Genomic DNA, 53,947 nt, shown 5'->3' with positions numbered 1-53,947 from the left:
GTCTCCTGGTTGAGGGTGGCGGTGTAGTAGGAGCGGCAGCGCTCGGCGCTGGCGGTGTTCTTCAGTGCAGCATTCATCGGGTCATTCCTTCAGTGCCCCTGTGGGGGGCATCCAACGGGTGCAGGCCGCCCGGCGGCCCGCGCAAAAAAGGGTCAGGCCTGGTCCATGTACCAGCGCCAGTCCTGCTCGCTGACTTCGGCCATGAACTGGCGGTACTCGGCGCGCTTCACGGCCAGGTACACGCCGAGGAAGGCCTCGCCGAACGCTTCGCGGGCCCAGGTGGACGCTTCCAGGGCGCGCAGGGCGGTGAGCCAGTCGGTGGGCAGGCGCTCGGTGGCCTGGGCATAGCCGTTGCCCTGGACCGGCTCGCCGGGGTCGATCTCGTCGCGCAGGCCGCGGTGGATGCCGGCGAGGATGGCGGCCGCCGCCAGGTAGGGGTTGGCGTCGGCGCCGCAGATGCGGTGCTCCACGTGCCGGCTGGCCGCCGGGCCGCCCGGTACGCGCAGGCTCACGGTGCGGTTGTCCACACCCCAGGTGGGTGCCAGCGGGGCGTAGCTGTTGGCCTGGAAGCGGCGATAGGAGTTGGCGTTGGGGCAGAACAGCAGCAGCGAATCCAGCAGCGAGTCGAGCATGCCGCCCACGGCCAGGCGCAGCAGCGGGGTGCCGGCCGGGTCTTCGCTGGCGAACAGGTTGCGACCCTGTGCGTCGGCCAGGCTGACGTGCATGTGCATGCCGGTGCCGGCCAGGTGGTCGAAGGGCTTGGCCATGAAGCAGGCGCGCATGCCATGGGCATTGGCCACGCCCTTGACCAGGCGCTTGTAGCGCACGGCCTGGTCCATGGCGGTGAGCGCGTCGCCATGCTCCAGGGTGATCTCCACCTGGCCGGGGGCGTACTCGGAGATGGCGGTGCGCGCCGGGATGCCCTGGGCCTTGCAGGCGGCGTAGAGGTCGGCGAGGAACGGCTCGATCTGCTCCAGCTCGCGCAGGCCGTAGACCTGGGTGGTGCGCGGGCGGCGGCCGTCGGTGTCCAGCGCCGGTTGCGGGCGGCCCTGGGCGTCGTTCTTCTGGTCCAGCAGGTAGAACTCCAGTTCGCAGGCCATCACCGGGTGGTAGCCGTCGGCCTTGAGCTGGTCGATCACCTGCACCAGCAGGTGGCGCGGGTCGGCGATGGCCGCCGGCATGCCCTCTTCCGGGTGCATGCACACCTGCAGCGCGGCGGTGGGCATGCGCCGCCAGGGCAGGCGCACCAGGCTGCCGGGCAGCGGGTAGGCGCGGCAGTCGATGTCGCCCACGTCCCAGACCAGGCCGGAGTCCTCCACGTCCTCGCCGTTGAGGGTGAGCCCCAGGATGGTGCTCGGCAGCGGCCGGCCGCTCTGGTAGACGGCGAGCAGTTCCTCGCGATGCAGCAGCTTGCCGCGCGGCACGCCGTTGGCGTCGAGGATGAACAGCTCGAAAGTGTCGATGTCCGGGTTCTGGTCCAGGAAGTCCTGGGCTTCCTGCGCTCTGGCGAATGTCATGTGGCTCCCTCTGCGCCCTGTGGCGCGCGAAATGGTCCCGTCCCTGGCCATGCAAAGGCTGTGCAGGCGGGCAAGGTCAACGATAGTCACGGTGCGGCGCGTGGGCCGCGATCAGGCAGGTGCGCTATCCGGCGGGCGCGCGTGGCGGCAATGCCAGAGCGCCCAGAAGGCCAGTTCGAGAGGGAGGGAGACGCGGGTCAGGGCCGGCCACCGGCGGCACCGCCAGCGCACGCTGCCCAGGTGGGGCGGCGTGTGCGATACGGGGGCGGTTGTGCGGGTCGAACCCATCGGGAAGGTGCCGAAAACAAGGATGCCCCGGAGACTCGCACGCCCCCATGGGTGCTTAAAATCCAGTTTTTCCTATCTTTGGTTCAGGCGGCGCTAAACAATTTGCCGCCCGTGGGAGCGGGCTCGACCGCGAAGTGCCCGGGCACCGGGCCTCCGCGAGTGGCTCCGCCCCCGCATGCCTCAGGCGTCGTCCTGGGCGCCCTGCATGGCCTCGTAGACGGCCACGGCCTCGATGCCCAGTTCTTCGGCCAGCTCCAGCACGCGCGGCAGGTCCTGGGTGTAGACCAGCACGGCCTGCAGCACGCCCTCTTCCATCGGGTCGCTGAAGCCCACCAGCACGTAGCCGCCCTTCTCCGGGTAGAGGGCGCTGAGCTGCACCTGGATGCTGCGCACCGCGCGCAGCGGCTCGACCTTCTTCAGCTGCTTGGGCTGGATGTTGAAGGTCACGCTCGGGCCGAAGGAGGCGATGATCTGGCTCAGCAGCTCCGGGTAGTCGTCCGCGTGGAACAGCACGGTCTCCGGCAGGCTGCCCACCACCACCCACTCGCCGAGGGGGATGGTGAAGGTGTCGTCGTAGTTGATGTCGGGGTTGGCCGCGAGGAAGGCTTCCGGGTCGGCATAGGCCTGGGCCGCTTCGTCGGCGATCTGCTCGATCTCTTGCTCGGTCATGCAACCCGAGCTGATTTTGGTGATGAGTTCGACGAGCTGCGCTTTCATGGCAAGGAAGTCCTGGGGTGGATAACGAGGCGTGAAGGATATAGGCAAGCCGCCGCGCCGTCAGCCGAACCGGCCCTCGCGCTGCCGGACCGCCGATGCCCCACGAAAAAGCCCGTCACAAGGACGGGCTCTTTCACCACCAACCGGCTCAGGCGCGGAGCTTGCCGGTCCAGTCCATCAGGCTGCGCCACAGGCACACGCCCACGAAGTAGGCCGAGGACAGGCCCCACAGCACCAGCATCATCGGCTTCATGCCCGGGTACTGGATGACCAGGAACATGCTGCTCAGCATCCACACGAAGGTCACGGTGATGTTCAGCGGCATCAGGCGCTTCACCCGGAAGGGGTGCAGGAACTTCAGCTTGGTCAGGGTCAGCGCGGCCAGCACGCAGATGATGCCGAAGCTCACCACCGGCGGCAGGTCCAGCAGGTAGAGGTACAGCGCCACCACGTTCCAGGCGGCGGGGAAGCCGACGAAGTAGTTGTCGCTGCTCTTCATATTCAGGTTGCAGAAGCAGAACAACGACGACACCAGGATCAGGCTCACCGTGGGCAGCACGGTGTAGTCCGGCAGCGGCACGTAGCGGTAGATGAAGATGGCGGGGATGAACACGTAGGTGAGGTAGTCGATCACCAGGTCCAGCGTCGAACCGTCGAAGTTCGGCAGCATGGTGCTGGTCTGGACCTTGCGCGCGAAACTGCCGTCCAGGCCGTCCACCAGCAACGCCGCGCCGAGCCACAACAGGCAGTCACGGGGTTGGTTGTCGAAGAGCGCCAGGATGGCCATCAGGGCCAGCACCACACCGGTGGCAGTGACGCCGTGGGCCGACCAGGCCTTGGCTTTATTGACCGCGTTGATTTGAGTGGACACGTTCGTCTCTATTCCGCTGAGTGGTGACGATGTTGGGTAGACAACAGGTTTTTCCTACACGTTCATCGATCGAGTCCGAGCGACGACGGGCACAATGCCGAAGATTCTACTCGTTGCGCCAGTCATTCGATGCAGCTTCCTTCACGTTGGGCACGCTCCGCCGCCCAGCGGCTTGCCCCTGTGCCGCCGCAGCGCCCCGGCCAGAGGCCCGGCAGGCGCCTGACCGACCGTCGGCCCGCTGCGGCTTGCATCCCCGCCCACCCCGCTGCACCCTAGCGCGCCGAAACCCGACACCCGTGCCATGAGCCAGCCCCTCGACCCGACCCGTTGCCCGCTCTGCGGCCAGCCCAACCAGTGCAGCCTCGCCCGTGGCGACGCCCAGCCGTGCTGGTGCTTCAGCGTCGAGATCGACCCCGAGGCCCTGCGCCGGGTGCCGCTGGAGGCGCGCGACCGTGCCTGCCTGTGCCCCCGCTGCGCCCGCCTGCGCGCCGACGACGAGCCGGCCTGATGCGCCTCGACCGCCTGCTGGGCAACCTCCCCGACCTCAACCGCCAGGACGCCCGCCTCGCCCTGGCCGCCGGCCGCGTGCAGGTCAACGGCGCCCCCGAGCGCGACGCCCGGCGCGAAGTGCGCGTGTTCGACCGCGTCACCCTCGACACCCGCGAGATCCAGCCCGGCAAGCCCGCCCGCTACTTCATGCTGCACAAGCCGGCCGGCTGGGTGAGCGCCACCTGCCACGACGAACACCCCACCGTGCTCGACCTGCTGGACGAACCCGACAAGCACGAACTGCACCTGGGCGGCCGCCTCGACCTCACCACCACCGGGCTGCTGCTGATCACCAACGACGGCCTCTGGTCGCGCCGCGTGACCCAGCCCGAAACCAAGCAGCCCAAGGTCTACCGCGTGGAGACCGAAGACGAGATCGACCCCGCCTGCATCGCCGCCTTCGCCGCCGGCCTCTACTTCGCCTACGAAGACCTCGTCACCCGCCCCGCCCAGCTGGAAATCCTCGCCCCGCGCCAGGCCCGCCTCACCCTGCACGAAGGGCGCTACCACCAGGTCAAGCGCATGTTCGGCCACTTCCGCAACAAGGTCGTCGGCCTGCACCGCGAGCGCATGGGCGACCTGCCGCTGGACCCGGCCCTGCGCCCCGGCCAGTACCGTGCCCTCACGCCGGACGAGATCGCCCTGTTCTAAAGCCCGACCAGCGGCCGCCCGATCCCCCGAACCTTTCACCCCCGGCCCAACTCACAGCAACGTGGCCAGGCAGCCGACCAACTGCAGGATTTTTTTCGGCCAGAGGCTTGCGGGCGGAAAACGCGGCTGCTTAACTCCCACCCCAAGGTCAGAGTGTGACCAATGAGTCACAACAACCTTCCAAGCGATCCGCTGTACCGGCGCACGCGCCCTGCCCTGTTCCACCTGCCTGGTCAAAGGACCCACTCCAACGCCCCTCAGCGGCGCTGGAACGGCCACCCTTTTTCGCTGTAAACCATTGAAAAATAAATAATTCTAAAAATTCTCGCCTGACATTCCCCTGTCATCTCCAGGCGTTTATCTGACTGCCATGCGCCGCGAACGATGCCCCCATCGCCCGCTCGTCCAACCTGCGCCCGGAGGAAACGACATGAGGCCTCAAACCCAAGTCGTCACAGTCAACAGGAAGTACAAGGTTCACACGGAGTTCTACGCCAACCCGCAGGCCAGCCGGACCATCATCCTGGTCAACGGCTCCCTCGCCACCACGGCCTCGTTCGCGCAGACGGTCAAGTACCTGCACCCGCAGTTCAACGTCGTGCTCTACGACCAGCCCTACGCCGGCCAGTCCAAGCCCCACAACGACCACGGCAGCCCCGTCACCAAGGAAGCCGAGGCTGAGATCCTCCTCGCGCTCATCGAGCACCACCAGGTGGACTACGTCTCCTCCTTCTCCTGGGGCGGCGTCGCCACCCTGCTCGCCCTGTCGCAGAACCCGGCGCGCATCCGCAAGGCGGTGATCAACTCCTTCTCTCCGGTGCTCAACGAACCGATGCTCGACTACCTGCGCAACGGCATGACCCACCTCCAGGCCCTGGACCGGGAGAACGTCGCGCAGCTGGTCAACGCCACCATCGGCCGCTACCTGCCGGCCCTGTTCAAGCGCTTCAACCACAAGCACGTCGCCAGCCTCGACGACCACGAATACCTGCAGATGCACTTCCACATCCGCCAGGTGCTCAACCTCGACGCCCACTGCTACGTCGACTGCCTGCAAGCCGTGGACATCCCGCTGCTGTTCATCAACGGCGAGCACGACCTCTACACCTCCCCCGAGGACGCCCGCGGCTTCGCCCGCCACGTGCGCGACTGCCAGTTCGCCACCATCCGCAACGCCGGCCACTTCATCGACCTGGAGCACAAGGCCGGCTGGCAGCAGACCCAGGACGTCCTGCTGGGCTTCCTCAACGCCCCCACCCGCAGCCAGCAGCCCCGCGTCCTCCACGGCCTGGGCCCGCAGGCCATGGCCGTATGACGCGCATACCCGGCCGCCAGCGCCCGACGCAGGCGGCCGGCAAGGTGCGTTTCATCACGGAAGGTTCAGGGGCGGGGCTTCATTTCGGCCACGACTTCTGGTAAAAAGTCGGCCTCGCAAGCGGGCGTCGTATAATGGCATTACCTGAGCTTCCCAAGCTCATGACGAGGGTTCGATTCCCTTCGCCCGCTCCAGACATCAAAAGCTAAGCCCCTGAATAACCTCGGTTTTCAGGGGCTTAGTCGTTTCTGGGGGTTGGGAAGTGTCACCCGCCCTCCCCTGCCTACGGATCGGACTCCCGCTCCAGCATCTGCTGGGTCAGCAGCGCCACGTTGACCATCACGTACTTGCCCACCTTGCGGGACGGTAGGTAGCCGTTGCGAATCCAGCCCCACACCACGTCGTGTTCGTCGCCCATGCGAATCCAGTTGGCGAACTGGCGCCATGGCATCAGCGGTGGCGGCGCCAGGAAGTCATCACGGTCCATGGCCTAGCTATCCTTCACGGATTCTGAACGGTGGCGGGTCCAGAAGTCGGCACGGGCGCGATGGAGCGCGGCGCGCAGGCCGTAGTACAGGGCGTTGTCCCCCAGTTTGTTGAGGCGGCTGACCTGCAGGTCGTCCACGAAGCCGGCGACGTGGAACAGCAGCACCAGCTGGCGAAACCTCATGGCAGCCGCGTTGGGATCGCGGTGCAGGTCGAAGCGGATGATCCGGAGCAGTCGGAACAGCAAGCTGGTAGCAGCGCGGTACGGACTCCGGGCTTTACGGCATGACATAAGAACAAGGTAGTTTTCTTCCATCTCCCTGGCCTTTGTTGCACTATGTTGGTCTTTATTGGGAAATGATGATTTGCATTTAATGCAAATCACATAATGCAAGAATAACCACCATTGCAGATAGTTAGTAGCATTATTTGCCAATTACTAAGAACAAATTGGAATGATCAGAGAGCGGCTTATAGCCATATGGGACGCGAAGAGCTTCACAGCCAAGAAGCTGCAGGAGCTGAGCGGGATCGACCGCGAGAAGTGGTACGCCCTACGAAATGGAAAGCGCCGTGCGAACGAAGACGACATCGAAGCAATGGCCAACATCACGCCGGAGTACGCGCTGTGGCTTGTAAGCGGAAAGATCGCTCCTGAGTGCGGCCAGACCAGCCCCGAGTATGACCAGGCGAATGCCACGGATACCGAATAGGCCCTCTATAGATAGAAGCGACCCGCCAACCCCCTCGGCGAGCCGCCCGTAACACCCAGCCCTCAACCCGCACCATCACGGAGGAAACGTCAGTTCCTCCACGGTGAGCATCCCACCCGATACCCTCACCGCCAGCTTCACCGCCCCCTCCAGAACCCTCCAGCACCTCCAGAGGCGAATTGAGAATATGAGAGAGCGAATCGTCGCAATACTTGAGCATAAGAAGCTCACGGCCAAGAAGCTGGAAGAGCTGAGCGGCGTCGACCGCGAGAAGTGGTATGCGCTCAGAAAGGGCGGAAGGAGGGTCAACGAGGACGACATCAAGGTCATCGTCGAACTGGCCCCGGAGTACGCGCTGTGGCTTGTGAGCGGAAAGATCGCTCCCGAGTGCGGCCAGACCAGCCCCGAGTACGACCGGGCGAATGCCATGGATACCGAATAGGCCTTCTATATATGGAAGCGGCCCGCCAGTACCCCGGCGAGCCGCTCGTATCACCCAGCCCTCCCCCCAGCATCACGGAGGAAACGTCAGCTCCTCCACGATGAGCATCCCACCCGGAGCCCTCACCGCCAGCTTCACCGCCCCCTCCAGAACCTCCAGCACTTCCACCTCGATCCCCTGGGTCAGCAGCAACCGCATTACCCGCTCGTCCGGCTCCCCATCAAGGATGTTGATCGACACCACATCGCCCGCACGGCAGACACCTTCATGTAATTGCATGTGTGACACACCTCACATTTTCACGAGGTGAAGAACAGCACAGGGGCCGGGTTAGCGCGAGGGCAGCCAGATGGATTCAGACGTCTCCTAGGAAACTTCGGCATCCCAGCTACCCCTGCATGCGTAGGCCCCCTACCAATGGGCATGGGCACCGGCGTTGATAACGGCGCCCTGGCTGAATAGGATTCAGCGGCTTGCCGATCAAAGGAGTGATGGCCATGAAAGCCGATTGGGATGACGCCCCCCGCCATGTAAGACGGAACGGGAAAAACGCATGGGTTCGCTGGCTGGTGCCAGGGCTCGCAGGCTGTGCCCTGGTGTTTGGCTTGCTCAACCTGGCAGGCACCCACTTCGCCTTCCCCCGCTTCAACGATCAACCCGCCGAGCCGCCAGCGGAATACGTGCATACCGACCCGTACGGCAACGAGGCTGAACGGCAACCGCAAACCGCCACCGCCGAAGAGCAGTTCTGGGCCGATCAACGCCGCAAGGAAGAACAGCGCCGAGCACAGGCCCAAGCCCCGCAGCGGCAGACCGACTTCAACGACCACAACTACACGCCCCGGCAGCCCGACAACGTGGTGAGCATGGAAGGCGTGCGGCAGTCGCTCGCCTATCAGCAGCCCAACCAGCAAACGTCCACCCGCCGCCGATCCATTGAGAAGGACGGCCAGATGGTCAGGAAATGGGACGGCGGCGGTAGCTACTACGCAACCTGGACCATCGTGAACAACTACATCGACAACGGCAGCGTGTGCGACAACCACAAACGCGGCTCGATCGATTACCGGGAGTGCCGCAAAGGCGCGAAGCAGTTCTTCAAAGCCGAGTGCAGGGGCTGGGGAGAGCGCTGGAAGCAGGACCGTGAGCCGAGCAGCGAGCTTATGATGCAGCGCTACTGCTCCGCCGCCAGCAGCTTTAGCCCGATGATGTAGCCGTATTTCCCGGAGAACACCATGAGTGGAATACTTTTAATCGCTGTCCTTGTTACGTGGCTACTAATCTGCAGGGCCATTAGCAAGAAACTCACAAGAAACATAAAATCCCAAACCAGGCAAACCACAAGCAAGCTGGCGATATTTTCAATACTGTTCCTAGCACCTTTCAGTGATGAGCTGATCGGAGCCTTTCAGTTCAGCTCGCTTTGCGATAAATACGCCGTCGTGGAAATTGATGAGCAGAATGCAAAGAATCGTCAAGTAAGAGTTGAAATAAGAAGCTCAGACACTTACGCCGAAGGCACAGCTTTGAAAATCTACATTGACCCTTATGTATATCGGGACATCGAAACAAATAAGGTAATTGTTCGCTACCACATTCTTCAGGCAGAGGGAGGATGGCTCATTCGCCTGCTCGGAATTTCGGAGACAAATGCACCGCTTTTGTTTAATCCAGCGTGTGTGCCAGAAAATGCTCACGACTTCAAAAAGACTTTCAACATCAAGGTAGTAAATTAATCAAGTATGATTATGACGCGGCGTTGTCCCTACCCCCCCGCAAATAGGTTCACAAGAAGCAGGAAAACTTCAGTGCCGCGCGGCCGGTCAGCACAAGCCAAAACCAGCCAACCCATTCCACGACTCCTGCTGATTGGATCATGCAAATGGAAAGGCCGTTGCCTTGGCGTTAACGCAGCGACGCATCCCTGACGAACAATGAGCGCCCTTCAAACCGTATAGCGCGTGTAGCCGTATCTACCGGAGAACACCATGAGCGGAATACTTTTAATCGCTGTCCTTGTTACATGGCTACTAATCTGCAGGGCCATTAGCAAGAAACTCACAAGAAACATAAAATCCCAAACCAGGCAAACCACAAGCAAGCTGGCGATATTTTCAATACTGTTCCTAGCACCTTTCAGTGATGAGTTGATCGGAGCCTTTCAGTTCAGCTCGCTTTGCGATAAATACGCCGTCGTGGAAATTGATGAGCAGAATGCAAAGAATCGTACAGTAATAGTTGAGCCAAGAAGCTCAGATACTTACGCCGAAGGCACAGCCTTGAAAATCCGCATTGACCCTTATGTATATCGGGATATCGAAACAAATAAGGTAATTGTTCGCTACCACATTCTTCAGGCAAAGGGAGGATGGTTCATTCGCCTGCTCGGAATTTCGGAGACAAATGCACCGCTTTTGTTTAATCCAGCGTGTGAGCCAGAAAATGTTTACGGCTTCAAAAAAACCTTCAACATCAAGGTTGTAAATTAATCAAGCCTGATTATGACGCGGAGTTGCCCCTCCCCCTCCGCAAGTAGGCTCACAAGAAGCAGGAAAACTTTAGGGCCGCGCGGCCAGTCAGCACAATAAAAACCAGCCAACCCACTTCACAATTCTTGCTGATTGGATCATGCAAATGGAAAGGCCATTGCCTTAGGAGTTAACGCAGCGCCGCATCCCTGACGAATAATGAGCGCCCCTTCAAACCGCATAGCGCTTGTGGCCATTCAATTACGCTTCATTCCCTTGCTGACGCGGCACCTCACTACAACCCCTTGCCCCCCTCCAACTCCGCCTGCGTCTCCAGCCGCGTTTCAATACCCAGGCGGTACTTGCAGTACGCACGCACCGTGTCCCGCTCTTCGGCGGTCAGTTGCTCCAGGGGTTTGTCGTCTCGGTCACTGGCGAAAATGTTGGGGAATTCCAGCGTGAGGGAGGGGTACTGCTTGATGAAAAACACCAGTCGGTTGTCTTCCGCCCAGCGTGTCTCGTAGTAGCCGGTGTAGAGGTAGGCCACGCAAAGCAGGGGCATCAGCAGGAGGGCAGCTTTCTTCATGGTCTCGGCCGCAAGGCGGCATCCCGTGTGGGTGGCGGATAGTGCATGGCGGGCGCTGGTATGCCAACCCAGGCACCCCCTTGCCGCCCCCCCGGCACACACCTGCCGCCCTGCCCCACCCGCATGCACCTGCAAGCCGCGCCATCCGGCGCCGGCAGGGCTCGGCATGGAACCTGCTAATAACGGGCCTAGCCCAACCTGAAGGAGCAGAACCATGAGGATCGATACCCAGTTGATGCAGGGGGCCGGCGCCTCCAGCACGCAGAAAACCGGCCGGGGTACGGCGCAGGGCACGGGGGATTTCGCCGGGGACTATGCCGCCGCGCTGGCCGGCGAGAAGGCGGGGCAGCCGCCCAAGGCCGACTTCAGCCACATGAACCGTGGCGAGCTGATGGAGTGGATCAACGCCCAGGTCAAGGCAACGGGCACGCTGGATGGCACCGAGTCGCTGGTGTCCATGACCCTCAACGGCGTGTCGGCAGTGGATGGCAGCGCGGACAACAGCCGCAGCTTCGATTACCTGAAGCTGCTGCGCGACGGCATCGACGGGGCACAGCAGCGCAACGACATGAAGGAAGCCGAGCGCCTGCGCTCAACCCTGGACCTGCTCGGTCGCTACCAGGAAGACGGCGCCTCCAACAGCCACTGGCAGGCGTAACGCCGCCCCTGGGCGGCGGCCCGCAGCACCTTGAGAGCGGTGCGACGCCGTTGGTGTCCGCCCCCGTGTTTGGCGCGATAATGCGCCGCTGAACACACAGGGGCCTTCCATGAACCAGCGTGCTATGGACTCGACCGCCGCGATGCGGAGCAAACCCGCCGACGCCCTCATTCTCATTGCCGAAGACGAAGTGGAGATCGCCGAGATCCTCGCGGCCTACCTCCAGCGCAGCGGCTTGCGCACCGTCCACGCCAGGGACGGCCAGGACGCCCTGGCCCGGCACCAGAGCCAGAAGCCCGACCTGGTGCTGCTGGACGTGCAGATGCCGCTGCTGGACGGCTGGCAGGTGCTCAGCGAGATCCGCCATCGCGGCGACACCCCGGTGATCCTGCTCACCGCACTGGACCAGGACATCGACAAGCTGACCGGGCTGCGCATCGGCGCGGACGACTACGTGGTCAAGCCCTTCAACCCGGCGGAAGTGGTGGCGCGGGTGCAGGCCGTGCTGCGGCGGGCGAAGGCCACCCGCGCCGAGGGCTCGCGGGTGCTCAGTGTCGGCGCCTTCCGTATCGACCTGGACAACCACGAAGCGAGCGTGGAGTGCGCCGGCCAGCGGCACCTGCTGGACCTCACCCTCACCGAGTTCAAGCTGCTCACCAGCCTGATGCGCGCCCCCCGACGGGTGTTCAGCCGTGGCGAGCTGCTGGAGGCCTGCCTGCCCGAGGGCGACACCCAGGAGCGCACGGTGGACAGCCACATCAGCAAGCTGCGCAAGAAGCTGGAGCTGCTGGGCATCCAGGGCGTACCCACCAGCGTGCGTGGCGTCGGCTACCGCTTCGGTGGCGAAGCATGAGCCGCACCCCGGGCCTGCGCCGGCAGATCATCCTGTCCCTGTGCACCATGGCGCTGGGCATCATGCTCATCTCCATCGTCGGCACCTATGCCTTCTACGAAGTGCTCTACGCCTACGAGCCCAGCAGCATCTCGGAGACCTGGCCGCCGACGCGCACTGAACTGGCCTGGGTGCTGGCCACGATCCTCGCGGCGCTGGTGATCGCCGGCTACGTGGCCTTCCAGCTCTCCCGGCGCATCCTCACCCCGCTGAACTCGGTGGCCCACAGCCTGCGGGAGGTGGCCCAGGGCAACCTGCAGGCCCGCGCCACGCTGGACGAACACGCCATGGGGGAAACCGCCCAACTGGTGCACGACTTCAACACCATGGCCGAACGCCTGGAGGGCATGACCCGCGAGCAGCAGTTCTGGAACGCCGCCGTGGCCCACGAGCTGCGAACCCCGGTCACCATCCTCCGTGGCCGCCTGCAAGGGCTGACCGAAGGCGTCTTCACCCCCAGCAACGAGATATTCGAAGGGCTGCTGCGCCAGGTGGAAGGGCTTGGCAGGCTCATCGAAGACCTGCGCGTGGTGAGCCTCAATGACAGCGGCCACCTGGAGATGGAGCTGGCCCCGACCGACCTGGCGCAGGAGGTCACCAGCATCGCCCAGGCCTTCACCTCCAGCCTGGAGGCCAAGGGCTTCGTGCTGCAGCTGGAGGTGCCCGCCCGCGCCCAGGTGGAGTGCGATGCCTTTCGCATCCGCCAGGCGCTGATGGCCCTGCTGGAGAACGCCCTGAAGTACGCCGAACCGGGCGCGCTGAAGATCCACGCCCACATCGACGACGGCACCTGCCGGGTGAGCGTCGAGGACAGCGGCCCGGGCCTGCCGGCCGAAACCGCCGCGCTGGTGTTCGAGGCCTTTCGCCGGGGCGACCCCTCCCGCTCGCGGAAGAGCGGCGGCAGCGGCCTTGGCCTGTCCGTGGTCCGGGCCATCGTCGAGGCCCACGGCGGCCACGCCAGCTGTCACCCCTCATCGCTCGGCGGCACCGCCTTCAGCCTCAGTTGGCCGGTGCGGGGTGGCGTGAGCGGCTGATGCGTCCCCCAGGCAGGTAGTCACCCCGCGTTTCCATCAGGCTGAACGCCACCCGCGCCAGATGCCGTGCCAGCCCCTTGAGTGCCTGGGTTTCGGTGCGGCCGTGCCGTCTGCACAGCTGGTAGCGCTCGCGCCAGGCCACCGAGCGGCGGGCAGTCCGTGCCGCCGTCAGCAACAGGTGGTGGGTTTGGCCGTGCAGCGGCGCCTCCCGGAGCGGGCTGGCGCGCCCGCTGTTGACGAAGGCGATGTAGGCGCCGGCACTCTTGAATTCGCCCTGCCCATAGGCGCCGGCCAGCAGCGCGGCGGTGACGATATCCACCCCCTCGATCGCCAGGCACCGCAGGGCCTGTTCACGGGGGCCCTGCGCCCGCAGCAAGCGCCGGACCTGCCGCCGGAGCGCGAGCCGGGGGGAAGCCTGGCACGGCTCGAGCAGCGCCAGCAGGCGCGGGTAGAACAGCGGCGCCTCACACGCCGCAGCGGTCCCGTGCCCAGTGGCCTCCGCCGGCGTGGCGGGGTGTTGTGTGTGCATCGCGCTACACCTGTTGCAAATGTGGCCCCAACCTCGCGCGGAGCGGGGCCTGGCGGTCAGTGCCCAGTGATCACGCTGTTCCAGATCCGCGTGCGGAGCCGGTCGATACGCGGCGGAACGGCCTCGAGCGCAAACAACGTGCCGAAGACCTCCGGCGAGGGGTACACCTTGTTGTCCGCACGGATGGCCGGGTCCACCAGGGCGTCCGCCGCCTGGTTGCCATTGGCGTACTTGATGGCATTGGTGACCGAGGCCATCACCTCGGGTTGCAGCAGGTAGTTCATGAAGGCGTAGCCGGCATCCTCATCCTTGGCGTCCACGGGCATGGCCACCATGTCGAACCAGGTCGTCGAGCCCTCCTTCGGCACCATGTATTCGATGTGGATGCCGTTCTTCGCTTCATTGGCGCTGGCCGCCGCCTGCAGCACATCCCCGGAGAAACCCACCACCAGGCACACATCGCCATTGGCCAGGTCGGTGACGTACTTCGAGGAGTGGAAGTAGGTGACGTGCTTGCGCATCTGCTTGAGCAAGGCCTCGGCCTTCTTGTAGTCCTCCGGCTCCGTGCTGTGGTGCGGCAGCCCCAGGTAGTGCAGGGCGATGGGCAGCAGCTCCGGCGCATTGTCCAGCACCGCCACGCCGCAGGTGGAAAGCTTGGCGAGGGTTTCCGGCTTGAAGATCAGGTCCCAGCTGTCGATCGGGTGATCGGCGCCGAGTACCGCGCGCACCTTGTCCACGTTGTAGCCGATGCCGGTGGTGCCCCAGACGTAGGGAAAGCCGTACTGGTTGCCCGGGTCGTTCACCGCCGTGGCCTTGAGCAGCCGGGGGTCGAGGTTCTTCCAGTTCGGCAGCTTGGAGCGGTCCAGCTTCTTCAGCGCACCGCCCTGGATCTGCCGGACCATGAAGTGGTTGGAGGGGAACACCACGTCATAGCCGGAGTGCCCGGCCATCAGCTTCGCATCGAGGATCTCGTTGCTGTCGTAGACGTCGTAGTGCACACCGATCGACGTCTGGGCGGTGAACTTGGCCAACGTATCGTCGGCCACGTAGGCGCTCCAGTTGTACACGCGGACTTCCTCGGCTGCCTGGCTTGCGCTGGCCAGCAGCAGGAGGGGGATGAGTTTTTTCAGCATGACGCCACCTCGGGGGAGTTTTCTTGTTGTCTGCAGTCACTGAAAAGCCGGCTGCAACACGCCGCGAAGCCGGTCTGCAAAGACCGCCTAGCGCATCGCGCCGACGAAGAGAGCACCCTGGATACGAGCGGGCACGGGCCCGGAACGGCACCGGCGCCACTGGCCCGGCGCGTTCGAGGCTAATGAAGCCGCTCAGGGCTTGTCTTGCGCGCGGGCCCGCGTGGAAAGCTGCGCCTGGTAGGCCTTGGGGGTCATGCCCATGCGCTCGCGAAAGCACTTGTAGAAGGCCGAAAGGGAGTTGAACCCCGCCGCGAAGGCCCAGTCGTCGACACGCCCGCTCTCGGGGCTCTGGTGCAAGCGCTCCAGCAGGTGGTTCAGGCGTGCCTGGTTGACGTAGCGATAGAAGCTCTGCCCCAGCACCTGGTTGAGCAGGTGGGAGATCTGGTTGCGCGTGTAGCCGGTGGCGGCGGCCACCTGCTGCAGGTCCAGGTCGGGGTCGAGGTAGGGGCGCTGGTGCTGGAAGTAGTTCTCCAGGTCGCACGCCATGATCCCGATCTGCCGGGGCGAGAGCCCCAGACGGCTCAGCGCCGGGCGGCTGTCCGATGCGGTGGAACCATCCGGCTCGATGCGCTCCAGGTTGGCGTACTCGTTCACCCGCCAGACCAGGCCATCGCACACGGTGATCGCCTCGCTGGATCGAAAGGCCACCAGGCCACGGCTGCCATGCAGGCAGATGCGGTACTGGATGAACGCGGTGTGGCCGTCGATGCGGATGCGGTCGGTGTGCTCCAGCAGCTCGCCGCTCAGGCGCGGCAGGCTCTCGTAGACGAACGCCCTCAGCTCCGGCAGGCGCATCAGGCGGTTGCTGGAGTAGTCGTGGTACTCCACGTCGGGGTGGTAGAGCTTCAGGAGCCCTTCCAGGTCACCAGTCCGCCAGCCTTCGCGGTAGAGCAGGATGGTCTTGCGCGTCAGCTCGGTCTGCTCGGCGTCGTCCGGCAGGTGGGTCGTGGCAGTCATGGCGGGTGACTCGTGATGGCGGACAGTTCGCGCGGATGATAGTCAACGGAGTCCATCCCGGTCAGCGGCCGCCCCGTTGCGGGGGCGGCCTGTTGACCAGCGGCGCGGCTCAGCTCGCCTGCATCAGTTCGTTCGCCGCCCGCAGGCCCGAGGCATAGGCGCCATGCACCGTCTGGTAGAAGGACTCGTCGGTGGCCTCGCCGGCGAAGAACAGCTTGCCGTCGACGGGCGACGCCAAGTCGTTGCGCATCGGCACCGTGGAACCCACCACGTTGCAGGAGTAGGAGCCCAGCGCATGGGGATCGCTCGCCCAGCGGGTGATCGCCCAGTCACTGGGCTGCGGGATGTCCGGGCCGTACACCGCTCGCAGGCGCGTCATCGCGTCCTCCACGATCGCCTCGTCGGTCCAGCCCTCAATCTCGCGCCCGAAGTCCGCCGCGTTGAAGCCGATCAGGATCGGCGCACCGGTCGCCCGCGCCAGGCTCACCCACTCAGCCCACTGCCCATGCTGCTCCGGCACCATGTTGATCCAGTCCGTCCGGGTGTCCCAGAAGGCCTCGGGGAACTTCAGGCAGCACTTGTTCAGCACCCCGACCCCCAGCCCTTCGATGGCCCGGATCTTCTCGGGCGGAAGCGCCGGGGAGAAGTCGATCGCCCCGCTCTTGAGCACGCCCAGCGGCACGCTCAGCAACACCTGGGCAGCCTGGTAGCTGCGCCCGCCGACGCGGACGGTAACGCCTTCGTCCTCGCTGTCGATGGCGCTGACGACCTGACCCAGACGGATGTCCAACCCCTTGGCCAGGTGCTCCACCAGCACCCGGTAGCCGTCCAGGAACAATGCCTCGTCGCCAGCGTACTCACCGCCGCTGTCGAAGGTGTGCAAGGAAAGCGCCTGGACGCTCTCGCCGTACTCGTGTTCGTAGGTGGTGTTGAGCAGGAAGTCGACCTGCCGACGCTGGGCCAGCCCCAGGGACCGGTAGTCCATCTCCTCGCGCACGGCATCACCCAGCGGACGGTCCTCGTCGCTGTCCTGCGTCTGCTCGATGGCATCCTCGATGGCTTCCCGCAGCGCCTCCAGTGCCTCCTCCTCATCGTCGTCGTAGCGATGGCCGTCGCTGCCGAAGGTCTCGGTGCGATCGGTACTGGTGGTGGCCAACCGCGCGCCAACCTGCTTGGCCAGCCGCGCAATGGGGTTGTTGGGGCCGGCCCCGTGGATCCAGGTCGCCCCAAGGTCGACATTGATCCCGTCCCACGCCTGGTGGGTCATCAACCGTCCCCCCAGGCGGTCGCGCGCCTCGATGACGATCACCCGGTACCCGGCATCGTGCAGTTTGCGAGCGGCGGCCAGCCCGGCGATGCCGGCACCGATCACCAGCACATCGGCCTGCCCCGGGTCCGCTCGCCCTGCGCGCTGGCCCTGGGTTCCCAGGCCATTGGCCAACACGGGGGACAAGGGCAGGGACGCCCCCAGCAAACTGCCTGTAGCCAGAATGAAATGTCGACGCTTCATGTATCACCTCAAGAATTCAACTTGCGGCCTCACACCGCCATGGCCCCCGCATAGGCAGGCACCGGACCGGGCGAGGCCGATCGGTGCCAGTCTGAGGGGCCTGCATTGCCATTCGTTCGAGCTTGTGTGGAGAACAGGTGGAGCGCATCAGTAAAGCGCACGCCAGCGCGAGCGTCGGCCACGCCACTCAGCCACGCTCGGCATATGCCCCCGCCAGGGACGCCGGCGCGTCCCCGTCCTGCGCGTTCAGGCCACCGCCCAGGGCCTTGTAGAGGGCCACGGCGTTGCTGGTCCTCTCCCGGCGCAGCTCCAGCAGTGCCTGGCGCGCGGCATACAGCTGGCGCTGGGCATCGAGCAATTCCAGCCGGCCATCGAGCCCCGCGCGGTAGCGCTGGCCGGAGAGGTCCAGCCGGCGCTCGGCGGCGCTGACGGCTTGCAGCTGAGCGTCGATCTGCCGGTCGAAGGTGGCCGTGCCCGCCAGGGCGTCCGCCACCTCGCGGAAGGCGATCTGGATGGCCCGCTCGTACTGCGCCACCGCCTCGGATTTGCGCACCTTGGCCAGGCGCAGTTCCGCCCGCAAGCGCCCGCCCTGGAACAGCGGCACCGTCAGTTGCGGGGCGAAGCGCCAGACCTGCCGGGACGGGTCGAACAACCCGTCCAGCGAGGTGCTGGCATAACCGAAGGAGGCGGTCAGGGAGATCTGCGGGAAGAACGCCGCCCGCGCCGCGCCGACGTCCGCGTTCGCCGCTTCCAGCACTTGCTCGGCCTGGCGCAGGTCGGGCCGGGCCAGTAGCAGCTCCGACGGCAACCCTGCCGGCAGGCGACCGAGCAACGGCTGCTGCGCCAGTGACAGGGCCGGCGGCAGATCAGTCGGCAGTTCACCGCCCACCAGCAGCTGCAGGGCGTTATCCGCCTGGGCGCGGGCACGTCGGCGCGCCTCCAGATCGGCCTGGGCGGTGGCCACCTGGCCTTCGGCCTGGGCCACGTCCAGCGCGCTGTTCTGGTCGGCCTGCTTCAACAGGCGCGCCAGGGCCAGGGATTGCTCCCAGTCCGCCAGGGTCTGCTCGGCCAGTTGCTGCTGCTCGGCGGCCAGTTGCTGGGCGAAGTAGGCATCGGCCACCGCCCCCAGCAGCGCCACCTGCGCGGCGTCACGCCCCTCTTCGCTGGCGAAGTAGCGCGCCAGCGCGGCATCGGAGAGCGCCCGCACGCGGCCGAACAGGTCCAGCTCGAACGCGCTGACGCCCAGGTTCACCCCCACCTGTTTGCTCACCGTGCGGCTGGAGCGCTCGCTGGAATCGGCCGCCAGGGCCCGCTCGCGGGTCTGGTTGGCCTCCAGCGCCACCGAGGGCAGGCGAGCGGAAGACTGGATGCGGAACATCGCCTGGGTCGCCTCCACATTGAGGGCCGCCAGGCGCAGGTCGCGGTTCTGCTCCAGCGCCCGTTCGATCAGGCGCTGCAGGCGCGGGTCGCCGAACATGCGGCGCCAGCCTGGCAGCGGCGCGGCCGCGACGGACGGAGCGCCCGCCAGCTGCGGGAACTGCGCCGGCACTGGCGGTGCGGGCCGCTCCAGGGGTGGCACCAGGGAACAGGCGCCAAGGCTCGCGGCCAGGGCCAGCGGGATCAACAGGCGCATCTCAGGCCTCCTCGCGCGGGGATTGGGGGGCGGTGCGTCGGGCCCGCCGGGCGCCGAGGCGCTCCTGCAGGCCGATGACGAACACGAAGAACGCCGGCACGAAGCACACCGCCAGCAGCGTGCCGCTGAGCATGCCGCCGAACACCCCGGTGCCGATGGCGTGCTGGGTCTCGGCGCTGGCGCCGGAGGCGAGCATCAGCGGCACCACGCCGAGGGTGAAGGCCAGCGAGGTCATCAGGATCGGCCGCAGGCGCAGGCGCGCCGCCATCACCGCCGCCTCCGCCAGGCTGCGGCCTTCGGCGTGCAACTGGCGGGCGAACTCGACGATGAGGATCGCGTTCTTCGCCGAGAGGCCGATGATGGTGATCATCCCCACCTTGAAGAACACGTCGTTGGGCAAGCCGCGCAGCATCACCGCCGCCACCGCGCCCAGCAGGCCCAGCGGCACTACCAGCATCACCGACAGCGGGATGGACCAGCTCTCGTACAGCGCCGCCAGCACCAGGAACACCACCAGCGCGGAGAGCAGCATCAGCAGCGGCGCCTGGGCCGCCGACTGACGCTCCTGCAGGGACTGCCCGGTCCAGGCCACGGCGAAGCCCGCCGGCAGCTGTGCCACCAGCCGCTCCATCTCGGCCATGGCGTCGCCACTGGACACGCCCGGCGCGGGGCCGCCGGCGATGCGCACCGCCGGGAACCCCTGGAAGCGCATCATCTGCTGCGGCGACTCGGTCCAGATCGGCGTCACCACCTCGCGCAGCGGCACCATGCCGCCGGCGGCGTTGCGCACCCGCAGGCCGAGCACGTCGTCCAGCTGCATGCGCGCGGCAGCGTCCGCCTGGAGGATGACCTGCTGCATGCGCCCGGCATTGGGGAAGTCATTGACGTAGAGCGAGCCCATGGCCGCCGACAGGGTGCTGCTCACCGCCGCGAACGACACGCCCATGGCCTCAGCCTTGCGCCGGTCGATCTCCAGGCGAATGCTCGGCCCCGGCGGCAGGCCGTCCGGGTACACATCGCTCACCACGCTGCTCTGCGCCGCCAGCTTGAGCAGTTGCGCCTGGGCCTCGCGCAGCGCCGCCTCGCCCCGGCCGGCGCGGTCCTGGAGGAACAGGGTGAAACCGGAAGAAGTGCCCAGCTCGTCGATGGCCGGCGGCAGCAGGCTCATCACCGTGCCCTCGGGAATCTCCGCCATCGCCGCCTGGGCCAGGGCCGACTCCTCGCCGGCCGTGGCGCCGTCACGCTGGTCCCAGTCCTTGAGCATGGTGAAGGCCATGGCGGCGTTGGGGCCGGAGCCGGAGAAGCTGAAGCCCAGCACCACCAGGTTCGCCTCCAGCGCCGGGCGGCTGGCCACGTGGGCCTCGAAGGTGCGCACCACGTCCAGGGTGCGTTCGGCAGTGGCGCCGGTGGGCAACTGGATGGAGGTCATGAAGTAGCCCTGGTCCTCCTCCGGCAGGAAGGACGACGGCAACTGGTACGCCGCCAGCGCCAGCACGCCGCAGAGCGCGGCGAAGCCCGCCATCATCCGTCCGCTGTGGGCGACCATGCCGGCCACGCCGCCGGTGTAGCGCTCGGTCAGCCGCTCGAAGCCGCGGTTGAAGGCGCCGAAGAAGCCGCGCCGGGCGTGGTGCCCGGGCGCCACCGGGTGCAGCAGCGTGGCGCACAGCGCCGGGGTCAGGGTCAGCGCGAGGAAGGCCGAGAACAGGATCGACACCGCCATCGACAGGGTGAACTGCTGGTAGATCACCCCCACCGAGCCGGAGCCGAACGCCATGGGGATGAACACCGCGGTTAGCACCAGGGTGATGCCCACCACCGCGCCGCTGATCTCCTTCATGGCCCGCGCAGTGGCCTCCCGCGGCGACAGGCCGTGGCTGGCCATCAGCCGCTCGACGTTCTCCACCACCACGATGGCGTCGTCGACGATGATGCCGATGGCCAGCACCATGCCGAACATGGTCAGGGTGTTGATGGAGAAACCCGCCACCAGCATCACCGCGAAGGTGCCCAGCAGGGCGATGGGCGCGACGATGGCCGGGATCAGCGTGTAGCGCACGTTCTGCAGGAACAGGTACATGACCAGGAACACCAGCACCATGGCCTCGAACAGCGTCTGCACCACCTTCTCGATGGAGACCTTGACGAAGGGCGCCGTGTCGAACGGGACGGAATAGCCCATGCCCGCCGGCATGCTCGGCGCCAGCTCGGCGAGCCGGTCGCGCACGGCCTGGGCGGTGCGCACGGCGTTGGCCCCGGGCGACAGCTGGATGGCCGCACTGGTAGCCGCCACGCCGTTCTCGCGGTTGGCGAAGCCGTAGGACTGCGCGCCCAGCTCCACCCGCGCGACGTCACCGATCACCACCCGCGAGCCGTCGGCGCCGGCGCGCAGCACGATGGCGGCGAACTGCTCCGGGCTGGACAGTTGCCCCTCCACCGTCAGCGGCACGGTCACCCGCTGGCCGGGCAGCGTCGGCTCATCGCCGACCCGGCCGGGGGCGATCTGCGCGTTCTGCTGTTCGATGGCCTGGGCCAGGTCGCCCATGGTCAGGCCGTAGGCGGTCAGTTGGTGCGGGTCCACCCAGATGCGCATGGCCTGCTCGGCGCCGAACAGCTGCACGCGCCCGACGCCGTCGATGCGCCGCAGCTCCTGCACAATGTTGCGCGCCAGATAGTCGTTCAGCGCCACCTCGTCGAAGCGCCCGTCCGGCGAGGTCATGCCCACCATCATCAGGAAGCCGGAGGCCGCGGACTCCACCTGCAAGCCACTCTGCCGCACCACCTGGGGCAGGCGCGGCTCCACCGCCTTGATGCGGTTCTGCACGTCCACCTGGGCCAGCTCGGGGTCGGTACCGGGCTTGAAGGTGGCGGTGATCTGCGCCGAGCCGGAGGTGTCCACCGAGGACTCGAAATAGAGCAGGTTCTTGACCCCGGACAGCTCGCGCTCGATCAGGCTCACCACCGAGTCGTCCAGGGTCTGCGGCGTGGCGCCGGGGTAGGAGGCATAGAGCGTCACCGACGGCGGCGCCACCGAGGGGTAGCGGGCAATCGGCAGCTGCGGGATGGCGATCACCCCGAACAGCACGATGAACAAGGCGATCACCCAGGCGAACACCGGGCGCTCGATGAAGAACTGCGGCATGGTCGTCTCCTCGACTCAGTGCGCGGTGGCGGCCAACCCGGCGGCCACACTGGGCTGCCAGGGGCGCGGGTCGACGGCGGCGCCCTCCTCCAGGCGCTCGATGCCTTCCACCACCACCCGCTGGCCGGCACCGAGGCCGGCGGCGATGCGGTAGCGGCGGTCCACCAGCTCGCCCAGCTCGACGGCGATCCGCTTGGCCTGCTGCTGCTCGTCGATCACCCACACGCTGGCCGCCTCGCCGGCGCGCACCACCGCCTGCTGCGGCACAGCCAGGGCCGCCGGGTAATGCGCCCGCACCACCCGCGCCCGCACGAACATGCCCGGCAACAGGCGCCGCTCGGGGTTGTCCACCAGCACGCGCAGCAGCACATCGCCGGTGCCGGCATCGACGTTGATGCCGGAGAACAGGATGCGTGCGTGCAGGTCGTAGGGCTTGCCGCTGCTGCCGAGGATCTGCACCGGCAGCCCGCCGTCGCCGGGCCCGCCCCGCGCCTCCAGCGCTTCGCGCAGGCGTTCGAGGGAGGCGGCGGACTGGCGCACGTCCACGTACACCTGGTCGATCTGCTGCAGGGTGGCCATGGGCGAGGCATCGGTCGAAGTCACCAGTGCCCCTTCGGAGACCAGGGTCTGGTCGATGCGCCCGGAGATCGGCGCCTCCACCGTGGCGAAGCGCAGGTCCAGCTGCCGCCGCGCCAGCACCGCCTGGGCCTGGGCCACGTCGGCAGCCGCCTGCTCGCGCTGGGACACGGCGTCGTCATACACCTGCCGGCTCACCGCCTCGGCCCGCACCAGCGGCGCCAGCCGCTCGGCCTGGATGCGCGCGCGATCCAGCACCGCCCGCGCACGCTGCAGGGCGGCGGCCGCGGTTTCCACCTCGGCCTTGAAGGGCGCCGGGTTGATCTGGAACAGCGCCGTCCCGGCCTGGATCTCGGCGCCCTGGCTGAACAGCGTGCGCTGCAGGATGCCGCTGACCTGGGGGCGGATCTCCGCCGTGCGCAGGGCCGCGACACGCCCTGGCAGGTCCTCGTCGACCACCAGCTCGGTCGGCGCCAGGGTCATCACCGTGACCCGCGCCGGCGGCATGCCCTCCTCCGCCGTCGGCGACGGCTCACACCCCGCCAGGCCAAACGCGAATACCCCGATCCACACGGCACGCAGCCGCCCCTTCAGCAATCCCATGACCCACTGCCCTCACGGATGAACGGCCCCGGCCAGAACGGCCGAAAGCCCAGAAAACGCGAGTCTGGCGGCCCACCGTTGGGATTGATTCGAGGTTTTGTGGAGATCGTGTGGAGGCGGGGCGGGCACCTCATGAGCCAAGAGGCATACGGCCCTCTTCAGGCATGACCTTGGAGCGGCAAGGGAGGGCGATTGCGCCGCTGTGACGGCCTTCAGATTGTCATACGATTTCCGTTGAATATTTCTTACGCCCCTGTCAGATTCCGCTTCGCTGTACAAATGTTGCAAAGGATTGCAAGTACAAAGCGACCCAGAAACACCCTCGCGAGTATCTGCAAAATCCCCCTGAATTCCGCTGATCCTGCCGCCAAGTCGTGGCTTTTCGTCGTGGCTGGAAAATAGCGTTCCCGAGCGGGAGTGAACCTCGACAAACAACTTCTTCTGTGAATTTGCAGTGACAACCAGGCGCTCCACGCCCAACAAGAACCCACATGGATGATTGCGTCATGACTGTTTTCCACGCCCTGAAACGCCGCTCCACCCCTGCCAACCTGCTCCGCTGCGCCGTCGCGGTGGGGCTCGCCGCCGTGCTCGGTGGCTGCAACTCCTCCGAATCCGAAGTCCAGAAGGTGGTGATCGACAACCTGCTGGTGAAGGACGTCTACAAGTTCGGTGAATTCACCGAAATCGACGGCATCGCCGCCTGCCAGACCGTCAACAGCGTCCGGGCCGACGGCCAGGACACCGGCGACATGCAAGGCTTCGCGATGAAGAAGGACGGTGCCTGGCATTTCCTGAGGTTCCTCGACAGCACTCACGAAGAGTGCGTGCAGGCGGCCAAGGAAGTGACCACGGAATTGGTCGAGAAAGGCTACAAGGGCTGAGCAGCCCGCTGAATTACCGTCACCCTCTGGAGAGATTCAATGCGTACCAAGATCCTGCACATCGGCCTGATCGCCGCCATGGGCCTGCTGGCCGCCTGCGGCTCCTCGCCGCGTGCCCCGCAACAACAGATCATCGGCCAGATCCCGGCGGGCAGCCCCTTTGCCAAGGTCCAGCCCGGCATGTCCATGAAGCAGGTGCATGACCTGATCGGCCAGCCCACCGACAGCTACAACCGCATGACCGGCAAGATGTTCATCCCCTTCTACTTCGGCAGCGACGCCATGCGCATGGAAGAGCTGTACAAGGGCCAAGGCCGCATCACCTACACCGGCGTAGGCGCCACCGGTGCCAACTTCAACGTCTACCAGATCACCTACGACCCGAGCGAAGACGGCTACAACAACCGTTGATCCGCCGCCTCGCCCAACAAGAAGCCCCGCATGATGCGGGGCTTTTTGTTTGAGGAGGGACTGTTGGTGGCGAGGGGAATGGGTATTAGAGGTTGGTTATCGAGAGTTGTTGATGTCTTTTGTTTCGCCCCCCCGGGCGAGCCCCTTTTGGCAGTCGCCCCAAAAGGAGCCAAAAGGGCTTGCCCCTGCATACGGGTCCCGCTACGCGGGACTCCCCTCGCTCCATCGTCGTTCCAGGGGCACGCGCTGACGGGCCATCCATGGCCCGGCAGCGCTCTCGCGACATCCATGTCGCTCAACCCCTTCCACAACGACTCCGCTCGGCCTCCTGAAGGGGCAGTCTCCCTGCTTCAACGTCTTAGTCAAACACCAGTCCCGAGTGCGCTTCGAGCTTGTGCCCCTCTACTGATCAAGCGGGAAGCTCTTTCTTGCTCATGAACGGTCGAAGGGCAAAACAAAAACCCTCCGCAGAACTCACTCATCAACTGAGCACCCGTGCACCCTGGCCACTACCCCCTCCCCCCACACCAAACTCAGGCATTAACAGGCTTGATCACCAGGAAATTCCGCGCGCTGTAATAGGCCTCGGAGTCCTGCCAGGCCAGCCCCGCGAAGCTGTCCATGCCGGCTTGCCAGGGCTCGTTGTCGAACAGCGCCTCCACCGTGCGCTGGTTGTCGAAGGCGCAGAAGAAGTGCCGGAACCAGTGGATGCGCCCATCCAGCGGCAGCGCGCGGATCTGCGCCTCGATGCTGGGGAACAGGTCCTCCGGCAGCGCCGGCACCTTGCCGTCGGCACCGCGCGTGCAGAAGTTGCCCAGGTGCGCCTCGAAGCGCTGCTCACCCACCTGCCAGGTCTCCACCGTCACCTGGTCCTCGTCGACACGGCCCCAGAGTGCCGAGAGCAGCACGTGGAAGCTGTTGCGGCAGAAGTTCTCCCAGGCATCGCGCAGGCCGGCCTCGCCCTCCCCCACGCCGGCGAAGGCTTCCTGGAAGTGGCGGTTGTCATCCTCCAGCAGCACGTCCACATCCAGCCGGCCGGTCTTGCCACGGGGATACCAGGTGGCGCGGATGGCCGGCAGCCGGCCACCCGGCGCAACCCACCCTTCGTGCACGACGAACTCGACACCGTGGGCTTCGAACAGTGCAGCCAGAAGCTGCGAAACAGAGACCGGTTCCATCTTCGATCCTTATGCAATGATGGCGCGCCCGACACGGGCCGAAACGGCGCGTAGAGTACCGCGCTTCCGCATCACGAGCCGGTCGTTCGTCAATGAATGCGAGGGAGCTTTTCCAATGCCCTGCCTGATAGGCCCATGCACCGCCATCCGGAGGCCGCGGTGAGAGCCGCCATCTGCATGCTTTGCGGCAGGCCCTGCGTGTGCTGCGGGCTGGTCGATTGCGGATGCTGGTTCCGGTTCGCCGACTACCGCCCCTTAGCGCCCCGCGCGGCAGGGCACCCGGTCGGGCTTGAGTGGTTCTGCGCTGAGCACAGAGAGGCGGCTAGCGAATGCACGAACATGCCCAGTGACCAGGCTCTGGCGCATCTGGTGGCCCGCTTCGGCAGCATGGCGCCCGACCACCCGTGGTCCGAGGAGCCCTCGCTGTGGGTTCTGGACGCAGGCGAGCAGCCCATCAAGGTGTTCGCCCTCCTCCGGCTGGCCGCCCAACTGACTCCGGCACAAGCCCGAGAGCGTATGCAGACGGGGCGCTTCCGGGTGCTGAACGCCAGTAGCTATGAGCTCAAGCGATGGCATGAACTGTTCACCGCCGCTGGCGCACACCTGGAGTACCGCTGCGAATGAAACACCCCCTCGCCGCCCTCCCCCTGCTGCTGGCCCTGTCCACGCTCCACGCCGAGGAGGTTGCCCCCATGAACCACCCGCCCTTCGATGCCGCCTTCGCCGAGGGCTACCAGGTCAAGGTGGAAGGGATCGACTACCGCTTCTACACCCAGCCCATTGGCGAACTGGAACTGCCCACCGGGCAACTGGTGGCCTGTGACCCGCTGGTGAGCTGCGACGCGCCTTTCACCCAAGCGGTGCCCAAGGGCCGCTTCCCGCTGCAACTGGCCATCGCGCGGATCGGCGAGGACGAGCGCATCGCCTTCGCCCGCATCGTCTTCGCGCCCGGCGCGGCAACCCGCTGGGAAATGGCCCTGGTGGACGGCCAGGACCCGAGCACCCTGGGCCCGGACGAATTCTTCGGCTACGGGGTGGACAGCGGCACCGGCGGCTTCATGGACGCCGCCGCCCTGCGCCGCTACGAAGCGCAGCGCGAGCAGGAGGGCGAAGCCTTCGACGAGCGCCTGCTGGCCGAGCTGGACAGGACCTACCGGCACACCCGCAGCTGGACCCTGCTGCCGACCGAGGCCGGCAACGTGGCGTTGTTCTCCAGCGGCTATGGCGACGGCGCCTACCCCAGCTACTTCGGCTACGACGCCAGTGGCCGGCTGGTGGCGGTGGTGACCGACTTCCTGCTGGTGCCCTGGCACTGAGGCCGGGGCCGGCTCAGTCGCCCAGGGGCTCCAGGTTGGCGTCGATCCAGCGGCCGCCTTCCTGGCTCAGCTGGCCGGCCTGCGGCTCGGGGTTGGCCGGGTCCAGGCTGGCCTGGCCGGTGTAGCGCAATGCCTCGCCCTCGACGAACAGGCGGTCGATGCGCTGGGGCAGGTAGGGCGAGGTCTGGGAATAACCCGGCACCACATAGAGGCCGCCGTTCCGAGCGGGCTGGAGCGCCGCGATGTGGGTGCGCACTGCACTTGCGTCGCCCACGCAGCCCTCGTCCACCTGGAACAGCGCCAGGTACAGGGGGTGTTCCTCCAGGGTGGCGGGCTCCACCACGGTGAAGGGCACCAGCGTCTTCACCGGCATCGAGAAGCTGCAGCCCAGCGCGCCCGCGTAGTGCTCCAGCACTGCCGGCGCCTTGGCCGCCGCGCCGGATGCCTGCGGATCGGGCAATGCGCCTGCCCAGGCCGCCCCTGTGGATAACGCCATCCCTGCACACACCGCTGCCAACCCTTTCATTGCCCTGCCCTCCACTGACTGATCGATGGGCGAACCCTGCGCGCCCCGGAACCGCGCGCAGTGTCGCTGCAAACGTCCCGCGCCGCCGCGAAGTGGCCCGGCAAAAACGCCAACTCAGCGCTGCGGCAGCGCCTGTGTGCCACCGCGCAAGCGCCCCAGCACGCGCTCGGCATTCTCCTGGCAGCCCATGCCCTCGGGCTTGTCCTCAATGCTGTCGATCACCTGCAGGAGGCGCTCGCGGGCCACCACCAGGCGCGCCTGCATGGCCTCGATCTCCGCCACCTTGCGCCGCAGGCCCTCCAGCATCCGCTCGTGGTTGCCGTGCACCTGGCCGGGGCTGGGCAGCAGGTGGCGCATCTCCTCCAGGCTGAAGCCGGCCTGCTGGCCGCAGGCGATCAGCTCCAGCACCGCGAGGGCTTGCTCGGGGTAGTCCCGGTAGCCATTGCCCAGGCGCTGGGCGGCGATCAGGCCGCTGGCCTCGTAGAAGCGGATGCGCGAGGCGGTCAGGCCGCTGCGTCGCGCCAGTTCGCCGATTTTCATGGCAAGGGTTCTCCACCTATTGACCTTGAAGCTGACTTTAACCTTAGGCTCTGCCGCAGCTCTTCTACCTTTCGTCGATGCCCGCCCGAGGACACCCACCATGTCGCCCTTCCAGCCGTTCAGCCTGCCCAATGGCACCACCCTGCCCAACCGCATCGCCAAGGCCTCCATGGAGGAGAACCTCGCCGATCCCCGCCAGGCGCCGTCCGATGCGCTGATGCGCCTCTACGCGGCCTGGGCCGAAGGCGGTGTGGGGTTGCTGCTCAGCGGCAACGTGATGGTGGACGCCCGCGCCATGACCGGCCCCGGCGGTGTGGTGCTGGAGGATGACCGCCAGCTGCCGCGCTTCCGCGAATGGGCAAAGGTGGGCAAGGCCCATGGCGCGCAGTTCTGGCTGCAACTGAACCACCCCGGCCGGCAGATGCAGGCCAACCTCGGCCAGGCGACCGTGGCCCCGTCGGCGGTGGCCCTGGAGATGGGCAGCCTGTCGCGGATGTTCCCCACCCCGCGTGCGCTGGAGGAGCAGGACATCGCCGCCCTGATCGAACGCTTCGCCCACAGCGCCGTGCTGGCCGAGCAGGCCGGCTTCGACGGCGTGCAGATCCATGCTGCCCATGGCTACCTGCTCAGCCAGTTCCTCTCGCCGCTGACCAACCGCCGCCAGGACCGCTGGGGCGGTTCCCTGGAGAACCGCGCGCGCCTGCTGCTGGAGGTGGTGAAGGCGGTGCGGGCGCGGGTATCACCGCGCTTCGGCGTGGGAGTGAAGCTGAACTCGGCGGACTTCCAGCGCGGCGGCTTCGAGCCGCAAGACGCCCGCCAGGTGCTGCTGTGGCTGAACGACCTGCCGGTGGACCTGGTGGAACTCTCCGGCGGCAGCTACGAGGCACCGGCCATGCAGGGCGATGCCCGGGACGGTCGCACCCTCGCGCGGGAAGCGTACTTCCTGGAATTCGCCCGTGAACTGGCCACCGAAGCGCGCATGCCGGTGATGGTCACCGGCGGCATCCGCCGGCTGCCGGTGGTGGAGCAGGTGCTCACCAGCGGCGTGAGCCTGGCCGGTATCGCCACCGCCCTGGCCCTGGACCCGGCCCTGCCGCGCCGCTGGCGTGAAGGCGACAACGCCGCCAGCGCCGAGCTGCCGCCCATCCGCTGGCGCAACAAATCCCTCGCCGCGCTGGCCTACATGTCGGCCGTGAAATACCAGATGCGTCGCCTCGGCGACGGCCAATCCCCCCGCCCCGGCGTCTCCCCCCTGCGCGCCTTGCTCAAGGAGCAATGGCACACCCTCCACCGCACCCGCCATTACCGCCGGCTCATGGCGGAGCGTAGTGAGGGGTAGGCTCGGGAACGGCAATGCTCGGTGCGGTGGATGGCGCTTTATCCATCCACCAAAGGGTGTGCCGCCGGCTCCGATGGTGGGCTGAAGCCCACCCTACGCTCGGCCGTAGCCTGGGCTTCAGCCCAGGGATGCGCCGTGGCCCCGGGCTGAAGCCCGGGCTACGTGTCTGACGCCGAGATGGTGGACCGGTGAAGCACGGAGTGTCCGGCCGGGCACGGCGACAAACGTAGGATGGGCTGAGCTGTGCGAAGCCCATCATGGCGGGGCTCGGGCACGGGGCGATGCGGTTCGCCGAGCTCACCGCATCCTACGGGTGCCCGATGTGCGTCGAGGCGGTGGACTGGTAAAGCGCGGAGTGTCCGGCAGGGTGCGGCGACAAACGTAGGATGGGCTGAGCTGTGCGAAGCCCATCGTGGCGGGCTCATGCGGGGATTCGATGCGGTTCGCCGAGCTCAGCGCATCCTGCGGATTGTTCGGCAGGGGGCTCGGCAGCGTTCAGGAAGTGGCGGAAGCCGAGGATCACGCCCTGTTCCAGGTCGGCTTGGGGCAGGTCGTGGGCGTGGGCTTCCAGCTGGCGGAGGAAGTCGGGCCAGAGGGGTTGGTCCTGGCCGTGGCCGAGGTAGCGCACGGGCAGGTCAGCCTGGGCGCCGGTGACCTGTCGGGCCAGCAGTCGACCGCCCAGGCGCGAGCCTTCCAGCACGTAGGCCAGGCCCCAGAGCAGGCCCGGTTTGGCGTCCAGGCTGGGGGCGGCTGTCGGTGGCGGCGGCAACCCCAGGTCGGCCAGGTCCGCCAGCAGGGCCTGGCGGCGGCGACGTGCCGGCCAGTCGGGCACCAGTTGGGCGATGCCGGCCTGCTCCAGGGCCTGTTCCAGCCCCGGCAAGGCGCGGGCATGGGCGCGCAGGAAGGCGCGGTAGCCGTCCGCCTGGCCCAGGTCGAAGCGGGAGAAGGCGGCGTCCACGGCCTCGTGCCACGGGGCGCCGGCCTGGCGCAGCTGCTCACGCACCCTCATGGGCGCTCCTCCAGGGCGGCGCGCAGCTTGGCGGCGATGTCCGCTTCACGGAAGGGTTTCTGCACCACCACCTGGTCAGGCAGGTCCAGCCCGCCCAGCTCGGCGTAGCCGGTGATGAAGATGACGGGCAGATCGGGCCGCTGCTGCTGCGCCAGGTTGGCCAGCTCGGCGCCGTTCATGCCGGGCATGGCGTAGTCGGTGAGCAGCAGGTCGACGCCCTGTTCCAGGCGCTGCAACGCTTCGCTGCCGCTGCCGACCTCCAGCACCCGGTAGCCCAGCGAGTCCAGCAGCGCGGCGGTCACCTCGCGCACGCGGGGGTCGTCGTCCACCAGCAGGATGGTCCGCGCGGTGCTGCTCGGCCCCGGTGCCGGCACGGCCGCCGGGCGCTCGACGCAGGCCTCGCCGGGGTCGTCGTGAATGCACGGCAGGTAGACCTTAACCCGCGTACCGCGCCCCGGCTCGGTGTGGATGCTGACGCCGCCGCCGGACTGCTTGGCGAAGCCGAACACCTGGGCCAGGCCGAGCCCGGAGCCCTTGCCCACCTCCTTGGTGGTGAAGAACGGCTCGAAGGCCTTGGCCAGCACCTCCTCGGTCATGCCCACGCCGGTGTCCTCGATGCTCAGCACCACATAGGGGCCCGGCTCCGGGTCTTCGGGGCGCTGCGCGGCGGCCTGCACCACCTCGTTGGAGGTCACCAGGCGCAGGGTGCCGCCCTGGGGCATGGCGTCGCGGGCGTTGATGGCGAGGTTGAGGATGATCATCTCGGTCTGGGTCGGGTCCACCAGCGCCCGCCAGAGGTCGGGGGCGGTGCGGGTTTCCACCCAGATGCCGCCGCCGAGGGTGCGCTGCAGCAGCTCCAGCAGGCCCTGCAGGGTGTCGTTGAGGTTGACCGGCACCGGCTCCAGGCGCTGCCGGCGGGAGAACGCCAGCAACTGCCCGGTGAGCTTGGCGCCGCGCTCGCCGGCCTCGCGGATGTTGTGCAGGCGGCCGAGGATGCGCTCGTGGTTGCCACGCTCGACGTCGCGCTCGAGGAAGGTAGCGCTGGTGAGGATGACGGTGAGCAGGTTGTTGAAGTCGTGGGCGACTCCGGCGGTGAGCTGGCCGATGGCTTCCAGGCGCTGCATCTGCTGCAGGGTCGCCTCGATGCGTTCGCGCTCGCGGATCTGCTCGCGCAGGCGCTGGTTGGTGGTGGCCAGTTCGTCGAGCACCGCGCGCTCGCCGGTGATGTCGCGCACGGCGGCGTACATCAGCCCCTCGTCGGGGACGATGGTCCAGGACAGCCAGCGGTAGTCCCCGTCGGTGTGGCGCATGCGGTTGACGAAGCGGGTGGAGACGTTGCCGTCGGCCACGCTCTCGGTCTCGCGCAGGGTCGCCTCGATGTCGTCGGGGTGGATCAGCTGCCACAGCTGCACCCGGGTGAGCTGCTCGCGGGTGAGGCCGAGGGTGTCTTCCCAGGCGGGGTTGAGGGCGATGGGCGTCATGTCGAAGCGCATCACCGCCAGCAGCTCGCGGGAGAGTTCCCAGGTGCGGTCGCGCTCGCGGGTGCGCCGTTCGACGCGCTCGCCGAGCATTTCGTTGAGCCGCTGCAGGGCCTCGGTGGCGTACTTCTGCTCGCTGATGTCCTGCAGCACGCCGATGAAGCGCACGCAGCGCCCCGCTTCGAAGAAGGCCCGGCCACTGGTGAGCACCCAGCGCTCGCGCCCGCCCGGCAGCTGCACGCGGTACTCGGCCTGGTACTCGTTGCCGCTGTCCACAGCCAGCGCCTCCTGGACCTTGCGCTCCAGCAGGGGGCGGTCCTTGGGGTGGCAGCGGTCGAAGAAGGTGACCAGGTCCACCTCGGCGTCCCGGGGCAGTTCGTAGAGGGCCTTGCAGCGTTCGTCCCAGAGCAGCCGGCCGGTCTGCGGGTTGTAGTCCCACATGCCCATGCGCGCGGCATCGATGGCCAGGCGCGCACGCACCTCCACCTCCATCAGCGCCTCTTCGGCGCGGCGCCGGCGCTCGCGCTCGCGCACCTCGGCCAGGGCCCGGCCCACGGCCTTGGGCAGCAGGCTGAGGTTCTGCTTGAGCACGTAGTCGACGGCGCCCTGGCGCATCATTTCCACCGCGTGCTCTTCGCCGAACACGCCGGAGAGGAAGATGAAGGGCGTCTTCGGCGCCATGCGCCGGGCCACTTCCAGGGCCTGGGCGCCGGACGAGCCGGGCAGGATGAAATCGCAGAGGATCAGGTCGAAGGTGGCGGCTGCCAGGGCCTGCTCGACCCCGGCGTGGTGGTAGACCAGGGTCGAGTCGACCTCGAGGCCGCTGCGTTCCAGAATCAGCAGGGCCAGTTCGGCGTCCCGCGGGCTGTCTTCGACCAGCAGCAGTTTGAGTGGCGTTTGCGGCATGGGGTGTGGGGGCTTCCTGTGGGTCGGCGGGCCGTATCAGCTTCCGGGGCGGCGCTGCAGTCGCAGCGAGCCCGGCGGCGGCTCGTTGAGCACGGCCCAGAACACGCCGAGGTCGGAGATGGCGGTGACGAATTCCTTGAATTCGACCGGCTTGACCACGTAGGCGTTCACGCCCAGCTCGTAGGCGCGCTGCAGGTCCGGCTCCTCGCGGGAGGAGGTCAGCATCACGGTGGGGATGCTGCGCAGCTCGGGCGTCTCGCGCACCACCTTGAGCACTTCCAGGCCGTCGACCTTGGGCAGCTTCAGGTCCAGCAGCAGCACGGCGGGGTTGCCGTCGTCACGCTGGGCGTAGTGGTTGCGACGCAACAGGTAATCGAGGGCGTCGGCGCCGTCACGCATGACGACGACATCGTTGGCCAGCTGGCTGCGCTCCAAAGCGACCAGCGTGAGTTCCAGGTCGTGGGGGTTGTCCTCGACCAGCAGGATGGGTTTGAGCATGGGTAATCACTCAGTGGGTAGTTGACTGTGCTGCGCCCTCAGGGGCAGTGCGAAATGAAATCGGGCGCCCTCGCCCACGCGTCCCTCGGCCCATACGCGGCCGTCGTGGCGTTCGATGATGCGGCGCACACTGGCCAGGCCGATGCCGGTGCCCTCGAACTCTTCCATGCGATGCAGGCGCTGGAACACGCCGAACAGCTTGCCGGCGTACGCCATGTCGAAGCCCACGCCGTTGTCGCTCACCGTCACCACCACTTCGTCGCCCTCGGTGCGGGCGCTGACCTCGATCACCGCCGGGTCGCGGTCGCGGCTGTACTTCACGGCGTTGGCCAGCAGGTTGCGCATGGCCAAGTGGAGGAAGGCGGCATCGGCGATGAGCGTGGGCAGCCCGGCGATGTGCCATTGGATGTTGCGGCCTACCAGGTCCGGCTCCATCTCCTTGAGGATGGCGTCCACCAGGGCCTGCAGGTCCACGTCGGAGAAGCGCAGGGCTGCGCGGCCCATCTGCGAGAAGCTCAGCAGGTTGTCCACCAGGGTGCCGGCGAAGCGGGCGGATTCGCCGATATGGTCAAGGAAGCGCAGCCCCCGTTCGGACAGGCGACTGCCTTCGAATTCCCCCAGCAGCTCGGCGTAACCCGCGATGTGCCGCAACGGTGCGCGCAGGTCGTGGGACACGCTGTAGGAGAAGGCTTCCAGTTCCTTGTTGGATTTCTTCAGCTCGCTGGCCAGCACTGCCATCTCCTCGGCCTTGCGCAGGACGATGCCGAGCACGGCGGTGCGCAGCTCCCAGACGCCCTCGATCTCCAGCGGGTCCCAGGGACTCGAGTAGCCGCGCACGGTCTGCTGCCAGCGTTCGAAGCTGTGCCGCGGGCTGAGGCCACCGCTGGGGTCGACGCTCTTTTCCGGGCGCCCGGCCCATTCGACGGTGCGCGCCTGCTCGGGCTTGAACCACACCAGGTAGTGGGAATGGATCTGCGAGATGGCCACGGCCAGCACACCTGCGGCATGCCGGGCGAGTTCGGGCAGTTCGTCGATGTCGCGGCCGACGTTGTCGCTGTGGAACACGTTGATGCCGGGGCGCCGGGCCAGCCAGTGCACCAGCGCCGTCACCTGGGCCTGGGGCGGGGTCTCGCCCACCAGGTCGCAGCGGGCGGCGGAAATGATCGCTGCGCCGCTGGCCTTTGCGAAGCCGAGGAAGGTCTCCGGCTGGGCCAGCAGGCCGCCGCTGATGCTGTCGCGGTCGGCCATGGCCGAGAGCATCTGGACGATGTGCTGGCGCAGGCTCAGCAGGTGCTCGGTGCGGTCGTGGGCCTCGCGGCTCTCGATCTGCAGCGAGAGCACGCTGCCAAGCATTTCGCAGGCGGTACGGGTCTGGAAGCCCACGCCCCGGGGGTGCAGGTCGTGGCAGGAGATCAGGCCCCACAGCTCGCCACGCACCACGATGGAGACGGACATGGAAGCCAGGGTGCCCATGTTGCGCATGTACTGCAGGTGCACCGGCGAGACGCTGCGCAGGGCGGCGAAGCTGAGGTCAAGCGGGCACCCGGTGAGCGGGTTCTGCGCCGGGTACAGCGGCGAGGGCGTGTAGTGGGCGTCCTCGATCACGCGGATGCGGTTGGCGCGGTAAAGCGCGCGGGCCTGGGGAGGGATGTCGGAAGCGGGAAAGCACAGGCCGAGGTAGCGCGGGTAGCCCTCGTCGGCCTCTTCGGCCAGCACCAGGCCGTTGCCCTCGGCGTCGAAGCGGTAGGCCTTGACCCGGCCGAAGCCGGTGATGCGCTTCATCTCCTGCACCGCGTGGCGGCACAGTTCGTCGACATTGTCGGCGTCCTGCAGGCGGGCGACGAAGCTGCGCACCAGCGGGTAGAAGTTGCCGTAGGCGGCGATGGCGTCGCTGGCCGGCTCGAACTCGGCGATCAGCACCTGGTCGTGGCGGTGCACCATCATCGCCACCGGGAGCGAGCGCTCCTGGCCGATGGCGAAGCGTACGTCCCCCAGGTGGAAGGGATTGGGATCTTCCTGGGCCAGCCCCTGCAGGCGGCCCTGGAGCACGGCGGCGTGCTCGAAGAGGCGCTCGAACGGGAGTCCGATCAGTTCGCTGGCGGGCAGGCCGAGCCAGTCCTGGACGTTCTCGCTGGCCTGCACCACGCAGCCACGGCCTTCGTCGAATACCAGCATGAAACCGTGGGGCTGGATGCTGCCCGGGATGTGGATGGGCTCTTTGGCACAGGCTTCGGTCGCAGCCGCCAGGTCCTCGGTGCTGTCGATGGGTGTCACAACGCGATCTCCTTTCGTGTCCTCGCGGCGGGGAAAACCCACACGACTTACCGGGTAATAGGCCGGATCTGACGTGAACGAGGGCACAAACTATCAGAACCTCTACCAGCAGTCGTTGCTGGCATAACGATTCTTCCGACGGGGTTCGGAATGGTGGAGTACGGAAATCGCGAAAAATTCCCCGTCAGCGGACCGACGTCATGGCCGATCCGCTGCGCCGGACCTCAGCTGGCCACGGCGCGACGGGCGTTGAGCAGTTCCAGGCGGCGGCGTTCGACCAGGGTCTTGGCGGCAGTCATGTGGATCGGGCCACCGGTGAAGGTGGGCAGCTCGCGGTCGAGCCAGGTGTCGCCCTCGCCCTTCCAGGTCACTTCGCCGGAGGCCAGCTTCATTTCCCGCTGCATCTCGCGGATCACCCCACGCACCCGCTCGATGCAGAACACCGCATCGCTCGGGATGGCCTTGCGCAACGGCTCCTCGCCGTCCTTGCCCAGGGTCAGCAGCAACATGCCGTCCGGACGCGGGCGGATGGACACTTCGTAACCGGGAAAAGCGTCGAAGAATTCCTTGATGGCGATCTGCATTGTTCGGCTCCCTGTCAGTGGATTGGGCTTTTGGACCCAGGCATTTGCAGGGCGCATGCCAGCCGAGCGGTAAAACTATCTAATTGATTTAAAAGGAATTTATTTGGAATGAAGGCAGTTTGATATATGCAGCCTGCACGATGGCACGTTGATCGCCTTGCAAAATGCAAGACGACCGAGGGCAGCCCGAATGCAGTGCGACCTCAGTCCAGCACCATGGCCTGTACCACCGTGAGCCCTTCGTGATCGCGGTAGGCATAAAGGGACTCGTATTGAAATGACAGCAGGAAGCGCGCAGAGGTTGCAGCCGCAAGCTGGACGATAAGGTGATGGATGTCGCCCCAGCTCTCCGCCAAGCGATTGTTGGCGCAATGAAAAACGCCGCTTAAACCGACCTTCCAATCCACGCCGTGGTGGTCGAGTCCCACGTCCCGAGCAGGCTCCTCCCGACGGAACGCGAATACCGCCCACGAGCGTTCGAACACGCCCTCCAGTCGATCCGGCCCCTCCTCCCACCGCTCCCCACTCGCACGAAGGATGGCCTCCACGACCGCAATCGGAACGCCTTCTTCGACCTCCAAGCACATCAGGATGGACATCTCATTTCTCCTCGCGAAAGCAGCTGTGCTCGTAGCCTGGGCTTCAGCCCAGGGAAATGGTGCGGGACACTCCCGGACTGAAGTCCGGGCTACAGCCAACACCCTGGCACCCGTAGCCTGGGCTTCAGCCCAGGGAAATGGCGCCGGGCACTCCCGGACTGAAGTCCGGGCTACAGGCAACACCCTGGCACCCGTAGCCTCGGCTTCAGCCCAGGGAAATGGCGCCGGGCACTCCCGGACTGAAGTCCGGGCTACAGGCAACGCATCGCTCCCTAACGCTCCAGCGCCTGCCGCACCCCGTCGGCGATGGCCAGGCTGGAGGTGAGGCCGGGGGATTCGATGCCGAACAGGTTCACCAGGCCGGCGATGCCGTGGTCCTCGGGGCCGCTGATGCGGAAGTCCGCTGCGGGCTCGTCGGGGCTGCTGATCTTCGGGCGGATGCCGGCGTAGTCCGGCTGCAGCGCGCCGTCGGGCAGGCCCGGCCAGTAGCGGCGGATGGCGGCGTAGAAGCCGTCGGCGCGGCGTGGGTCGACCTGGTAGTCCTCGGTGTCCGTCCACTGCACGTCGGGGCCGAAGCGGGCCTGGCCGCCCAGGTCGAGGGTCATGTGCACGCCCAGGCCGGCGGCCTCCGGCGCGGGGTAGACCAGGCGGCTGAACGGTGCCCGTCCGGCGAGGCTGAAGTAGTGGCCCTTGCACAGGTAGCCGCGCGGGACATGGGCGGCCGGCAGCCCGTCGATGCGGCCGGCCAGGCCTGGGGCGCCAAGGCCGGCGGCGTTGACCAGCAGGCGGCAACCGAGGGTGGTCGGGCTGGCGCCGCCCACCGTCAGCTGGAAGCCGTCGCCCTGCACCTGCGCCGACAGCAGCGGCGAACCCAGGGCCAGGGCGGCGCCGGCGGCCTCGGCGTCGCCGAGCAGTGCCAGCATCAGGCCGTGGGAGTCGACGATGCCGGTGGACGGCGAATGCAGCGCGGCCACGCAATGCAGGTCGGGTTCCAGCGCCAGGGCCTGGTCGCGGCTCAGCAGGCGCAGGTCATCCACGCCGTTGGCCAGCCCCCGCGCCAGCAGGGCCTGGAGCGGCGCCACCTGGGCGTCGTCGGTGGCGACGATCAGCTTGCCGAGCTGTTGCACGGCCACACCGTGGCTGCGGCAGAAGGCCAGGAGCCGATGGCGACCGTCGACGCACAGGCGCGCCTTGAGGCTGCCCGGCGGGTAGTAGATGCCGGCATGGATCACTTCGGAATTGCGCGAGCTGATGCCGGTGCCGATGGCGTCGGCCGCTTCGACGATCACCACTTCGCGCCCTGCCTGGGCCAGCGCGCGGGCCACGGCCAGGCCGACCACGCCGGCCCCCACCACCACGCATTCGATATCCACTGCCATCGCTTCGCTCCCTGTCAGGCGGCTGCCCGGCAACGCTGTGCCGGGGCTGGCGCAGCGTGCCAGAGGCGCGGGCCGGACGTCGACCTCAGCGGAAGGCGCTGCCGGAAAAACGAAGCGGCCTGGACGGCCGCTTCATGGTGGGGCGGGGTCAGTTCTTCACCCAGTTCTCGAAACGCGCTTCGAGATCGGCATGGGCCGCCCAGAACGTGACGTTCATCGGCAGGGCATCGCGGATGTTCTGCGGGGCGGTGGGCAGGGTGGCGGCGATGGCCGGGTTGATCATGGCGATCGCCTTGTTGTTCACCGGGCTGTAGGAGATGCCTTCGGCAAAGGCCTTCTGCTGGTCCGGCTGGCTGACGAAGTGGACGAACTTCTTCGCCAGCTCACCTTTCCACGAGCCCTTGGGCAGGGCCCAGTAGTCGAAGTCGTAGATGTTGCCGCTCCAGGCCATTGCCAGGCTGCGGGTCTCTTTCTGGGCGGTGGCGATGCGGCCGTTGTAGGCGGAGCTCATGGCCACCTTGCCGTCCTGCAGGGCGCGCACCGGCTCGGCGCCGGCCTTCCACCAGACGACGCTGGACTTGATCTCGTCGAGCTTGCGGAAGGCGCGGTCGACACCGGCGGGGGTGTCGAGCACCTGGTAGACCTCGTTCGGCGCGACGCCGTCGGCCATCAGGGCGAATTCCAGGTTGTACTTGGCGCCATGGCGCAGGCCGCGCTTGCCGGGGTACTTGCGCAGGTCCCAGAAGTCGGCCCAGCCGCGCGGGGCGTCCTTGATGCGGGCGGAGTCGTAGGCGAGCACGGTGGACCAGACAAAGATGCCCACGCCGCAGGGTTGCAGGGCACCGGCGACGAAGTCGCTGGGGTTGCCCACCAGGGCCGGGTCGATCTTCTCGAACAGGCCTTCTTCACAGCCGCGTGCCAGTTCGGGGGCCTCCACCTCCACCACGTCCCAGGTCACGTGGCTGATGTCGATCATGCTCTTGAGCTTGTCGAGATCGCCGTTGTACGAGCCGTGGACCACGGCGTCGCCGGTGCTGGCCTTGAACGGCTTGAAGAAGGCTTCCTTCTGCACGTCCTTGTTGGCACCGCCGAAGGTGATGACCGTGACGAAATCCGCCGAGGCCGGCAGGCAGGTGACTGCCAGCGCCAGGCCCAGGGCGCGTCTTACCGCAACAACCATGGAAAACTCCCTCTCTTGCTGTTGGTTCGCGGGGCACGGCGCTGTGACCGGTCGCCCCTTTATTGTGTTTGTGATGACGGACCGGATGCCTGGCGTCGCGCAGCGAAGCCACCCTCGGCACCCTTGTCGCCGTTGTGAAACGGGGGCGCGTAGTCTGAACCCATCGCTCACCGAAGGGTATGCGCTCCGTCACAGTGACGACTGCTTCACAGGCTCTGGCATGCCTGTTTCACGTTTTACGCAGAAAGGGAGGCAGGCGCCTCAGGGGGCCTGGTAGAGCGCGGGGCGGCGGTCGCCGTGGACGTCGTTGCGGGCGCTGATGCGCTTGTCGTCGGCCTGGGCCAGGTCGAGGGTCGCCAGCAGCAGGCGCTCGCCGCCCTCCACCGGGCCGGCCAGGGGGAAGCCGTCGGCATCGACGATCACCGAGCCCTGCACCCAGTCCTGCCCGCGCTCGTGGCCGTGGCGGTCGCAGGCGGCGATGAACATGCGGTTCACCGCCGCGTTGGCCTGCACCCGCACCACTTCCGCCGGGCGTTCGCCCTGGGGACGCGGGCCCAGGGGCCAGTTCACCGGGGCGCAGAGCAGTTGGGCGCCGGCCAGGGCCGGCAGGCGCACCCATTCGGGGAACTCCAGGTCGTAGCAGATCATCAGCCCCAGGCGGCCGTGGACGGTGTCCACCACCGGCGGCGCTGCGTCGCCGGGGATGAACAGGGCCTTCTCGGCATCCCACAGGTGGGCCTTGCGGTAATGCGCGCGCAGGCCGTCCGGGTCCACCAGCACGGCGCTGTTGGCCAGCTCGCCGTCGTCACGGCGCTCGCAGAAGCCGGCGGCGATGACCACCCCCAGCTCCCGCGCCAAGGCCTGCCAGTGACTGACCGCCGGGCCGTCCAGGGGCTCGGAAAGCGCCAGGGCCTCGGCCTTGTCGCGGAACAGGTAGCCGCTCTGCACCAGCTCCGGCAGGACGATGATGTGCGCGCCCTCCAGGGCCGCACGGCGGATGGCGCCCTCGGCCAGGGCGCGGTTGTGGGCCAGTTCGCCGATGCGCGGCGCCACCTGGCAGCAGGCCACCTTCACCGGGGCAACGGGGCGGGTGTTCATGGGTGCGGGTCCTCCAGGCGTTGCGGGTCGAGGGCGGCGAGGCGTTCTTCCTCGCTGCGGTCCTGGTGGCGGCATTGCAGCCAGTAGGCCAGGCCCGCCACCGGCAGGCCGATGGCGAAGGCGATGTCTGCACCGCCCAGGGCGGTGGCGAAGGGGCCGCTCCAGAAGCTCAGGGACATGAACGGCACCATGGCCAGCAGGCCCAGGCCGTAGGCCACCAGGCCGGGGCGCGACCAGCCGCGGTAGACGCCCTCGGGGTTGAAGATCTCGGCGATGGCGTAGCGGCCCTTGCGCACCAGGTAGAAGTCCACCAGGTTCACCGCCGTCCACGGCACGAGGAAGTAGAGCATCAGCAGCACGAAGGTGTTGAAGCTGCCCAGGTAGCTCTCCGGGATCATCCGTGCCACCAGCAGGATCACCAGCGCCACCACGCTGATGCCGGCCACCCGCACGCCCAGGGTCGGGCGCACGCGGGAGAAGGCGTCCAGCGCGCTGAGCCCGGTGAGCATGGAGCCGTAGCAGTTGACCGCCATGATGCCCACCAGCGAGGGCACCGCCACCAGCACGATGAGGGTGCCGAAGCCGTCGTGCAGCTGGTTGCCCAGCTCGCGCACGCTGCCGATGGCGTCCGGCGCCGGCAAGGCCGAGGCGAGGAAGGCGCCGAGGGACATCAGCCACAGCGCCGAGGCGCCGGCCCCCAGGTAGGTCCAGAAGATGACCTTGCCGGCGGGGGTTTCCTCCGGCAGGTAGCGCGAGTAGTCGGAGACGTACACCGAGTAGCTGATCTGGTAGCCGGCGGCCGCCGAGAGCTGCACGAGGAAGGCGCTCCAGCTGAAGCCGCTGCCCTGCAGCGCGGCATCGGCGCTGAGCTGAGTCACGGCGAACAGGGTCAGGGCGCCGAACACCGCGATCATCAGCCAGGTCAGCCAGCGCTGCACGGCGTGCAGCAGGTCATGGCCGACGATGGCCAGCAGCACCGCCAGCCCCACCAGCAGTACGTACCAGGGGGTGCGCGCGCCGGGCAGCACGGTGTTGATGGCGTCGGTGGCGAGGATGACGTTGAACACGTTGAAGCCGATGTACACGAACACCACGGCGAGGAACGGCACCACCGCGCCGCGCACGCCGAACTGCGGGCGCGACTGGATCATCTGCGGCAGGCCCATGCGCGGACCCTGGTTGGCGTGGAAGGCCATGAAGAAGGTGCCGATGCACACGCCGATGAGGATCGCCAGGATCGAACCCAGCGCCCCCAGCCCCAGGGCCGGCCCGGTGAAACCGGTGACCAGGGTGGTGAGCACGAAGTTGCCGGTGAACCAGAACGGCCCCTGGTGCCACACCTTGCCGTGGCGTTCGTGGCGGGGCACGTAGTCGATGGAGCGCACCTCGATCATCGGGCGCGCGTCGTGCTGTTGAGTCATGGGAAGTCCTCGTCCGGTAGGGAAGTTGAAGGCGCGGCGACGGGCGCGGATCAGGACGAGGGGACGGGGCGCAGGGCGAACGAGGCGTCAGGCATGGCAGTGCTCGGCGTTGTTGTAATGGTTGTGCGCCGGACTCTAGCCAAGCGGTTGCTCGGGATACATCGGACAGGACAAATACTCAGTTGCGGATTCTGCAAACTATCGCGCCGCCTTCCCCCGGGAAGGCGGCGCCGGGCGTCAGCCCGCGAGCATCATGCAGATGCGCGTCTGCAACTGGGCGGGCGGGGTGCTGCGCGGGTCGTTCAGGTACTGCTCGAACATCGGGCAGTCGCCCGGCTCCAGCCCGCTCTCCGGCAGCCAGCGCGAGTACAGCCAGTCATAGGCCTTGCCCATCTCGTTGTAGGGCCCGGTGTAGGTGAGCATGGCGCAGCGCCCGGCGGGGATCTCGTAGCGCTCCAGCTCGCCGCCGATCACCGCCTGCGGGGACACGGAAATGCCCGCCAGCGAGCGCAGGCGCGCCTCGGGCACCTGGGCCGGGTCGTCGAAGTAGACGCCGTACATCAGGCAGTCGGGGCCGAGCAGCCCCTGGCCCATGGCGAGCATGAAGGCGCGGCCGAACAGCGGGCCGATGCCCTGGTAGCTGCCCTGGTGCGGCAGCGTGGCGAGGACGGCGCCTGGGAAGGTTTCGATGGCGATGGGGTACATGGCGAGCTCCTGGGGGTCGAGCGGGCGGGCCCGGGTTTCGCGGTAGCGTCCCGGGGGCAGCCCGAAGTGGGCGCCAAAGGCGCGGTTGAAGGCGGCGTGCGAGCTGTACCCGGCACGCCGGCCGACCCGTTCCAGCGAATCCCCCGTACCGGCCAGGGCCACCGCCGCGCGGTGCATGCGCAGCCGCTGGACCGTGGCATTGACCGTCTCACCGAGCATCGCGCGGTACACGCGGTGGAAGTGGTACGGCGACAGGCAGGCCAGCTCCGCCAGGTGGTGGAGGTCCGGATCGGCGTCCGGGTGAGCGGCCAGCCAGCGCAGCACCGGATCGATGCGGCGGGCGTAGTGAGCGAGGGTTTCGGGTTTCATGGTCAGCCTCCCTGGACCAGAAGCTAGCGGCAGCGGGTTTGCAGGAATTGCGATCTTTCGCTGCGCAGCCTAGACCGGGCTCGCGCCCGCAGCGGACAGGGCAGCGACTCGCAAGGCAACAGAGCCCTGGCCTTGTCGCAAAACAGCTGCAGCTTGATGTTTTTTATGCATGGCACTGGCGCTCAATGAACGCATTGGATAACGCACTGAAATCAAACAGCATGCTGCCCGAAGGATTTCACCCACAACAAAAGGGGGTGTTATGCCACCTGTTTTATGCCAATGCAGATCAGTTTCAGGACCAAAGAAGCAAGGGACAAGCGCTATATTACGCCGGCACAACCCTACAAGCCTTCCATTGACATAAGCCATTACTGCCTATGCGAATAGACGTTATCCGAGCAATGCCATAGGCAACCATACTGCGCTTAATATCAAGCAAGGCCTGAATACAAGGTGGAGCGGCGATATCGCAGACATTCTTTCAATTATCGAGCAGGAACCAATCATGCAGGGTAAATACAGTGCCGTCTTGGGTTCTGTGATTTTAATGCTGGTCTTTAGCCATGCTGCCAACGCATATGAATTGACGTGCCCTCCAAGCGTCAAGGTACAACCGCCCAAGGTCGAGGCATCCGACCATCCGGGATGGCAGATGAGTTCGCGCTGGGTTGAGCTGTCGCTGGATGGCGCAGTATTGGTAAGTGGACCGCCAGAAGGGCTGGCGGACCTAAGACCAGACACAGTGACCGAGAAAGGCCAGTTATTAAGTCTATGGTCTGTTGATAATCCGGTTGATCGAGAACGAGGAATCTGGCTGGCATGCAGTTACGCAAAGCAATACGTAGTGCTGGCAAAAAAAATTGAGCAACCTGTCACTGAATGCAGGATAAGCATCGAGCTTACGCAGCCTTACACGCTACATTGCCAGTAAGACAGAGACCGAACAGATAAATCCAAGTACTTGTATCGAGCTTTGCCTTTGCCAGGACACGAATCCCTTTTCTTACTTCTTGCCGCTGTATTTCAAACAGAAAAAATATGGCCCGACGAGGGCTGACGTGATCAGTGCACGGTCACCCTTCATGGCAGCCCGCATTGTTTTGAACCCAGAAGTTCAAGTTCATCAAAAACAGATAAACCTGCTGTTTGGGGTAGCTGGAGGAGCGACCAGCGCAGCACCGGATCGATGCGGCGGGCGTAGTCAGCGAGGGTTTCGGGTTTCATGGTCAGCCTCCCTGGACCAGAGGCTAGCGGCAGCGGATTTGCAGGAATTGCGATCTTTCGCTGCGCAGCGTAGACCGGGCTCGCGCCCGCAGCGGGGGATCATTCCCGGGCCACCGGCGCCCGGCAACCGCGCCCTGGCGAATCCGGGCATTCCGTCGCGCACGCCGTGCCCGGGGCAGCGGGACGCGGGCCGGCCGTGCTATCGTTGCGCCCCCGCGTCACCCCTGCTCCGGAGCCTTGCCATGAAGTTCATCCATCAACGCGAACACCTCAACGAAGGCGACCTGGTCGTCATCGAGTGCTCGCAGGTCTGCAACATCCGACTGATGAGCGATGCCAACTTCCGCAGCTTCAAGAACGGCGGCCGCCACACCTACCACGGCGGCGCCTTCGACCGCTTCCCGGCGCGCATCACGGTGCCCAGCACCGGCTTCTGGAACATCACCATCGACACGGTGACCCGCCGCGCCATCAGCGTCACCCGCAAGCCCACCCTGAAGCACTCCATCAAGTTCGTGCGCCGCTCCAGCTCCCACATGGGCTGAGCCCGGCCGGCGCGGAAACATTTTCTTTCACCTGACCCTGTCGGTTTTTCCGCGCTCATCCGTCCTTACTGTTAGGCACTCCTCTCCATGCACCTGCCGCGCCCTTGCCGGGGCGGGCCGGTGCCGAGCGCCCCTTTGGCTAGTTTCCGCCCGCCATCCCGGCGGGCGGTCTTTTTCATTGCCCCGAACAGTCAGGACCGCGCTCCGTCATGTCCAAGAAGTCCCGCTCGCGAACCTGGTTCCTGGTCCACAGCTGGCTGGCCCTACCGATCTGGTTCTTCGTCTTTCTCGTCTGCGCCACCGGCACCCTGGCGGTGCTCAGTGAGGAGATCATCTGGCTGGCCAACCCCGACGTGCGCGCCACCCGCCCCGCCGATGACGCCCAGCCCCTCGGCTTCGACCAGGTCGTCGCCGCCATCGCCCGCCAGCAGCCGGATGCCGCCATCGAGTGGCTGGCCAAGCCGGAGGAGGACCACTTCGCCCTCACGGCGGCGGTCAGCTACCCCGACACCCGCACCGCCACGCTCTACGTCAACCCGTACACCGGGGTGATCCAGGGCAGCAGCCCGCTGTTCGACTTCCGCCAGTTCACCCGCGCCCTGCACGGCTGGTGGCTGGTGCCCTTCACCAACGGCTACAGCTGGGGCTGGTACCTGGTGTCGCTGCTGGCCCTGCCGATGCTCGCCTCGCTGGTCACCGGCCTGGTGGTGTACAAGCGCTTCTGGCGCGGCTTCCTGCGGCCGACCCTGCGCATCCGCCAGGGCGCGCGGATCTTCTGGGGCGACTTCCACCGCCTGGTGGGCATCTGGTCCATCTGGTTCATCGCGGTGATCGCCGTCACCGGCACCTGGTTCCTGATCCGCGCGGTGCTCTACGACAACCACATCTCCATCTCCAGCGAAGGCCCGCCCACGCTGATCGCCCGCGAGGCGCTGCCGCGGCCCGAGCCCGGCCAGCCGGTGCCGCGCATCGGCGTGGACCAGGCGGTGGAGGTGGCGACGCGCACCATCCCCGGCTTCGAGGTGAGCTTCGTGACCTTCCCGCCGGACGCCTTCACCCCGCTGGAGGTGGGCGGCCGGGGCTGGTACCCGCTGATGTTCCAGACCGCCGAGGTGAACCCCTACGACGGCACCCTGCTGGGCTCTCACCTGCTCGGCGACCGCAACGCCCTGGAGTTCGTCACCGAGTCCATGCGCCCGCTGCACACCGGCGATTTCGGCGGCATCTGGGTCAAGCTGCTGTGGTTCGTGTTCGGCCTGCTGCTGACGCTGATGGTGCTCAGCGGCCTGCTGATCTGGAGCAAGCGCACCGTGCTGGCCACCGCCAAGGCGATGAAACGCCCACCCCGCCCACGGCCCGCCCCGCGCCCCGCCATCGAGGTGACCGAATGACCGCCCCCGTCCGCTCCCGCCCTGCCCGCCTCTGGCTGCGCTGGCGCTTCCACCTGAGCGCCCTGCTGGTGCTCATCCCCCTCGGCTACATGCCCGCCTACTTCCACGAGGCCAGCCTGGAGCGCGGCCTCCAGGGCCTGGGCGAGCGCCCCATCGGCGAGCTGGCGGTCGGCCCCTGGCGCGTGCACCTGGCGGAATGGGAACGGGGCGAGCCGGTGCGCGAAGGCAAGGCCGGCTACATGAAGGACTTCAGCCTGGCGTTCTGCCGCGAGTGCGACGCCGCGATCAAGGCGGCCTACCTGCGGGTGGGCAAGCCGCGCTACCTGCGCGCGGCCGGCGCCCTCGCCTCGGGCAGCCCCTACCGGCGCCTGGCAGAAGTGCGCATCCCCGAGGACGCCCCGGCGGATGCCGAGCTGTGGCTGACGGTGGAAGGCTGGGACGGCTCGGTGCACCAGGCCGCCCTGCCCCTCGCCCAGGCCTCCCCCGATGTGGTGGCCTGGCTCGGCAAGCGTGGAGGTGGCCGATGAAGCGCTGGCTCGGTGCCCTGCTCCTGCTGGCCGGCGGCAACGCCTGGGGCCATGGGATCTACTGCGAATGCCAGGCCCTGGACGCCACGCAGGTGCGCTGCGTGGGCGGTCTCTCGGACGGCACCGCCACGCCGGGGGCGACCCTGGACGTGCTCGACGATGAGGGGCAGGTGCTCATCCACGGCACCCTGGGCGAGGACTCCAGCTTCACCTTCGAACGCCCGACCGAGGCGTTCCACGTCCTGCTGGAACTGGGCCCCGGGCACACGGCGGAAGTGGAGCCCGAGGCGATCCGCCCGCGCTGAGAACGCGTGGGCGGGAACGGGGGCTAGCGCGGGGCGATGTGCACCACCATCAACTGCACGCTCTCCTGCCCGCGAAACTCGTTCACGTCCAGGCGGTAGGCCAGCTCGGCCCAGCGCACGGTGGGGTTCGGCCAGACGTCGCGGTCGATGTTGAAGGCGATGCCGTCCAGCTGCAGCGAGCCGCACTCGCTCTTGAGCACCAGCTTCAGGTGGCGTTCGCCCACCAGGCGCTGCTGGGCGATCTGGAACACGCCGTGGAACAGCGGCTCGGGGAAGTGCTGGCCCCAGGGGCCGGCCTGGCGCAGGGCGCGGGCCAGTTCCAGGTGGAATTCCTGCAGGCTCAGCTGGCCGTCGGAGAGCAGGCGGCCGGTGAGGTCGTCCTCGGTGAGCTGGCGGCGCACCTCGGCGTCGAAGGCGCTGGCGAAGGCGCCGAAATGCTCCACCGGCAGCGACAGGCCGGCAGCCATGGCGTGGCCACCGAACTTGCTGATCAACCCCGGATGGCGGGCGGCGACGGCGTCCAGCGCATCGCGGATGTGGAACCCCGGCACCGAGCGCGCCGAGCCCTTGAGCAGGCCGTCGCCGGCATCGGCGAAGGCGATGGTCGGGCGGTGGTAACGCTCCTTGAGGCGCGAGGCGAGGATGCCGATGACGCCCTGGTGCCAGTCCGGCTCGAACAGGCAGAGGCCGAACGGCAGGTCTTCCAGCGGCAGGTCCTTGAGCTGGGCCAGGGCCTCGCGCTGCATGCCCTGCTCGATCTGCTTGCGGTCCTGGTTGAGCTGGTCCAGCTCCACGGCCATGTCCTGGGCCAGGGCCTGGTCCTCGCAGAGCAGGCATTCGATGCCCAGGCTCATGTCATCCAGGCGGCCGGCGGCGTTGAGGCGCGGGCCGAGGATGAAGCCGAGGTCGGTGGAGGTGATGCGCGCCGCCGGGCGGCCGGCCACCTCCAGCAGCGCCTTGAGACCGGGACGGGCACGGCCGGCGCGGATGCGCGCCAGGCCCTGGTGCACCAGGATGCGGTTGTTGGCGTCCAGCGGCACCACGTCGGCGACGCTGCCCAGGGCCACCAGGTCCAGCAGCTCGGCGAGGTTCGGCTCGGCCATGCCGCGCCGGGCGAACCAGCCCAGCTCGCGCAGGCGCGCGCGCAGGGCCAGCAGCACGTAGAAGATCACCCCGACCCCAGCCATGGACTTGCTGGGGAACTCGCAGCCCGGCTGGTTGGGGTTGACGATGGCATCCGCCGCCGGCAGTTCCGGGCCCGGCAGGTGGTGGTCGGTGACCAGCACCTTGAGCCCGGCGGCCTTGGCGGCGGCCACGCCGTCGACGCTGGAGATGCCGTTGTCCACGGTCACCAGCAGCTGCGGTTCGCGCTGCAGGGCGACGGCGACGATCTCCGGGGTCAGCCCATAGCCGTACTCGAAGCGGTTGGGCACCAGGTAGTCGACGTGGGCGGCGCCGAGCATGCGCAGGCCGAGCACGCCGACGCAGCTGGCGGTGGCGCCGTCGGCGTCGAAGTCACCGACGAAGAGGATGCGCTGGCGCTGCTCCAGGGCCTCCACCAGCAGCGTCACCGCGGCGTCGATGCCCTTCATCTGCGTGTAGGGGATGAGCCGCGCCAGGCCCTTGTCCAGCTCCTCCGCGCAGCTCACGCCGCGGGCGGCGTAGAGGCGGGTCAGCAGGGGCGGCAGGTTGCCCAGGTCGGGCAGTGTGGCGGGCAGGGGGCGGGGCTCGATACGCATGCGACTCGGTCTTCCGGGGCGAAAAGGGGGTGGATCAGCGTTCGCCGACCAGCCATTCCAGCGGCACGTCGTGCTGGCCGCGTTCGTCGGTGATGAACAGCGAGCCGTCGCTGATCATCAGGGTCCAGCTGATGGAACGCGGCAGGTCGCGGGCCAGTTCTTCCAGGGCTTCCTGGCCGACGGCGACGACGTTGATGTTCTTCAGGTTGCGCACGCTGTCCAGCACCTTGGTCTGCCACACCCGCAGGCTGCCGTAGGCCAGCAGGCTGAAGCGCTCGCAGCGGCGCGAGCACCAGGTGATGCGCTCGGCATCGGGCTGGCCGACTTCGATCCAGTGCAGCACGCGGTCGTCCAGGCTCTTCTCCCACAGCGCCGGCTCGTCCACGTCCGACAGGCCACGGCCGAAGGCCAGCTGCTCGTGGTACCAGAGGCCGTAGGCGATCAGGCGGACCGCCAGGCGTTCCTCGGTCTCGGAGGGGTGCCGGGCCACGGTGAAGCGCAGGGTCTCGTAGACGCCACGGTCCAGGTCGGTGAGGTTGAGTTCGACTTTGTAAGGCGTCGCTTGGAGGGCCATGAAGGGCTTCCTGGTTGGCGAAAAGGCGGCAAGTCTACCTTGAAAGCGCCCCCCATGCCCGGCCCGTACGGCGGCGCGCGGGGCGGAAATGGGCAATCAGTCCCAGGTATGCGCAGCGCGGGTTGCCAGGCCCGGCGACGGCCTTTATAAGACCGACGCCGCGCCCGGTCGGGCGCATGGAACACAGGAAAGGGAAGCCCATGGAACTACTCATTGCCCTGGTCGTGGTCGTGCTCATCGCGGCGGTGCTGTACGCCGTCAACCGCGACGACGGCAGCCTGGAAGCCTATCTGCAGGAGGCTGGCCAGGTGAACCGCACGGCCCTGCTGAGCCTGTTCGAGCCGCGCCTGGCGCTGGACATGGCCCAGGGCCTGCAAGGCGAGGCCCGCCAGCTGGCGTTGCACCAGGTGGCCCCGGCGCTGCTGCGTGCCGGCGAGGAACAGGCCGCACTCACCGCCCTGGCCGAGCTGCGCGACGGCTACCAGCAGAGCGCCCTGGACAACATGCTGGAGCACTACCTGGAAGCCCAGGACCCGCACGCGGCGCTGTCCCTGCTGGAGCGCCTGGAGCGCCCGCTGCCGGAGTCGCCGCTGCTGCAGATCCCGCTGCTGCTCGCCTGCGGCCAGGACGCCCAGGCCCGAGCCCAGCTCGACACCCTCACCCAGCAACAGGAACAGGGCACCAGCCAGAGCCTGTCCGGCCCGCAGAACCTCATCCTCGCCGGGCTGCAGCGTCGCCTGCAGCAACCCCAGGCGGCCCTGCGCAGCCTGGAGCGGGCCTGGGAGCTGCTGGCCCACCCGGAGCCGGACACCAGCCTGCCCCTCCATGACCTGAAGACGGTGCTCGCCGGCCTTGCCGAACTGGGCGAGGTGCCCCGTGCCCTGGCGCTGGCCAGGCAACTGCCGGTGGAGGAACAGGGCCAGGCCGTGCTGGCCTTGATGGAGGGTGGCCAGACCGAGGCCGCCTTCGAACTGCTGGCCGACCTGGGCGAGCAGACCGGCTACTTCACCCATACCGAGTTGATGGACCACGCCCTGGCCATGGCGCAGCCGGATACCGCGCTGCGGGTGGTGGACTGCGCGCCGGCGCATCACTACGACGAACTGCTGCTGCGCCTGGTGGACTGGCACGCCGAGCAGGGCGACCTGGCCCAGGCCAACGCCCTGCTGGACTCCCGCGCCCACGAGCCGGGCCAGCGCATCTGGCTGCTGCTCACCCTGTGGGAGCACCACCTCGGCCGACACCCGTCCTGGGCCGACGAGCTGCGGCGCCAGGCGCTGGCCGAGCTGGAGCGGATCCGTGGCGAGGACAACTGGGGCTGGCTGCGCCTGTTCGCCCTGGAAGGCTGGCTGCGCCAGCAGGCCGCCCTGCCGGCGCACCAGCGCGACGCCTACGGGGTGCGCACGCACCTGGAGGAGATCGAGCAGTTGAATGCCGCCCTGGACCTGGACGGCCGCGTGACCAAGCTGGCCGAGCAGGCCCCGCTGCTGCGCGACCTGGGCGAAGCACCCCGCGCCCAGCGCTGGGTGGAGGCCTGCCTCGTCACCCTGGACGATGCACAGCAGGCCGAGGCCCTGGAAGACGACGAGGACCTCGGCATTTATCTGGAAGCCATCGGCCTGGCCTACCTGGCCCTGGGCGACGCTGCCAGGGCCCAGGCCCTGCAGGCTCGGCTGCAGGCGATGCAAAGCGCCGAACGCAGGCTGGACGAAGCCCTGTTGCTGGACCACATCCGGCACGGCCGCTTCGAAGACGCCATCGCCAGCCTGTCGCTGACCAACGTGATGCGGGAGGAGAACCCCCTCGCCCAGCTGCACCAGGCCATCGACCGCCTGCAGGCGGAAGACCCGCCACGGGCCGCCGCCCTGCGCCAGCAGTTGCTGGACGCGCTGAACAACGGCCTGGTCCAACCCCTTCCCGTGGCGGCCTGAAGGCCGCAGCAACGGAGGCGGCGGCTCAGGCCGCCGACTCGCCGCTGGGCTCGGCCGGGGCCTCGCGGTAGCACTCCACGCGATTGCGCCCCTGGGCCTTGGCCCGGTACAGCGCCTTGTCCGCCAGGGACAGCAGCCGCGACAGGTCGTACCCCGCCTCGCCACTGCCGGCCACGCCGATGCTGACGCTGAGCGGCCCCGGTGCCTCGGGGCAGCTCTCGGCGAACTCGCGGCGGATGCGCTCGGCCACCAGCACGGCGGTGGCGCCATCGGCATCGGCCAGCAGGCAGGCGAACTCTTCCCCACCGATGCGCCCGAACACGTCGTGCCGACGCATGCGCGCGGCGACGATACGGGTGAAGTCCACCAGGGCGGCGTCGCCGCTGGCGTGGCCGTAGGAGTCGTTGAGGCGCTTGAAGTTGTCCAGGTCGCAGAGCAGCAGCACCACGCCCTCCCCGCGCCGTGCGCAGCGCTCCAGCAGGGCCTGGCCGGAATCCATGAAGGCACGGCGGTTGCCGACACCGGTCAGCGGGTCGCTGTAGGCGGCGTGCTTGTACTGCAGCTCGGCGCGCTCACGGACCATGGCCAGGGTGACGAAGGCGACGCCGATGGCGTACAGCAGCGTCTCGAACACCAGCATCGCGAAGAAGGGGCTGGCCTGGCCGTTGACCAGCCGCTGGAACGGCTCGCCCCGGTCCAGCGCCAGGCGCACGCCGTAGGTCGCCACGTGCATGAGGTGCAGCGCCATGGCCGGGGCGATGGACACCTGCAGGCTGCGCCGGGCGCGCCACAGCTCGAAGGCCGCGAGCGCGGTGTAGGTGATCATCAGCACGCAGCTGAGCATGATCCGCGCCGGCAGCGAGGCGTAGAACGCCGGCACGGCGCAGAGCGCCAGCCACAGCAGCGGCCCGGCGAGGAAGCCGGCGAGATGAACGGGCCGGCCGGCGAACACCCGCATGGAGGTCCAACTGGCGGCGCAGCTGAGCTGCAGCAGAACGTTGCCGATGATGATCGGCACCCAGTCCATGCCCAGGCCGCGCAGGCTGCCGAGCACGGTGCAGAAGGCGCCGAGCAGCAGGGTCAGGCTCAGGTAGCCGAGGGTCGGCTCCGGGGTGCCGCGACGCCAGGCCCGCCCGGCGAGGATGCCGAGCAGGGCGAGGATGTAGACGTCCACCAGCACCAGGGTGGGGATGTGAAGGTCCATCTGCACGGTCCAGGGCGGGAAGCTCCCGGCAGCCAGCCTGGGGAAGGCGACGCGCGGGCGGTGGGGTTATCGGCCGTAATGCGAACGGCTTCGCACTTTACTCCCCGACTGTGACAGCGTCACGCACGGCGTTTCAGCGTGGGGCGTAGCGCCCCCAGAGGCTGTCGAACTCCGCCAGGTAGCGCGCCACCAGGTGGGCGTTGTCGATCACCAGGAGGTTCTCCTCGTTGCTGGTGCTGGCGCTGCGGGTCCAGTTGAAGCTGCCGTTGAGCAGCAGGCGGCCGTCGAACAGGGCGAACTTGTGGTGCATGTGGAAGGGGCTGTCGTCGATGCGCACGGCGACCCCGGCCTCGCGCAGGGCCTGGATGTCGCTGCCCTCGTCGTGCTGTTTCTCGTTGTCGCTGATCACCCGCACGCGCACGCCGCGCCCGTGGCAGGCGAGGATCTCGCTGCTGAGCTGGTCGTCGGAGATGGTGTAGACGCAGATGTCCACGCTGTGCCGGGCCTGGCGGCACAGCTCGCGGATCTTGCGCCGGCACTCCTCGCCGGGGCTGAAGTGGGCGCTGGCCACGGCCGGGGCGACGGCACCGGCAAGGTCGAGGGTGCGCACCACCTGCTCCAGCCACTTGAGCGCCGGTTGCAGGTTGGCCGGGTCGGCCTGGCACAGCTCGCGCACCAGGTCGAAGGCGCGGTTGCGCAGGTAGCGCACCTGGTCCGGGCCCAGCTCGCTGCCCAGTTCGCGCAGCTCGTCGCGCTCCTCGTTGCTCAGCTTCAGGTCCTGCAGGCTGTCGCGCAGCTGCTGGTCGAGTCCTGCGAAATCCATGGCGACCTCCGGGTCAGGTGGGCGTGCCGTCGGTGCCGGGCGTCGGCAGGGCGCCACCCAGTTCGTTGAGGCGGTTGGCGATGTCGGTGATGCGGTGGTGGGTGCGCAGGTCGACGTCGATCTTCTTGTCCATGATGCGGATCAGCGGCATGAAGCTGTTCTCCAGGCAGTCGGCCAGGCTCAGCAGCACTTCGCGCACGCCCTCCTGGGCCGGGGCGGTGACGTCCACCTTGAACGCGGCGGGCGGTTGCACCAGCGCCTCCAGGTGTTGCAGCAGGGCCTCCCACGGCACCTCGGCGGCGGCCGGTGCGGGGGCTTCGCTGCGGGCCAGCCCGCGCACGCTCTCCACCAGGTCGTTGAGCTGGGCCACCACGCGGGTGCCGACGTCGCTGTCGCTGCCGCCCATGGATTTGTTGCGCATGAAGTCGCGCTTGATCTGGGTCCAGCGCTCGGCCTGTTCGGCGCTCTGGTTGCCGCGCAGTTCGGCGAGCTTGAGCAGGTTCTCCTCGGCGCCGGTGGTGAGCAGCTGGGATTCGCCCTGGTAGTGGTCGGCCAGCAGTTGCATCAGTTCGGCGTCGTTCATCACGGCGGAGATCTTCTCCGCCATCTTGTTCATGTTGCGGTAGCTGCCCTGCAGCTTGAACGGTGGCTCGGTGCGGT

The 53,947-nt window shown here is 67.3% G+C and carries 57 protein-coding genes and 1 tRNA gene (2 of these 58 only partly in view); 23 read left to right on the top strand and 35 right to left on the bottom strand.

Annotated elements, in window-relative coordinates; translation table 11 throughout:
• The 4 genes from RTK35_RS20515 to pcsA form a co-directional block, all read right to left on the bottom strand.
• On the bottom strand, positions 1-77 hold the 5' end (the start) of the coding sequence (locus RTK35_RS20515; RefSeq protein ID WP_160482809.1) for an NAD(P)/FAD-dependent oxidoreductase. The gene continues 1,234 nt to the left of window position 1, outside the view; the window shows 77 of its 1,311 coding nt (coding positions 1-77); it begins with the start codon at positions 75-77; its stop codon lies beyond the left edge, outside the window.
• Between the two features lie 75 nt (positions 78-152).
• Positions 153-1,517 (bottom strand): glutamine synthetase family protein, encoded by a 1,365-nt coding sequence (locus RTK35_RS20510; RefSeq protein WP_044400141.1) that lies wholly within the window; start codon positions 1,515-1,517, stop codon positions 153-155.
• Positions 1,518-1,985: 468 nt separating this feature from the next.
• Positions 1,986-2,522 (bottom strand): hypothetical protein, encoded by a 537-nt coding sequence (locus tag RTK35_RS20505; protein WP_044400139.1) that lies wholly within the window; start codon positions 2,520-2,522, stop codon positions 1,986-1,988.
• A 148-nt stretch (positions 2,523-2,670) separates the two neighbouring features.
• Entirely contained in the window at positions 2,671-3,393 is a 723-nt protein-coding gene (gene pcsA, locus RTK35_RS20500) for a phosphatidylcholine synthase (protein WP_074973369.1), read from the bottom strand.
• Between the two features lie 301 nt (positions 3,394-3,694).
• Here pcsA and RTK35_RS20495 point away from each other — a divergent pair, with 301 nt between their 5' ends.
• The 4 genes from RTK35_RS20495 to RTK35_RS20480 all read left to right on the top strand — a co-directional run bounded on the left by RTK35_RS20495 (position 3,695) and on the right by RTK35_RS20480 (position 6,102).
• Entirely contained in the window at positions 3,695-3,901 is a 207-nt protein-coding gene (locus tag RTK35_RS20495) for a cysteine-rich CWC family protein (protein WP_316908845.1), read from the top strand.
• Positions 3,901-4,593, top strand: a complete 693-nt coding sequence (locus RTK35_RS20490; RefSeq protein ID WP_165663782.1) for an RNA pseudouridine synthase — start codon at positions 3,901-3,903, stop codon at positions 4,591-4,593. The genes RTK35_RS20495 and RTK35_RS20490 overlap by 1 nt, the downstream gene beginning before the upstream one ends.
• 430 nt (positions 4,594-5,023) lie before the next feature.
• On the top strand, positions 5,024-5,908 hold the full coding sequence (locus RTK35_RS20485) for an alpha/beta fold hydrolase (RefSeq protein ID WP_172434486.1): 885 nt from the start codon (positions 5,024-5,026) through the stop codon (positions 5,906-5,908).
• A 120-nt stretch (positions 5,909-6,028) separates the two neighbouring features.
• Positions 6,029-6,102 (top strand) — tRNA-Gly (locus RTK35_RS20480).
• 89 nt (positions 6,103-6,191) lie between these two features.
• Here the strand turns inward: RTK35_RS20480 and RTK35_RS20475 are convergent.
• Positions 6,192-6,395, bottom strand: coding sequence for a DNA-binding protein (locus RTK35_RS20475; RefSeq protein ID WP_316908844.1), 204 nt, complete (start codon positions 6,393-6,395; stop codon positions 6,192-6,194).
• Between the two features lie 3 nt (positions 6,396-6,398).
• Entirely contained in the window at positions 6,399-6,578 is a 180-nt protein-coding gene (locus RTK35_RS20470) for a hypothetical protein (protein ID WP_139134056.1), read from the bottom strand.
• 271 nt (positions 6,579-6,849) lie between these two features.
• On the opposite strand from RTK35_RS20470, the gene RTK35_RS20465 reads away from it, so the two are divergent.
• Complete coding sequence (locus RTK35_RS20465; protein ID WP_044400120.1) at positions 6,850-7,107, top strand: helix-turn-helix domain-containing protein; 258 nt, start codon at positions 6,850-6,852, stop codon at positions 7,105-7,107.
• A 103-nt stretch (positions 7,108-7,210) separates the two neighbouring features.
• A complete protein-coding gene (locus RTK35_RS20460; protein WP_316908843.1) occupies positions 7,211-7,549 on the top strand; it encodes a DNA-binding protein in 339 nt (112 codons plus the stop codon).
• Between the two features lie 72 nt (positions 7,550-7,621).
• Here RTK35_RS20460 and RTK35_RS20455 read toward each other — a convergent pair whose 3' ends face one another.
• Positions 7,622-7,828: a hypothetical protein gene (locus RTK35_RS20455; protein ID WP_044400114.1), complete on the bottom strand. Its 207-nt coding sequence runs from the start codon at positions 7,826-7,828 to the stop codon at positions 7,622-7,624.
• Positions 7,829-8,046: 218 nt separating this feature from the next.
• Between RTK35_RS20455 and RTK35_RS20450 the strand changes: the two genes are divergently transcribed.
• The 3 genes from RTK35_RS20450 to RTK35_RS20440 all read left to right on the top strand — a co-directional run bounded on the left by RTK35_RS20450 (position 8,047) and on the right by RTK35_RS20440 (position 10,038).
• Positions 8,047-8,763: a hypothetical protein gene (locus tag RTK35_RS20450; protein ID WP_316908842.1), complete on the top strand. Its 717-nt coding sequence runs from the start codon at positions 8,047-8,049 to the stop codon at positions 8,761-8,763.
• A gap of 21 nt (positions 8,764-8,784) precedes the next feature.
• Entirely contained in the window at positions 8,785-9,285 is a 501-nt protein-coding gene (locus RTK35_RS20445) for a hypothetical protein (protein ID WP_142015123.1), read from the top strand.
• Positions 9,286-9,537: 252 nt separating this feature from the next.
• On the top strand, positions 9,538-10,038 hold the full coding sequence (locus RTK35_RS20440; protein ID WP_316908841.1) for a hypothetical protein: 501 nt from the start codon (positions 9,538-9,540) through the stop codon (positions 10,036-10,038).
• Between the two features lie 274 nt (positions 10,039-10,312).
• Here the strand turns inward: RTK35_RS20440 and RTK35_RS20435 are convergent, their stop codons facing one another.
• Entirely contained in the window at positions 10,313-10,603 is a 291-nt protein-coding gene (locus RTK35_RS20435) for a hypothetical protein (RefSeq protein WP_316908840.1), read from the bottom strand.
• Between the two features lie 214 nt (positions 10,604-10,817).
• On the opposite strand from RTK35_RS20435, the gene RTK35_RS20430 reads away from it, so the two are divergent.
• From RTK35_RS20430 to RTK35_RS20420, 3 genes are all read left to right on the top strand, one after another.
• Positions 10,818-11,261: a hypothetical protein gene (locus RTK35_RS20430; RefSeq protein WP_142015108.1), complete on the top strand. Its 444-nt coding sequence runs from the start codon at positions 10,818-10,820 to the stop codon at positions 11,259-11,261.
• A gap of 109 nt (positions 11,262-11,370) precedes the next feature.
• Entirely contained in the window at positions 11,371-12,114 is a 744-nt protein-coding gene (locus tag RTK35_RS20425) for a response regulator (RefSeq protein WP_316908839.1), read from the top strand.
• Entirely contained in the window at positions 12,111-13,187 is a 1,077-nt protein-coding gene (locus RTK35_RS20420; RefSeq protein WP_316908838.1) for an ATP-binding protein, read from the top strand. Before RTK35_RS20425 ends, RTK35_RS20420 begins: the two co-directional genes overlap by 4 nt.
• On the opposite strand, the gene RTK35_RS20415 is transcribed toward RTK35_RS20420, so the two are convergent.
• From RTK35_RS20415 to RTK35_RS20385, 7 genes are all read right to left on the bottom strand, one after another.
• Entirely contained in the window at positions 13,153-13,716 is a 564-nt protein-coding gene (locus RTK35_RS20415; protein WP_182850847.1) for a hypothetical protein, read from the bottom strand. The genes RTK35_RS20420 and RTK35_RS20415 overlap by 35 nt on opposite strands.
• A gap of 56 nt (positions 13,717-13,772) precedes the next feature.
• Entirely contained in the window at positions 13,773-14,849 is a 1,077-nt protein-coding gene (locus RTK35_RS20410; RefSeq protein ID WP_316908837.1) for a polyamine ABC transporter substrate-binding protein, read from the bottom strand.
• A gap of 192 nt (positions 14,850-15,041) precedes the next feature.
• Entirely contained in the window at positions 15,042-15,866 is an 825-nt protein-coding gene (locus tag RTK35_RS20405) for a helix-turn-helix transcriptional regulator (protein WP_172434507.1), read from the bottom strand.
• 109 nt (positions 15,867-15,975) lie between these two features.
• Positions 15,976-17,310: an FAD-dependent oxidoreductase gene (locus RTK35_RS20400; protein WP_316908932.1), complete on the bottom strand. Its 1,335-nt coding sequence runs from the start codon at positions 17,308-17,310 to the stop codon at positions 15,976-15,978.
• A 253-nt stretch (positions 17,311-17,563) separates the two neighbouring features.
• Complete coding sequence (locus RTK35_RS20395) at positions 17,564-19,009, bottom strand: efflux transporter outer membrane subunit (protein ID WP_316908836.1); 1,446 nt, start codon at positions 19,007-19,009, stop codon at positions 17,564-17,566.
• Between the two features lies 1 nt (position 19,010).
• Positions 19,011-22,148: an efflux RND transporter permease subunit gene (locus RTK35_RS20390; RefSeq protein ID WP_182850850.1), complete on the bottom strand. Its 3,138-nt coding sequence runs from the start codon at positions 22,146-22,148 to the stop codon at positions 19,011-19,013.
• Positions 22,149-22,163: 15 nt separating this feature from the next.
• Positions 22,164-23,327, bottom strand: coding sequence for an efflux RND transporter periplasmic adaptor subunit (locus RTK35_RS20385; protein WP_316908835.1), 1,164 nt, complete (start codon positions 23,325-23,327; stop codon positions 22,164-22,166).
• A gap of 506 nt (positions 23,328-23,833) precedes the next feature.
• Between RTK35_RS20385 and RTK35_RS20380 the strand changes: the two genes are divergently transcribed.
• Both RTK35_RS20380 and RTK35_RS20375 read left to right on the top strand, forming a co-directional pair.
• The gene (locus tag RTK35_RS20380; protein WP_172434513.1) at positions 23,834-24,211 is read left to right on the top strand and encodes a hypothetical protein; all 378 of its coding nucleotides are present in this window, start codon (positions 23,834-23,836) and stop codon (positions 24,209-24,211) included.
• Between the two features lie 39 nt (positions 24,212-24,250).
• A complete protein-coding gene (locus tag RTK35_RS20375; protein ID WP_074973233.1) occupies positions 24,251-24,622 on the top strand; it encodes a hypothetical protein in 372 nt (123 codons plus the stop codon).
• Positions 24,623-25,155: 533 nt separating this feature from the next.
• On the opposite strand, the gene RTK35_RS20370 is transcribed toward RTK35_RS20375, so the two are convergent.
• Positions 25,156-25,800 (bottom strand): DUF6348 family protein, encoded by a 645-nt coding sequence (locus RTK35_RS20370; RefSeq protein ID WP_282885901.1) that lies wholly within the window; start codon positions 25,798-25,800, stop codon positions 25,156-25,158.
• Between the two features lie 339 nt (positions 25,801-26,139).
• On the opposite strand from RTK35_RS20370, the gene RTK35_RS20365 reads away from it, so the two are divergent.
• Positions 26,140-26,424: a hypothetical protein gene (locus tag RTK35_RS20365; protein WP_139233626.1), complete on the top strand. Its 285-nt coding sequence runs from the start codon at positions 26,140-26,142 to the stop codon at positions 26,422-26,424.
• Positions 26,421-27,116, top strand: coding sequence for a DUF4241 domain-containing protein (locus RTK35_RS20360; protein ID WP_316908834.1), 696 nt, complete (start codon positions 26,421-26,423; stop codon positions 27,114-27,116). Before RTK35_RS20365 ends, RTK35_RS20360 begins: the two co-directional genes overlap by 4 nt.
• A gap of 13 nt (positions 27,117-27,129) precedes the next feature.
• Here RTK35_RS20360 and RTK35_RS20355 read toward each other — a convergent pair whose 3' ends face one another.
• Together RTK35_RS20355 and RTK35_RS20350 are read right to left on the bottom strand one after the other, a co-directional pair.
• Positions 27,130-27,612 (bottom strand): hypothetical protein, encoded by a 483-nt coding sequence (locus tag RTK35_RS20355; RefSeq protein ID WP_139233625.1) that lies wholly within the window; start codon positions 27,610-27,612, stop codon positions 27,130-27,132.
• Between the two features lie 144 nt (positions 27,613-27,756).
• Positions 27,757-28,182, bottom strand: coding sequence for a MerR family transcriptional regulator (locus RTK35_RS20350; protein ID WP_182850855.1), 426 nt, complete (start codon positions 28,180-28,182; stop codon positions 27,757-27,759).
• Positions 28,183-28,282: 100 nt separating this feature from the next.
• Here RTK35_RS20350 and RTK35_RS20345 point away from each other — a divergent pair, with 100 nt between their 5' ends.
• Positions 28,283-29,521, top strand: a complete 1,239-nt coding sequence (locus RTK35_RS20345) for an NADH:flavin oxidoreductase/NADH oxidase family protein (RefSeq protein ID WP_316908833.1) — start codon at positions 28,283-28,285, stop codon at positions 29,519-29,521.
• A 421-nt stretch (positions 29,522-29,942) separates the two neighbouring features.
• Here the strand turns inward: RTK35_RS20345 and RTK35_RS20340 are convergent, their stop codons facing one another.
• From RTK35_RS20340 to RTK35_RS20290, 11 genes are all read right to left on the bottom strand, one after another.
• A complete protein-coding gene (locus RTK35_RS20340) occupies positions 29,943-30,530 on the bottom strand; it encodes a biliverdin-producing heme oxygenase (RefSeq protein ID WP_316908832.1) in 588 nt (195 codons plus the stop codon).
• On the bottom strand, positions 30,527-32,914 hold the full coding sequence (locus RTK35_RS20335; RefSeq protein WP_316908831.1) for a response regulator: 2,388 nt from the start codon (positions 32,912-32,914) through the stop codon (positions 30,527-30,529). The genes RTK35_RS20340 and RTK35_RS20335 overlap by 4 nt, the downstream gene beginning before the upstream one ends.
• Before the next feature lie 36 nt (positions 32,915-32,950).
• Positions 32,951-33,412: a response regulator gene (locus tag RTK35_RS20330; RefSeq protein ID WP_044400070.1), complete on the bottom strand. Its 462-nt coding sequence runs from the start codon at positions 33,410-33,412 to the stop codon at positions 32,951-32,953.
• Between the two features lie 6 nt (positions 33,413-33,418).
• A complete protein-coding gene (locus RTK35_RS20325; RefSeq protein WP_316908830.1) occupies positions 33,419-35,686 on the bottom strand; it encodes an ATP-binding protein in 2,268 nt (755 codons plus the stop codon).
• Between the two features lie 224 nt (positions 35,687-35,910).
• Complete coding sequence (locus RTK35_RS20320; protein ID WP_142015055.1) at positions 35,911-36,270, bottom strand: DUF3509 domain-containing protein; 360 nt, start codon at positions 36,268-36,270, stop codon at positions 35,911-35,913.
• 203 nt (positions 36,271-36,473) lie between these two features.
• Positions 36,474-36,869, bottom strand: a complete 396-nt coding sequence (locus RTK35_RS20315) for a hypothetical protein (RefSeq protein ID WP_316908829.1) — start codon at positions 36,867-36,869, stop codon at positions 36,474-36,476.
• 272 nt (positions 36,870-37,141) lie between these two features.
• A complete protein-coding gene (locus RTK35_RS20310; RefSeq protein ID WP_236214206.1) occupies positions 37,142-38,248 on the bottom strand; it encodes an NAD(P)/FAD-dependent oxidoreductase in 1,107 nt (368 codons plus the stop codon).
• Positions 38,249-38,396: 148 nt separating this feature from the next.
• Positions 38,397-39,428 carry an ABC transporter substrate-binding protein gene (locus tag RTK35_RS20305; RefSeq protein ID WP_316908828.1) on the bottom strand — a complete coding sequence of 344 codons (1,032 nt, stop codon included), beginning with the start codon at positions 39,426-39,428 and terminating at the stop codon, positions 38,397-38,399.
• Between the two features lie 261 nt (positions 39,429-39,689).
• On the bottom strand, positions 39,690-40,526 hold the full coding sequence (locus tag RTK35_RS20300; RefSeq protein WP_142015045.1) for a nitrilase family protein: 837 nt from the start codon (positions 40,524-40,526) through the stop codon (positions 39,690-39,692).
• A complete protein-coding gene (locus RTK35_RS20295; RefSeq protein WP_316908827.1) occupies positions 40,523-41,947 on the bottom strand; it encodes a cytosine permease in 1,425 nt (474 codons plus the stop codon). The genes RTK35_RS20300 and RTK35_RS20295 overlap by 4 nt, the downstream gene beginning before the upstream one ends.
• A 237-nt stretch (positions 41,948-42,184) precedes the next feature.
• Positions 42,185-43,021 carry a GyrI-like domain-containing protein gene (locus RTK35_RS20290; protein ID WP_074970964.1) on the bottom strand — a complete coding sequence of 279 codons (837 nt, stop codon included), beginning with the start codon at positions 43,019-43,021 and terminating at the stop codon, positions 42,185-42,187.
• A 508-nt stretch (positions 43,022-43,529) separates the two neighbouring features.
• Between RTK35_RS20290 and RTK35_RS20285 the strand changes: the two genes are divergently transcribed.
• Positions 43,530-43,955 carry an STY0301 family protein gene (locus RTK35_RS20285; RefSeq protein WP_316908826.1) on the top strand — a complete coding sequence of 142 codons (426 nt, stop codon included), beginning with the start codon at positions 43,530-43,532 and terminating at the stop codon, positions 43,953-43,955.
• Positions 43,956-44,104: 149 nt separating this feature from the next.
• Here the strand turns inward: RTK35_RS20285 and RTK35_RS20280 are convergent, their stop codons facing one another.
• Entirely contained in the window at positions 44,105-44,248 is a 144-nt protein-coding gene (locus RTK35_RS20280; RefSeq protein ID WP_182850865.1) for a hypothetical protein, read from the bottom strand.
• Positions 44,249-44,490: 242 nt separating this feature from the next.
• Here RTK35_RS20280 and RTK35_RS20275 point away from each other — a divergent pair, with 242 nt between their 5' ends.
• From RTK35_RS20275 to RTK35_RS20260, 4 genes are all read left to right on the top strand, one after another.
• Complete coding sequence (locus RTK35_RS20275; protein ID WP_044400048.1) at positions 44,491-44,793, top strand: DUF1883 domain-containing protein; 303 nt, start codon at positions 44,491-44,493, stop codon at positions 44,791-44,793.
• A 209-nt stretch (positions 44,794-45,002) separates the two neighbouring features.
• On the top strand, positions 45,003-46,184 hold the full coding sequence (locus RTK35_RS20270) for a PepSY domain-containing protein (protein ID WP_316908825.1): 1,182 nt from the start codon (positions 45,003-45,005) through the stop codon (positions 46,182-46,184).
• Complete coding sequence (locus tag RTK35_RS20265) at positions 46,181-46,711, top strand: thiamine pyrophosphate-binding protein (protein ID WP_316908824.1); 531 nt, start codon at positions 46,181-46,183, stop codon at positions 46,709-46,711. The genes RTK35_RS20270 and RTK35_RS20265 overlap by 4 nt, the downstream gene beginning before the upstream one ends.
• Positions 46,708-47,016, top strand: coding sequence for a hypothetical protein (locus RTK35_RS20260; RefSeq protein WP_236214201.1), 309 nt, complete (start codon positions 46,708-46,710; stop codon positions 47,014-47,016). Before RTK35_RS20265 ends, RTK35_RS20260 begins: the two co-directional genes overlap by 4 nt.
• Positions 47,017-47,039: 23 nt before the next feature.
• Here RTK35_RS20260 and recJ read toward each other — a convergent pair whose 3' ends face one another.
• Both recJ and RTK35_RS20250 read right to left on the bottom strand, forming a co-directional pair.
• Positions 47,040-48,755, bottom strand: a complete 1,716-nt coding sequence (gene recJ / locus RTK35_RS20255) for a single-stranded-DNA-specific exonuclease RecJ (RefSeq protein ID WP_107331321.1) — start codon at positions 48,753-48,755, stop codon at positions 47,040-47,042.
• A 34-nt stretch (positions 48,756-48,789) separates the two neighbouring features.
• Entirely contained in the window at positions 48,790-49,329 is a 540-nt protein-coding gene (locus tag RTK35_RS20250) for a YaeQ family protein (protein ID WP_044405855.1), read from the bottom strand.
• Between the two features lie 200 nt (positions 49,330-49,529).
• On the opposite strand from RTK35_RS20250, the gene RTK35_RS20245 reads away from it, so the two are divergent.
• Positions 49,530-51,260, top strand: a complete 1,731-nt coding sequence (locus tag RTK35_RS20245; RefSeq protein ID WP_316908823.1) for a hypothetical protein — start codon at positions 49,530-49,532, stop codon at positions 51,258-51,260.
• Between the two features lie 25 nt (positions 51,261-51,285).
• Here RTK35_RS20245 and RTK35_RS20240 read toward each other — a convergent pair whose 3' ends face one another.
• From RTK35_RS20240 to RTK35_RS20230, 3 genes are all read right to left on the bottom strand, one after another.
• Entirely contained in the window at positions 51,286-52,464 is a 1,179-nt protein-coding gene (locus tag RTK35_RS20240) for a GGDEF domain-containing protein (protein ID WP_074970951.1), read from the bottom strand.
• Between the two features lie 133 nt (positions 52,465-52,597).
• Positions 52,598-53,287 carry a phospholipase D-like domain-containing protein gene (locus RTK35_RS20235; protein WP_316908822.1) on the bottom strand — a complete coding sequence of 230 codons (690 nt, stop codon included), beginning with the start codon at positions 53,285-53,287 and terminating at the stop codon, positions 52,598-52,600.
• Between the two features lie 13 nt (positions 53,288-53,300).
• Positions 53,301-53,947, bottom strand: the final stretch of a protein-coding gene (locus RTK35_RS20230) for a DNA repair ATPase (protein ID WP_316908821.1). It continues 4,597 nt past the right edge of the window; 647 of the gene's 5,244 nt are visible here — the last part of the coding sequence; its start codon lies beyond the right edge, outside the window; the stop codon is at positions 53,301-53,303.

This window comes from Pseudomonas sp. zfem003, from assembly GCF_032621675.1.
Taxonomy (GTDB): domain Bacteria; phylum Pseudomonadota; class Gammaproteobacteria; order Pseudomonadales; family Pseudomonadaceae; genus Metapseudomonas; species Metapseudomonas otitidis.
Note: the sequence above shows the minus strand (reverse complement) of the source record. Positions and strands in the feature narration are given on the sequence as shown.

What these genes read in the sequence shown, in the direction of transcription:
- RTK35_RS20510 (WP_044400141.1), bottom strand. Translation starts at nt 1,517, where the DNA reads ATGACATTCGCCAGAGCGCAGGAAGCCCAGGACTTCCTGGACCAGAAC.
- RTK35_RS20505 (WP_044400139.1), bottom strand. Translation starts at nt 2,522, where the DNA reads ATGAAAGCGCAGCTCGTCGAACTCATCACCAAAATCAGCTCGGGTTGC.
- RTK35_RS20495 (WP_316908845.1), top strand. Translation starts at nt 3,695, where the DNA reads ATGAGCCAGCCCCTCGACCCGACCCGTTGCCCGCTCTGCGGCCAGCCC.
- RTK35_RS20490 (WP_165663782.1), top strand. Translation starts at nt 3,901, where the DNA reads ATGCGCCTCGACCGCCTGCTGGGCAACCTCCCCGACCTCAACCGCCAG.
- RTK35_RS20485 (WP_172434486.1), top strand. Translation starts at nt 5,024, where the DNA reads ATGAGGCCTCAAACCCAAGTCGTCACAGTCAACAGGAAGTACAAGGTT.
- RTK35_RS20475 (WP_316908844.1), bottom strand. Translation starts at nt 6,395, where the DNA reads ATGGACCGTGATGACTTCCTGGCGCCGCCACCGCTGATGCCATGGCGC.
- RTK35_RS20470 (WP_139134056.1), bottom strand. Translation starts at nt 6,578, where the DNA reads ATGAGGTTTCGCCAGCTGGTGCTGCTGTTCCACGTCGCCGGCTTCGTG.
- RTK35_RS20465 (WP_044400120.1), top strand. Translation starts at nt 6,850, where the DNA reads ATGATCAGAGAGCGGCTTATAGCCATATGGGACGCGAAGAGCTTCACA.
- RTK35_RS20455 (WP_044400114.1), bottom strand. Translation starts at nt 7,828, where the DNA reads ATGCAATTACATGAAGGTGTCTGCCGTGCGGGCGATGTGGTGTCGATC.
- RTK35_RS20450 (WP_316908842.1), top strand. Translation starts at nt 8,047, where the DNA reads ATGAAAGCCGATTGGGATGACGCCCCCCGCCATGTAAGACGGAACGGG.
- RTK35_RS20445 (WP_142015123.1), top strand. Translation starts at nt 8,785, where the DNA reads ATGAGTGGAATACTTTTAATCGCTGTCCTTGTTACGTGGCTACTAATC.
- RTK35_RS20440 (WP_316908841.1), top strand. Translation starts at nt 9,538, where the DNA reads ATGAGCGGAATACTTTTAATCGCTGTCCTTGTTACATGGCTACTAATC.
- RTK35_RS20435 (WP_316908840.1), bottom strand. Translation starts at nt 10,603, where the DNA reads ATGAAGAAAGCTGCCCTCCTGCTGATGCCCCTGCTTTGCGTGGCCTAC.
- RTK35_RS20430 (WP_142015108.1), top strand. Translation starts at nt 10,818, where the DNA reads ATGAGGATCGATACCCAGTTGATGCAGGGGGCCGGCGCCTCCAGCACG.
- RTK35_RS20425 (WP_316908839.1), top strand. Translation starts at nt 11,371, where the DNA reads ATGAACCAGCGTGCTATGGACTCGACCGCCGCGATGCGGAGCAAACCC.
- RTK35_RS20420 (WP_316908838.1), top strand. Translation starts at nt 12,111, where the DNA reads ATGAGCCGCACCCCGGGCCTGCGCCGGCAGATCATCCTGTCCCTGTGC.
- RTK35_RS20415 (WP_182850847.1), bottom strand. Translation starts at nt 13,716, where the DNA reads ATGCACACACAACACCCCGCCACGCCGGCGGAGGCCACTGGGCACGGG.
- RTK35_RS20410 (WP_316908837.1), bottom strand. Translation starts at nt 14,849, where the DNA reads ATGCTGAAAAAACTCATCCCCCTCCTGCTGCTGGCCAGCGCAAGCCAG.
- RTK35_RS20405 (WP_172434507.1), bottom strand. Translation starts at nt 15,866, where the DNA reads ATGACTGCCACGACCCACCTGCCGGACGACGCCGAGCAGACCGAGCTG.
- RTK35_RS20395 (WP_316908836.1), bottom strand. Translation starts at nt 19,009, where the DNA reads ATGCGCCTGTTGATCCCGCTGGCCCTGGCCGCGAGCCTTGGCGCCTGT.
- RTK35_RS20390 (WP_182850850.1), bottom strand. Translation starts at nt 22,148, where the DNA reads ATGCCGCAGTTCTTCATCGAGCGCCCGGTGTTCGCCTGGGTGATCGCC.
- RTK35_RS20385 (WP_316908835.1), bottom strand. Translation starts at nt 23,327, where the DNA reads ATGGGATTGCTGAAGGGGCGGCTGCGTGCCGTGTGGATCGGGGTATTC.
- RTK35_RS20380 (WP_172434513.1), top strand. Translation starts at nt 23,834, where the DNA reads ATGACTGTTTTCCACGCCCTGAAACGCCGCTCCACCCCTGCCAACCTG.
- RTK35_RS20375 (WP_074973233.1), top strand. Translation starts at nt 24,251, where the DNA reads ATGCGTACCAAGATCCTGCACATCGGCCTGATCGCCGCCATGGGCCTG.
- RTK35_RS20370 (WP_282885901.1), bottom strand. Translation starts at nt 25,800, where the DNA reads ATGGAACCGGTCTCTGTTTCGCAGCTTCTGGCTGCACTGTTCGAAGCC.
- RTK35_RS20365 (WP_139233626.1), top strand. Translation starts at nt 26,140, where the DNA reads ATGCCCAGTGACCAGGCTCTGGCGCATCTGGTGGCCCGCTTCGGCAGC.
- RTK35_RS20360 (WP_316908834.1), top strand. Translation starts at nt 26,421, where the DNA reads ATGAAACACCCCCTCGCCGCCCTCCCCCTGCTGCTGGCCCTGTCCACG.
- RTK35_RS20355 (WP_139233625.1), bottom strand. Translation starts at nt 27,612, where the DNA reads ATGGCGTTATCCACAGGGGCGGCCTGGGCAGGCGCATTGCCCGATCCG.
- RTK35_RS20350 (WP_182850855.1), bottom strand. Translation starts at nt 28,182, where the DNA reads ATGAAAATCGGCGAACTGGCGCGACGCAGCGGCCTGACCGCCTCGCGC.
- RTK35_RS20345 (WP_316908833.1), top strand. Translation starts at nt 28,283, where the DNA reads ATGTCGCCCTTCCAGCCGTTCAGCCTGCCCAATGGCACCACCCTGCCC.
- RTK35_RS20340 (WP_316908832.1), bottom strand. Translation starts at nt 30,530, where the DNA reads ATGAGGGTGCGTGAGCAGCTGCGCCAGGCCGGCGCCCCGTGGCACGAG.
- RTK35_RS20335 (WP_316908831.1), bottom strand. Translation starts at nt 32,914, where the DNA reads ATGCCGCAAACGCCACTCAAACTGCTGCTGGTCGAAGACAGCCCGCGG.
- RTK35_RS20330 (WP_044400070.1), bottom strand. Translation starts at nt 33,412, where the DNA reads ATGCTCAAACCCATCCTGCTGGTCGAGGACAACCCCCACGACCTGGAA.
- RTK35_RS20320 (WP_142015055.1), bottom strand. Translation starts at nt 36,270, where the DNA reads ATGCAGATCGCCATCAAGGAATTCTTCGACGCTTTTCCCGGTTACGAA.
- RTK35_RS20315 (WP_316908829.1), bottom strand. Translation starts at nt 36,869, where the DNA reads ATGTCCATCCTGATGTGCTTGGAGGTCGAAGAAGGCGTTCCGATTGCG.
- RTK35_RS20310 (WP_236214206.1), bottom strand. Translation starts at nt 38,248, where the DNA reads ATGGCAGTGGATATCGAATGCGTGGTGGTGGGGGCCGGCGTGGTCGGC.
- RTK35_RS20305 (WP_316908828.1), bottom strand. Translation starts at nt 39,428, where the DNA reads ATGGTTGTTGCGGTAAGACGCGCCCTGGGCCTGGCGCTGGCAGTCACC.
- RTK35_RS20300 (WP_142015045.1), bottom strand. Translation starts at nt 40,526, where the DNA reads ATGAACACCCGCCCCGTTGCCCCGGTGAAGGTGGCCTGCTGCCAGGTG.
- RTK35_RS20295 (WP_316908827.1), bottom strand. Translation starts at nt 41,947, where the DNA reads ATGACTCAACAGCACGACGCGCGCCCGATGATCGAGGTGCGCTCCATC.
- RTK35_RS20290 (WP_074970964.1), bottom strand. Translation starts at nt 43,021, where the DNA reads ATGAAACCCGAAACCCTCGCTCACTACGCCCGCCGCATCGATCCGGTG.
- RTK35_RS20285 (WP_316908826.1), top strand. Translation starts at nt 43,530, where the DNA reads ATGCAGGGTAAATACAGTGCCGTCTTGGGTTCTGTGATTTTAATGCTG.
- RTK35_RS20280 (WP_182850865.1), bottom strand. Translation starts at nt 44,248, where the DNA reads ATGAAACCCGAAACCCTCGCTGACTACGCCCGCCGCATCGATCCGGTG.
- RTK35_RS20275 (WP_044400048.1), top strand. Translation starts at nt 44,491, where the DNA reads ATGAAGTTCATCCATCAACGCGAACACCTCAACGAAGGCGACCTGGTC.
- RTK35_RS20270 (WP_316908825.1), top strand. Translation starts at nt 45,003, where the DNA reads ATGTCCAAGAAGTCCCGCTCGCGAACCTGGTTCCTGGTCCACAGCTGG.
- RTK35_RS20265 (WP_316908824.1), top strand. Translation starts at nt 46,181, where the DNA reads ATGACCGCCCCCGTCCGCTCCCGCCCTGCCCGCCTCTGGCTGCGCTGG.
- RTK35_RS20260 (WP_236214201.1), top strand. Translation starts at nt 46,708, where the DNA reads ATGAAGCGCTGGCTCGGTGCCCTGCTCCTGCTGGCCGGCGGCAACGCC.
- recJ (WP_107331321.1), bottom strand. Translation starts at nt 48,755, where the DNA reads ATGCGTATCGAGCCCCGCCCCCTGCCCGCCACACTGCCCGACCTGGGC.
- RTK35_RS20250 (WP_044405855.1), bottom strand. Translation starts at nt 49,329, where the DNA reads ATGGCCCTCCAAGCGACGCCTTACAAAGTCGAACTCAACCTCACCGAC.
- RTK35_RS20245 (WP_316908823.1), top strand. Translation starts at nt 49,530, where the DNA reads ATGGAACTACTCATTGCCCTGGTCGTGGTCGTGCTCATCGCGGCGGTG.
- RTK35_RS20240 (WP_074970951.1), bottom strand. Translation starts at nt 52,464, where the DNA reads ATGGACCTTCACATCCCCACCCTGGTGCTGGTGGACGTCTACATCCTC.
- RTK35_RS20235 (WP_316908822.1), bottom strand. Translation starts at nt 53,287, where the DNA reads ATGGATTTCGCAGGACTCGACCAGCAGCTGCGCGACAGCCTGCAGGAC.